49 protein-coding genes and 1 other RNA gene are annotated in these 50,745 nt (G+C 70.0%); 22 read left to right on the forward strand and 28 right to left on the reverse strand.

The annotated features are described in order from the left end of the window. Both dapE and VGL85_RS06455 read left to right on the forward strand, forming a co-directional pair. Nucleotides 1-836, forward strand: an 836-nt coding sequence (gene dapE, locus VGL85_RS06450; protein WP_331587209.1) for a succinyl-diaminopimelate desuccinylase, incomplete at its 5' end; no start/stop codon positions are given. 13 nt (nucleotides 837-849) lie between these two features. Then, nucleotides 850-1,443, forward strand: coding sequence for a hypothetical protein (locus VGL85_RS06455; RefSeq protein WP_331587211.1), 594 nt, complete (start codon nucleotides 850-852; stop codon nucleotides 1,441-1,443). A gap of 3 nt (nucleotides 1,444-1,446) precedes the next feature. On the opposite strand, the gene truA is transcribed toward VGL85_RS06455, so the two are convergent. Beyond that, complete coding sequence (gene truA / locus VGL85_RS06460; protein ID WP_331587213.1) at nucleotides 1,447-2,193, reverse strand: tRNA pseudouridine(38-40) synthase TruA; 747 nt, start codon at nucleotides 2,191-2,193, stop codon at nucleotides 1,447-1,449. Beyond that, complete coding sequence (gene fmt, locus VGL85_RS06465) at nucleotides 2,193-3,119, reverse strand: methionyl-tRNA formyltransferase (RefSeq protein ID WP_331587215.1); 927 nt, start codon at nucleotides 3,117-3,119, stop codon at nucleotides 2,193-2,195. Before fmt ends, truA begins: the two co-directional genes overlap by 1 nt. 113 nt (nucleotides 3,120-3,232) lie before the next feature. Here fmt and VGL85_RS06470 point away from each other — a divergent pair, with 113 nt between their 5' ends. Further along, nucleotides 3,233-3,568: a hypothetical protein gene (locus tag VGL85_RS06470; RefSeq protein ID WP_331587217.1), complete on the forward strand. Its 336-nt coding sequence runs from the start codon at nucleotides 3,233-3,235 to the stop codon at nucleotides 3,566-3,568. Nucleotides 3,569-3,690: 122 nt separating this feature from the next. Here VGL85_RS06470 and VGL85_RS06475 read toward each other — a convergent pair whose 3' ends face one another. The 6 genes from VGL85_RS06475 to ffs form a co-directional block, all read right to left on the reverse strand. Beyond that, a complete protein-coding gene (locus tag VGL85_RS06475; RefSeq protein ID WP_331587219.1) occupies nucleotides 3,691-4,200 on the reverse strand; it encodes a peptide deformylase in 510 nt (169 codons plus the stop codon). 165 nt (nucleotides 4,201-4,365) lie between these two features. After that, complete coding sequence (locus VGL85_RS06480; protein ID WP_331587221.1) at nucleotides 4,366-5,583, reverse strand: DNA recombination protein RmuC; 1,218 nt, start codon at nucleotides 5,581-5,583, stop codon at nucleotides 4,366-4,368. Nucleotides 5,584-5,697: 114 nt separating this feature from the next. Continuing rightward, nucleotides 5,698-6,300, reverse strand: coding sequence for a recombination mediator RecR (gene recR / locus VGL85_RS06485; protein WP_331587223.1), 603 nt, complete (start codon nucleotides 6,298-6,300; stop codon nucleotides 5,698-5,700). A 14-nt stretch (nucleotides 6,301-6,314) separates the two neighbouring features. Then, on the reverse strand, nucleotides 6,315-6,635 hold the full coding sequence (locus VGL85_RS06490) for a YbaB/EbfC family nucleoid-associated protein (RefSeq protein ID WP_331587225.1): 321 nt from the start codon (nucleotides 6,633-6,635) through the stop codon (nucleotides 6,315-6,317). Between the two features lie 4 nt (nucleotides 6,636-6,639). After that, entirely contained in the window at nucleotides 6,640-8,466 is a 1,827-nt protein-coding gene (locus tag VGL85_RS06495) for a DNA polymerase III subunit gamma/tau (RefSeq protein WP_414695190.1), read from the reverse strand. A gap of 117 nt (nucleotides 8,467-8,583) precedes the next feature. Further along, an RNA gene (ffs, locus tag VGL85_RS06500) (signal recognition particle sRNA small type) lies at nucleotides 8,584-8,682 on the reverse strand. 116 nt (nucleotides 8,683-8,798) lie between these two features. Between ffs and VGL85_RS06505 the strand changes: the two genes are divergently transcribed. The 4 genes from VGL85_RS06505 to VGL85_RS06520 all read left to right on the forward strand — a co-directional run bounded on the left by VGL85_RS06505 (nucleotide 8,799) and on the right by VGL85_RS06520 (nucleotide 11,042). After that, nucleotides 8,799-9,290 carry a hypothetical protein gene (locus tag VGL85_RS06505; protein ID WP_331587227.1) on the forward strand — a complete coding sequence of 164 codons (492 nt, stop codon included), beginning with the start codon at nucleotides 8,799-8,801 and terminating at the stop codon, nucleotides 9,288-9,290. Then, nucleotides 9,287-9,664: a VOC family protein gene (locus tag VGL85_RS06510; RefSeq protein ID WP_331587229.1), complete on the forward strand. Its 378-nt coding sequence runs from the start codon at nucleotides 9,287-9,289 to the stop codon at nucleotides 9,662-9,664. The genes VGL85_RS06505 and VGL85_RS06510 overlap by 4 nt, the downstream gene beginning before the upstream one ends. Nucleotides 9,665-9,743: 79 nt before the next feature. Continuing rightward, nucleotides 9,744-10,718 carry a hypothetical protein gene (locus VGL85_RS06515; RefSeq protein ID WP_331587231.1) on the forward strand — a complete coding sequence of 325 codons (975 nt, stop codon included), beginning with the start codon at nucleotides 9,744-9,746 and terminating at the stop codon, nucleotides 10,716-10,718. A gap of 45 nt (nucleotides 10,719-10,763) precedes the next feature. Then, entirely contained in the window at nucleotides 10,764-11,042 is a 279-nt protein-coding gene (locus VGL85_RS06520) for a DUF2277 domain-containing protein (protein WP_331587233.1), read from the forward strand. A gap of 4 nt (nucleotides 11,043-11,046) precedes the next feature. On the opposite strand, the gene yghU is transcribed toward VGL85_RS06520, so the two are convergent. Continuing rightward, on the reverse strand, nucleotides 11,047-11,952 hold the full coding sequence (gene yghU / locus VGL85_RS06525) for a glutathione-dependent disulfide-bond oxidoreductase (protein WP_331587235.1): 906 nt from the start codon (nucleotides 11,950-11,952) through the stop codon (nucleotides 11,047-11,049). 97 nt (nucleotides 11,953-12,049) lie between these two features. Next, nucleotides 12,050-12,874 carry a methyltransferase gene (locus VGL85_RS06530; RefSeq protein WP_331587237.1) on the reverse strand — a complete coding sequence of 275 codons (825 nt, stop codon included), beginning with the start codon at nucleotides 12,872-12,874 and terminating at the stop codon, nucleotides 12,050-12,052. A 127-nt stretch (nucleotides 12,875-13,001) separates the two neighbouring features. On the opposite strand from VGL85_RS06530, the gene nudC reads away from it, so the two are divergent. Continuing rightward, nucleotides 13,002-13,949 carry an NAD(+) diphosphatase gene (gene nudC, locus VGL85_RS06535; RefSeq protein ID WP_331587239.1) on the forward strand — a complete coding sequence of 316 codons (948 nt, stop codon included), beginning with the start codon at nucleotides 13,002-13,004 and terminating at the stop codon, nucleotides 13,947-13,949. 149 nt (nucleotides 13,950-14,098) lie between these two features. Here the strand turns inward: nudC and VGL85_RS06540 are convergent, their stop codons facing one another. Beyond that, entirely contained in the window at nucleotides 14,099-14,944 is an 846-nt protein-coding gene (locus VGL85_RS06540; RefSeq protein WP_331587241.1) for a prephenate dehydratase, read from the reverse strand. Beyond that, nucleotides 14,941-15,693, reverse strand: a complete 753-nt coding sequence (locus VGL85_RS06545; RefSeq protein ID WP_331587243.1) for a 3-deoxy-manno-octulosonate cytidylyltransferase — start codon at nucleotides 15,691-15,693, stop codon at nucleotides 14,941-14,943. The genes VGL85_RS06540 and VGL85_RS06545 overlap by 4 nt, the downstream gene beginning before the upstream one ends. A gap of 158 nt (nucleotides 15,694-15,851) precedes the next feature. On the opposite strand from VGL85_RS06545, the gene VGL85_RS06550 reads away from it, so the two are divergent. Next, entirely contained in the window at nucleotides 15,852-16,607 is a 756-nt protein-coding gene (locus VGL85_RS06550; protein WP_331587245.1) for a cytochrome c family protein, read from the forward strand. An 18-nt stretch (nucleotides 16,608-16,625) separates the two neighbouring features. Here the strand turns inward: VGL85_RS06550 and VGL85_RS06555 are convergent, their stop codons facing one another. From VGL85_RS06555 to VGL85_RS06580, 6 genes are all read right to left on the reverse strand, one after another. Next, entirely contained in the window at nucleotides 16,626-18,155 is a 1,530-nt protein-coding gene (locus VGL85_RS06555; RefSeq protein ID WP_331587247.1) for an FAD-dependent monooxygenase, read from the reverse strand. After that, nucleotides 18,152-18,793, reverse strand: coding sequence for a TetR/AcrR family transcriptional regulator (locus VGL85_RS06560; protein WP_331587249.1), 642 nt, complete (start codon nucleotides 18,791-18,793; stop codon nucleotides 18,152-18,154). Before VGL85_RS06560 ends, VGL85_RS06555 begins: the two co-directional genes overlap by 4 nt. Nucleotides 18,794-18,877: 84 nt before the next feature. Next, nucleotides 18,878-19,720: a C40 family peptidase gene (locus VGL85_RS06565; protein ID WP_331587251.1), complete on the reverse strand. Its 843-nt coding sequence runs from the start codon at nucleotides 19,718-19,720 to the stop codon at nucleotides 18,878-18,880. Further along, nucleotides 19,717-21,135 (reverse strand): leucyl aminopeptidase family protein, encoded by a 1,419-nt coding sequence (locus tag VGL85_RS06570; protein WP_331587253.1) that lies wholly within the window; start codon nucleotides 21,133-21,135, stop codon nucleotides 19,717-19,719. Before VGL85_RS06570 ends, VGL85_RS06565 begins: the two co-directional genes overlap by 4 nt. 60 nt (nucleotides 21,136-21,195) lie before the next feature. Next, the gene (locus VGL85_RS06575; RefSeq protein ID WP_331587255.1) at nucleotides 21,196-21,705 is read right to left on the reverse strand and encodes an A24 family peptidase; all 510 of its coding nucleotides are present in this window, start codon (nucleotides 21,703-21,705) and stop codon (nucleotides 21,196-21,198) included. A 141-nt stretch (nucleotides 21,706-21,846) separates the two neighbouring features. Then, entirely contained in the window at nucleotides 21,847-22,023 is a 177-nt protein-coding gene (locus VGL85_RS06580) for a Flp family type IVb pilin (protein ID WP_331587258.1), read from the reverse strand. Nucleotides 22,024-22,298: 275 nt separating this feature from the next. Between VGL85_RS06580 and VGL85_RS06585 the strand changes: the two genes are divergently transcribed. Then, nucleotides 22,299-22,886, forward strand: a complete 588-nt coding sequence (locus VGL85_RS06585; protein WP_331587260.1) for a TadE/TadG family type IV pilus assembly protein — start codon at nucleotides 22,299-22,301, stop codon at nucleotides 22,884-22,886. Beyond that, nucleotides 22,868-23,422 (forward strand): TadE/TadG family type IV pilus assembly protein, encoded by a 555-nt coding sequence (locus tag VGL85_RS06590; RefSeq protein ID WP_331587262.1) that lies wholly within the window; start codon nucleotides 22,868-22,870, stop codon nucleotides 23,420-23,422. Before VGL85_RS06585 ends, VGL85_RS06590 begins: the two co-directional genes overlap by 19 nt. Before the next feature lie 61 nt (nucleotides 23,423-23,483). Here the strand turns inward: VGL85_RS06590 and VGL85_RS06595 are convergent, their stop codons facing one another. The 7 genes from VGL85_RS06595 to VGL85_RS06625 all read right to left on the reverse strand — a co-directional run bounded on the left by VGL85_RS06595 (nucleotide 23,484) and on the right by VGL85_RS06625 (nucleotide 34,276). Then, nucleotides 23,484-24,947: an MFS transporter gene (locus VGL85_RS06595; protein ID WP_331587264.1), complete on the reverse strand. Its 1,464-nt coding sequence runs from the start codon at nucleotides 24,945-24,947 to the stop codon at nucleotides 23,484-23,486. Between the two features lie 88 nt (nucleotides 24,948-25,035). Continuing rightward, nucleotides 25,036-26,208 carry an alanine--glyoxylate aminotransferase family protein gene (locus VGL85_RS06600; protein ID WP_331587266.1) on the reverse strand — a complete coding sequence of 391 codons (1,173 nt, stop codon included), beginning with the start codon at nucleotides 26,206-26,208 and terminating at the stop codon, nucleotides 25,036-25,038. Between the two features lie 14 nt (nucleotides 26,209-26,222). Further along, nucleotides 26,223-26,999, reverse strand: coding sequence for a tyrosine-protein phosphatase (locus VGL85_RS06605; RefSeq protein WP_331587268.1), 777 nt, complete (start codon nucleotides 26,997-26,999; stop codon nucleotides 26,223-26,225). A gap of 54 nt (nucleotides 27,000-27,053) precedes the next feature. Next, on the reverse strand, nucleotides 27,054-29,348 hold the full coding sequence (locus VGL85_RS06610; protein WP_331587270.1) for a TonB-dependent receptor: 2,295 nt from the start codon (nucleotides 29,346-29,348) through the stop codon (nucleotides 27,054-27,056). A 113-nt stretch (nucleotides 29,349-29,461) separates the two neighbouring features. Continuing rightward, a complete protein-coding gene (locus tag VGL85_RS06615) occupies nucleotides 29,462-31,126 on the reverse strand; it encodes a response regulator (RefSeq protein ID WP_331587272.1) in 1,665 nt (554 codons plus the stop codon). Further along, nucleotides 31,116-32,636, reverse strand: coding sequence for an ATPase domain-containing protein (locus VGL85_RS06620; protein ID WP_331587274.1), 1,521 nt, complete (start codon nucleotides 32,634-32,636; stop codon nucleotides 31,116-31,118). Before VGL85_RS06620 ends, VGL85_RS06615 begins: the two co-directional genes overlap by 11 nt. A 185-nt stretch (nucleotides 32,637-32,821) precedes the next feature. Beyond that, nucleotides 32,822-34,276, reverse strand: a complete 1,455-nt coding sequence (locus VGL85_RS06625; protein WP_331587276.1) for an AMP nucleosidase — start codon at nucleotides 34,274-34,276, stop codon at nucleotides 32,822-32,824. Nucleotides 34,277-34,425: 149 nt separating this feature from the next. On the opposite strand from VGL85_RS06625, the gene VGL85_RS06630 reads away from it, so the two are divergent. Both VGL85_RS06630 and VGL85_RS06635 read left to right on the forward strand, forming a co-directional pair. Then, on the forward strand, nucleotides 34,426-35,673 hold the full coding sequence (locus VGL85_RS06630) for a dicarboxylate/amino acid:cation symporter (RefSeq protein ID WP_331587278.1): 1,248 nt from the start codon (nucleotides 34,426-34,428) through the stop codon (nucleotides 35,671-35,673). 170 nt (nucleotides 35,674-35,843) lie between these two features. Then, on the forward strand, nucleotides 35,844-37,085 hold the full coding sequence (locus VGL85_RS06635) for a PQQ-dependent sugar dehydrogenase (protein ID WP_331587280.1): 1,242 nt from the start codon (nucleotides 35,844-35,846) through the stop codon (nucleotides 37,083-37,085). Nucleotides 37,086-37,296: 211 nt separating this feature from the next. Here VGL85_RS06635 and VGL85_RS06640 read toward each other — a convergent pair whose 3' ends face one another. Beyond that, on the reverse strand, nucleotides 37,297-38,805 hold the full coding sequence (locus VGL85_RS06640; protein ID WP_331587282.1) for a serine hydrolase: 1,509 nt from the start codon (nucleotides 38,803-38,805) through the stop codon (nucleotides 37,297-37,299). 163 nt (nucleotides 38,806-38,968) lie between these two features. Here VGL85_RS06640 and VGL85_RS06645 point away from each other — a divergent pair, with 163 nt between their 5' ends. The 4 genes from VGL85_RS06645 (at nucleotide 38,969) to VGL85_RS06660 (ending at nucleotide 44,209) form a co-directional block, all read left to right on the forward strand. Continuing rightward, nucleotides 38,969-39,811, forward strand: a complete 843-nt coding sequence (locus VGL85_RS06645) for an AraC family transcriptional regulator (protein ID WP_331587284.1) — start codon at nucleotides 38,969-38,971, stop codon at nucleotides 39,809-39,811. 68 nt (nucleotides 39,812-39,879) lie between these two features. Then, nucleotides 39,880-41,304: a bifunctional diguanylate cyclase/phosphodiesterase gene (locus VGL85_RS06650; RefSeq protein WP_331587286.1), complete on the forward strand. Its 1,425-nt coding sequence runs from the start codon at nucleotides 39,880-39,882 to the stop codon at nucleotides 41,302-41,304. 111 nt (nucleotides 41,305-41,415) lie between these two features. Beyond that, nucleotides 41,416-42,816, forward strand: coding sequence for a M28 family metallopeptidase (locus VGL85_RS06655; RefSeq protein ID WP_331587288.1), 1,401 nt, complete (start codon nucleotides 41,416-41,418; stop codon nucleotides 42,814-42,816). Nucleotides 42,817-43,000: 184 nt separating this feature from the next. After that, nucleotides 43,001-44,209, forward strand: coding sequence for a CehA/McbA family metallohydrolase (locus tag VGL85_RS06660; protein ID WP_331587290.1), 1,209 nt, complete (start codon nucleotides 43,001-43,003; stop codon nucleotides 44,207-44,209). 55 nt (nucleotides 44,210-44,264) lie between these two features. Here the strand turns inward: VGL85_RS06660 and VGL85_RS06665 are convergent, their stop codons facing one another. Beyond that, nucleotides 44,265-44,486, reverse strand: a complete 222-nt coding sequence (locus tag VGL85_RS06665) for a hypothetical protein (protein WP_331587292.1) — start codon at nucleotides 44,484-44,486, stop codon at nucleotides 44,265-44,267. A 205-nt stretch (nucleotides 44,487-44,691) separates the two neighbouring features. On the opposite strand from VGL85_RS06665, the gene VGL85_RS06670 reads away from it, so the two are divergent. The 4 genes from VGL85_RS06670 to VGL85_RS06685 all read left to right on the forward strand — a co-directional run bounded on the left by VGL85_RS06670 (nucleotide 44,692) and on the right by VGL85_RS06685 (nucleotide 48,684). Next, nucleotides 44,692-46,101: a Gfo/Idh/MocA family oxidoreductase gene (locus tag VGL85_RS06670; RefSeq protein WP_331587294.1), complete on the forward strand. Its 1,410-nt coding sequence runs from the start codon at nucleotides 44,692-44,694 to the stop codon at nucleotides 46,099-46,101. Nucleotides 46,102-46,270: 169 nt separating this feature from the next. Continuing rightward, on the forward strand, nucleotides 46,271-46,648 hold the full coding sequence (locus tag VGL85_RS06675) for a YccF domain-containing protein (RefSeq protein WP_331587296.1): 378 nt from the start codon (nucleotides 46,271-46,273) through the stop codon (nucleotides 46,646-46,648). Beyond that, on the forward strand, nucleotides 46,648-47,595 hold the full coding sequence (locus VGL85_RS06680) for a YHYH protein (RefSeq protein ID WP_331587298.1): 948 nt from the start codon (nucleotides 46,648-46,650) through the stop codon (nucleotides 47,593-47,595). The genes VGL85_RS06675 and VGL85_RS06680 overlap by 1 nt, the downstream gene beginning before the upstream one ends. A gap of 177 nt (nucleotides 47,596-47,772) precedes the next feature. Continuing rightward, entirely contained in the window at nucleotides 47,773-48,684 is a 912-nt protein-coding gene (locus VGL85_RS06685) for an MBL fold metallo-hydrolase (protein ID WP_331587300.1), read from the forward strand. A gap of 136 nt (nucleotides 48,685-48,820) precedes the next feature. Here the strand turns inward: VGL85_RS06685 and VGL85_RS06690 are convergent, their stop codons facing one another. Further along, a complete protein-coding gene (locus VGL85_RS06690; RefSeq protein ID WP_331587302.1) occupies nucleotides 48,821-49,309 on the reverse strand; it encodes an FKBP-type peptidyl-prolyl cis-trans isomerase in 489 nt (162 codons plus the stop codon). 334 nt (nucleotides 49,310-49,643) lie between these two features. On the opposite strand from VGL85_RS06690, the gene VGL85_RS06695 reads away from it, so the two are divergent. After that, nucleotides 49,644-50,745: DUF3857 domain-containing protein (locus tag VGL85_RS06695; RefSeq protein ID WP_331587304.1), on the forward strand; the 1,102-nt coding region annotated here is incomplete at its 3' end.

A 50,745-nucleotide genomic window follows, 5' to 3' on the forward strand; every position in this document is an offset into this window, starting at 1 on the left:
CCTTCGCCGCCGCCGCCGCCGAGGCCGTCGACGCCGGCGCCGTGAAGGGCTCGCTCTCCTTCCTGATCACCGGCGACGAGGAGGGCGTGGCGACCCACGGCACCAAGATGGTGGTCGAGGCGCTGGACCTGGAGGACGAGGTCATCACCCACTGCGTGGTGGGCGAGCCCACCTCCTCGGAGACCTTCGGCGACATGATCAAGGTGGGCCGCCGGGGCTCGATCAACATCGAGATCGCCGTGACCGGCGTGCAGGGGCACGTGGCCTATCCGCACCGCGCGGCCAATCCCGTGCCGGTGCTGCTGCGCCTGTTGCTCAGGCTTCAGGAGCGCAGGCTGGACGACGGCTATCCCGAATTCCAGCCGTCGAACCTGGAGATCACCAAGATCGACGTGCCCAATACCGCCACCAATGTCATCCCCGGCGTGGCCAAGGCCCAGCTCAACATCCGCTTCAACCCGAACCACACCGGCGCCGACCTGGCCCGCTGGATCGCGGGCGAGGCCGAGGCGGGGGGCCGCGGCTTTGCCGGGTCGATCACGGTCACGCCGCAGATCAGCGGCGAGGCTTTCCTCACCGAACCCGGCCCGTTCACCGACCTCGTGGCGGCCGCGGTGCGCGACGTCGCCGGCCGCGCGCCCGAGCTTTCCACCACCGGCGGCACGTCGGACGCCCGCTTCATCCGCGCGCTCTGCCCGGTGGTCGAACTCGGCCTGGTGGGCAAGACCATGCACCAGGTGGACGAAGCCGCGCCGGTGGCGGAGATTCGGCAGTTGCAGGCGGTCTACGTCCGGCTGATCGCGCGCTATTTCGAAGCGTTCGGCGAGCCGGCCTAGCGAGGAGCTGCGGGTGGATCTGGTTCCGAAAGTCAGTCGTCGCCGAAGGCGCGCCCGCGGGTTCGGACTGGACCTGGCGCTCGGCGGCTCGGCGGTGCTGATCTCGGTGATCTCGCTGTTCGTGGCGATCCACCAGAGCCAGGTCGCCGACAAGATGGTCCAGGCCGACACCTGGCCCTATCTCGATTTCGTGGCCAGCAACCTCGACGACGCCGGCCACAAGTCCGTGACCCTGACCCTGCTCAATTCCGGCGTCGGACCGGCGAAGATCGAGAGCATCGAGCTGACCTACGACGGGATCCCGCTCAGGAGCGGCCGGGACCTCCTGGTCCGCTGCTGCGTGCCGCAGAAGGTCTCCTACCTCGGCGCGACGGTGTTCGACCGCGTCCTGCCGTCCAAGGACACCCTGCTGCTGTTCGGCTCCGAGCCCGGCGCCTTGACGCCCGACGAATTCGCCAAGCTCGATGCGGCGCGCTCGAAGATCCAGGCCCGCGTCTGCTACTGCTCGGCGCTCGACCGGTGCTGGCTGCGCGACACCACCAAGCGACGGGCCCAGGAGGTCGACAGCTGCCCTGAGCCCAAGGCCCCGTTCGGGGCCAACGGCTAGCGCTCAATCGCCCTCGTAGCTGACCCCGGTCAGGTACAGCCCGTCCGATGGCGCCACCTGCCCGCAGGCCTTTCGGTCGGCGGCGTCCAGCGCGGCCTTCAGGTCCGCCGCGCTCCAGCGCCCCAGGCCCACCTCGGCGATGGAGCCGGTCATCGAGCGCACCTGACGGTGCAGGAACGAGCGGGCCTCGAAGGTCAGCACTACCGCCTCGCCCAGCCGCTCCACACGCGCCACGTCCAGAGTCTTCACCGGCGACTTCGCCTGGCAGGCCAGGTCGCGGAAGGTGGTGAAGTCGTGCAGGCCGATCAGGTGCTGGGCGGCGGCGTGCATGGCGCCGGCGTCCAACGGCTGGCGCACATGCCAGACCCGGCCCCGGTCCAGCCCCGGCGGGCTCGCCCGGTTCAGGATGCGGTAGAGGTAGCGCCGCTCGGTCGCCGAAAACCGCGCGTGCCAGCCCTGCGGCGCGACCGCGGCGTCCAGCACCACGATGGGCTCGCCCCGCAGGTGGGCGTTCAGCGCATTGCGCACCGTCTCGGCCGGCCAGTCCTTCTCCAGGTCGACGCCGATCACCTGGCCTGTGGCATGGACGCCGGTGTCGGTGCGCCCGGCGGCCGCCACTCGGAGCGCCTGGCCGCAGAAGGCCAGGATCGCCCGCTCCAGCGAGCCCTGCACCGTCGGCTGGTCGGCCTGGGCCTGGAAGCCGTTGTACGGGCCGCCGTCGTACTCGATCAGAAGCCTGTAGCGGGGCATCAGCCGAACGCCGTCCCGGCCGGAACCGGCGCGCCGCGCAGGAAGGCTTCGGCGTCCTGCGGCCCCCTGCCCTCGCGCTGCACGCGCAGCAGCCGCACCGCACCCGAGCCCGTCCCCACCAGCAGGGCGTCGTCCAAGGTGACGCCGGCCGGCCCGTCGCGGTCCTCGAAGGCGCAGAGCAGCACCTTCACCCGCACCGGGCCTTTGTCGGTGGGCAGCAGGAACCAGGCGCCCGGGAACGGTGACAGGCCGCGGATCTTCGGGTCCAGTTCCGCCCCCGGCTTCGTCCAGTCGATCCGCGCCTCCTTCGGCCGGATCTTCTTGGCGTAGGTGACGCCGTCCTCCGGCTGCGGGGTCTCGATGGCGGTCCCGGCCTCGATATCCACCAGCGTCCGCGCCAGCAGTTCGGCGCCCACCGTGGCCATGCGGTCATGCACCGTGCCGGCGGTGTCCAGCGGGCCGATGCGCAGGGTCTCGCTGGCCAGCACCGGGCCCTCGTCCAGGCCTTCGGTCAGGCGCATGACCTCGACGCCGGTCACCGGATCGCCGGCCATCACCGCGCGCTGGATGGGCGCCGCGCCCCGCCAGCGGGGCAACAGCGAACCGTGCAGGTTGAACGAGCCGAGGCGCGGCGCATCCAGCACCGCGGCCGGCAGGATCTGGCCGAAGGCCACCACGCAGGCGGCGTCGAGGTCCAGCGCCTGGAAGGCCGCGATCTCGTCCGGGTCGCGCATCGAGGTCGGGGTGCGCACCATCAGCCCCTGCTCCAGGGCGAAGGCGTGGACCGGGGAAGGCTTCAGCTCATGGCCACGGCCGCGCGGGGCCGGCGGCTGGGAATAGACGCAGGCGATCTCCTGGCCGGCGGCGACCAGCCGGCGCAGGGCGGCCAGCGCGAAGTCGGGGGTTCCCAGGAAGGCGATCCGCATGGCCGCCGGTTCTACCTGTGGGGGAGAAGCCGCGCAAAGGCCCCGCGTGTGGGTTATGGGGAACCCAGTGGAAAGCTTAACCGTTGGTTAACGGACATTCGAAGGAGCCCCGCATGCGCAACTCGCACCTGGCCGTTATCCTCGGTCTCTGGCTGGCCCTGGCCGCCTGCTCCAAGTCCACTCAGGACAAGACCGGTCAGGACCTCAAGGCCGTGGGCGCCGACACCGCCGCCGCGGCCAAGGACGTGGCGAATTCCTCGGCCACCAAGGAGCTCGGCGCGGACATCAAGCAGGGCACGAAGGAAGCTGCCGATAAGACCGCGGAAGCCACCAAGGACGCCGCCGCCAAGCTGAAGGACAGCGCCGGCGAGGCGGGCGACAAGCTGAAGAGCGGCGCCCATGAGGCCGCCGACAAGACCAAGGACGCGGTCGACAGCGCCAAGCACTGACGGCCCCTCGGCTCCGCTCATCCCCGCGAAGGCGGGGATCCAAGCTGAGGCTGGAGCGGTCGCCGGCTCCAACAAGCTCGAGGCCGTATGGATTCCCGCCTTCGCGGGAATGAGCGGTGGGATTACGCCGCCCGCACCTGCTTCTTGACCTTCTTCACCGCCTGCTCGCGCTTCAGCCGTGACAGGTGGTCGATGAACAGCACCCCGTCGAGGTGGTCCATCTCGTGCTGGATGCAGACGGCGAACAGGCCCTCGGCGTCCTCCTCGATCGTCTCGCCGCGGTAGTTCTGGTAGCGCAGCTTCACCCGCGCCGGCCGCTCCACCTCGTCGTAGATCTCCGGCACCGACAGGCAGCCTTCCTCGTAGGGCGCGGTCTCTTCCGAGGCCCAGAGGATCTCCGGGTTCACGAAGTAGCGCGGCTCGCGCTCGTCTTCGGGTTTGGAGATGTCCATGACGATGACGCGCCTGGCCACGCCGACCTGGACCGCCGCCAGGCCGATGCCGGGCGCCGCGTACATGGTCTCCAGCATGTCGTCCATCAGCGCGCGCAGCGCGTCGTCCACCACCTCGACGCGGGCGGAAACCTGCTTCAGGCGCGGGTCGGGAACGATCAGGATCTCACGAAGGGCCATGGGCGCGCAGTTAGGGGGCCGATACCTGAGCGTCAAGGTGGGCGATTGATCCACCATTCCTCCGCTCATTCCCGCGAAGGCGGGAATCCATGCCGCGCCATGACTTGCGGCATGAACGCCTGAACCAAGCTCAGCTTGGATCTCCGCCTTCGCGGGGATGAGCGGCTAGGATTCGTCCCCGGCCACCAGCCGCACCTGCGGCGCGGGCTCGCCCGACAGCTTGGTGAGCGGCCGCACGGCGGTGTCCAGCGGCTCCAGCGGCTCGACCTTCTTGCCCTCGTGATCGACCTTCAGCTCCTCGAACCGCTTGGCCTGGGTGAGCACCTGGGTCTCGAGGCTGCCCACGAACTGGTTGTAGCGGGAAACCGCCGCCTCCAGCGCCTTGCCCACCGAGCCCGCGTGGCCGCCCATCACCGCGATGCGCTTGTAGAGCTCGCGGCCGTGCTCGACGATCTTCTGGGCGTTGGCCGCCTGCTCCTCCACCCGCCAGCCATAGGCCACCGCCTTGCAGAGCGCGAACAGCGTGGTCGGCGTGACGATCACCACCCGGCGGTCCATGGCCTCGCCCATCAGGTCGGGCGCGCGGTCCAGCGCCGCGGCCAGCGCCGAGTCCAGCGGCACGAACATCGCCACGAAGTCGGGGCTGTTGGAAAACTGGTCCCAGTAGGCCTTGGCGGACAGGCCCGCCACATGGCCCTTCACGCTCTGCACATGGCGCTGGCCGATGGCCTCGCGCGCCGCCTCGTCAGGGGCGTCCTGCAGCTCCAGGAAGGCGTTCAGCGAGCACTTCGCGTCGATCACGAACACCCCGCCGCCCGGCAGGCGCACGGTGACGTCCGGCCGCCGGCGGCCCTCCTCGGTGTCGGTGGAAGTCTGCTCCTCGAAGTCGTAGCGGTGGGCGAGCCCGGCCGCCTCCAGCACATTGCGCAGGGTCTGCTCGCCCCAGCGACCCTGCACGCCGGCCCCGCGCCGCAGCGCCGCCGACAGCTTGCGCGCCTCGTCCTGGGTGGCGACCGAGGCCGCGAGCATCTGGGCGATCTGCTCCTTCAGGCTCCCGGTCTCCTCGGCGCGCACCTTCTCGGCGGCGGCCACATGCTCCTGGAACGCCTTCAGGCTCTCGGCCACCGGCTTCAGCTGCGCTTCGAGTTGCGCCTGGGCGAGGCGTTCGCGCCCGACCACGGCCTCCTCGTTGCGCTTCAGGATCGCCTCGGCCACCCCGGTCGCCGACTGGGTCACCTGCGCCTTCAGGAGCTCGCCCTGCGCCTGCAGCGCCTGCACCTGCGCCTCGGCCCGCACCGCCCGGTCGCGCTGCCTGAGCGCCCACACCACCGCGCCCGCAGCGGCGGCGGCGAGCACGATGGCGGCGATCAGGAACATGTTCATGCTGCGTTCTTTAGCGCAGACAGCGAGTCGGAGCTACTCGCTCCTCCCCCGCACGCGGGGGAGGTGGATCGCCGCCACCTCCCCCGTCGTCTTCGCGCCGGAGGACGAGCTTGGTTACGCCGGCCGCCGCGCCCGCATGGCCTGGGCGATGGTGCCGTCATCCAGCCAGTCGAGTTCGCCGCCCACCGGCACGCCTCTCGCCAGCATGGTCACCGCCACGCCCGACGCCGCCAGCCGGTCGGCCAGGTAGTGGGCCGTGGTCTGGCCGTCGACCGTGGCCGGCAGCGCCAGGATCACCTCGCGCACCGACCCGTCCGAGGCCCGCGCCACCAGGCCGCCGACCCTGAGCGCCTCCGGCCCGACGCCGTCCAGCGCCGACAGCAGCCCGCCCAGCACATGGTAGCGGCCGCGGAAGGCGCTTGCCCGCTCCATGGCCCAGAGCGCGCCCACCTCCTCGACCACGCAGATCAGCGTGCCGTCGCGCGCACCGTCGGCGCAGATGGCGCAGGGGTCGCAGGTGTCGAGCGAGCCACAGGTCGAGCAGACCTTCACCTTGGCCGCCGCCTCCGCCAGCGCGTCCGACAGCGGCAGCAGCAGCTGGTCGCGCCGCTTCAACAGCGCCAACGCCGCGCGCCGCGCCGAGCGCTGACCCAGCCCCGGCAGCTTGGCGAGCAGGCTGATCAGCCGCTCGATCTCCGGGCCCGCTGATTTGGACATGCCGGATTGCTCAGTCAGAACTTCGGCATGCCGGGCATGCCGGCGAGCGGCCCGGCCGCCTTGTTCATCAGCTCGGCCGAACGGGCGTCGAGCTGGCGCTTGGCGTCGGCGTGGGCGGCGGCCACCAGGTCGCCCACCATCTCGGCCTCGCCGGGAACCATCAGGCTGTCGTCGATGTCCACGCGCGCCAGCTGGCCGTTGCCGCGCAGGGTCACCCTGACCATGCCGTCGCCGGCCTGGCCCAGCAGGGTCAAGTTCTCCAGCTCCTTCTGGGCCTGCTCGAGTTTCCCCTGCATGGCCTGGGCCTGCTTCATCAGGGCGCCGAAATCCTTCACGGGCTCAGTCCTCGTCCTCGTCGTTGTCGTCTTCCGCCGGCGCTGCGGTCTCCGGCGTCGCCTCGGGCTGGGCGATGGTGCGCACGCCCAGGATCTCGGTCCCCGGAAAAGTCTTCATCACCGCCTGGACGAAGGGGTCCTGCTCGACCTCGGCGCGGACCTCGCGCTGCTCACGCTTCTGCTTCTCCCACAGGCTTTCGGCGCCGCCGCCGCCCTGGGCGGCGATCAGCCAGCGCTCGCCGGTCCAGTCCTTCAGCCGCGCCACCAGCCGTTGCGCCAGATTCGCCGGCGCGCCGGGGGCGGCTTCATACTCGATCGCCCCGGGCCGGAAGCTGATCGGGCGGACGTAGCGCTCCACGTCGAGCTTCAGCGCGATGTCGCGTCGCTTCTCGATCAGCGCCATCATGTCCTCGAAGGTCTCCAGCTTGGCGACCGGCTCGGAGGACGCCTGAGGCTTCGGCGCGGCGAACCCGCGCGCCACCGTCGTTCCCCCGCCCGAAGCCACCGCCCCGCCGCCGCCGGTCGGACCGCCGCCGGGCCCAGAGGGCCCGCCCTGCGAAGCCCCCGGCGAAGCAGGCTCGCCGCTCTGCAATCGCTTCAGCGCCTCCTCCGGCCCCGGCAGGTCGGCGGCGTAGGCCAGGCGGATGATCGCCATGTCGGCGGCCGCCGCCGCATCGGGCGCGCGGCGCACCTCCTCATAGGCCTTGAGCATCAGCTGCCACAGCCGCGACAGGGTCCCGGCCGAGACCGCCGCGCCCACCGCCGCCAGCCGCCCGGCCTGCTCCTTCGGCATCACCAGCGCCTGCGGCCCGATGGCCTTGGCGACCGAGGCGCCATGGCAGTGGTCCATGAGGTCCAGCATCACCTGGTCGGGGCTCGCCCCATAGCCATAGAGGGTGCGGAAGGTCTCGATGGCCGGACCGGCCTCGCCCTTCATCAGTTGTTCGAACAGGCCGATTGTCTGAGCGCGGTCGGCCAAGCCCAGCATGTCGCGGATCGAGGCGGCGGTGACCGTCTGCCCCGGCTCGGCCTGGACGATGGCCTGGTCCAGCATCGACTGGGCGTCGCGCACGCTGCCCTCGGCGGCCCGGGCGATCAGCATCAGCCCGTCGGCCTCGACCCGCGCGCCTTCGGCCTCGCTGATCATCTCCAGGTTCTTGACGATGACCTCGGGTTCGACACGGCGCAGGTCGAAGCGCTGGGTGCGCGACAGGATGGTCACCGGAACCTTGCGGATCTCGGTGGTGGCGAAAATGAACTTGGCGTGCGGCGGCGGCTCTTCCAGCGTCTTCAGCAGGGCGTTGAACGACTGGGTCGAGAGCATGTGCACTTCGTCGATGATGTAGACCTTGTAGCGCGCCGAGACGGGCGCATAGCGCACCCCGTCCAGCAGCTCGCGCATCTCGTCGACCTTGGTCCGGCTGGCGGCGTCCAGTTCCAGCACGTCCATGTTGCGCCCCTCGATGATCGAGGCGCAGTGGACGCCCTCGACGCTGAGGTCGAGGGTCGGCTCGTGGATCGTGTCGCTCTCGTAGTTCAGCGCCCGGGCCAACAGGCGCGCGGTCGTGGTCTTACCCACCCCGCGCACCCCGGTCAGCATGAAGGCGTGGGCGATGCGCTTGGTGGCGAAGGCGTTGCGCAGGGTGCGCACCATCGCCTCCTGGCCGTAGAGGTCGTCGAAGGTCTTCGGCCGGTACTTGCGCGCGATGACGGTGTAGGCGGCCGAACCGTCGGAGGTCGCCGGCGCTGGCGCCGCGCCGAACATATCGATGCTTGGCGGCCCGGCTTCGAGCGCCTCATCGTCCGGCAGCGGGGAGTCCTCGTCGGCCATGGCCCTCATGTAAGAGGACGACTCCGCCGCGGCAAAGCGGAAAGCCCCTAAGGCCCGGCTCGCTCAACAGGAAAAATGGATGAAGGGCCTGCCCTCCGAAGCCCGCAAAGCGAAGGAGGGTGGAGACCGAACGACGACCCGGAACGGAATTCGTTGTGGCTGCTGCCTTCCGGCCCTGACCAGGTTGGCGAAGCGTCCGCCCGCCGCCGATCTCCGCGGCGGCATATGGCGGATCGGGGCGGATGACGCAAGTGCGACAGGCGCCGCAGCAGGACGCGCTTGCGACGCTTCAGCCCAGGCGTCAGGCTGAGCGGGCGCCTGGGAAATGGACCATGAAAACCTACTTCATCGCAGCCCTCGTCCTGGCGCTCGCCACCCATGCCGCTGCCGAGCCGATGCCAGCAGGCGCCGTCGTGCTGCCAGGCAGGATGGCGAAAGAAATGCTCAATCAATGCTCTCGAGCCACGCCAGAGATGGGGGAGGCGACTTGGCAACCCACCGCCGACGACATTGTCGCGTTCGAAACCGCCCTGCCGGAGGCGCTGAGCCACACGCGCCCAATCGAGAGAATTTCCTGGGATCCCGGCAAGTGGGCGCGGCAATACGTCGGCCTCGTCCGTCACGGTCACAGGTACATCTACGGCAACTTCGCGCCCGCCTACATCCTCGACGAACACCGAAAGCTGGCGGAGCAGTCTCCCCGCCTCGCCGAGAGGCTGGCAGGTCCGTTCGAGATCTGTGACGGCGGCCCAAGATTCTTCGGCGCTGAGTACGATGTCGAAGGCCATCGCTTCACTCAGATCGACTTCAACGGCGTCGCATGACGACACCGCGCCTCACCCCGCACGCCTACGTCCTGGCCGTCCCGGACCTCACCAGGACCACCGCCTATTTCGAACACGTCCTCGGCTTCTCGCGCCTATGGAACGACGGCGACAACTGGCAGGCGCTGGGGCGCGACGGGGTTCGCGTGATGCTGGGCCGTTGCCCGGACGCCATCCCGCCGGCCGAGCTCGGCGACCACAGCTACTTCGCCTATGTCGAGGTCAGCGACCTCGACGGCTTTCACGCCGAGATCGCGGCCAAGGGCGCGCTCCTCGGCTTCCCGCCCAGGGACCAGCCCTGGGGCCGGCGCGAGATGGCCGTCGCCACGCCGGACGGCCACCGGATGATGTTCGCGAACCCGATCCGCGCCTGAACATTTTTGACGGCCTATGGCCAAGCCCGTCGGGCGCGCGCAAGGTTCACCAAACCGAAATCGGCGAAGGGGGCGCGCCATGACGGGATCGACCGCGGGACCTTGGCTGGGGACCATGATCCTCGCCGGATCGCTCGCCCTGGCCGCGCAGGCCTTCGCCGGCCCCTACCAGGCCCCGCGCACCGCCTGGGGCGCGCCCGACTTCCAGGGCCAGTGGACCAACTTCTCGCTCACCCACCTGGAGCGGCCGGCCGGCGTCCCGGCGGTGGTCGGCAAGGGCGATGACCTGGCGGCGATCGAGAAGAAGGTCTCGGACGGCATCCTCCCGGACGACGGCCTGGGCAGCCGGGAATCCGAATGGTGGCCGCCCTCGCACCTGGCGGTGATCGACGGCCAGAAGCGCACCGCCTGGATCACCAGCACGCCGGACGGGCGCATCCCCTACACGCCTGAGGGGCTGGAGCGGCGCAAGGCGGTGCGCGCCAAGGCTTTCGTGGATTTCGACGGGCCGGAGTCGCGCAACACCAGCGAGCGCTGCCTGGTCCCCACCTTCGGGGCCCTGTCGCCGCCGATGATGAACTCCCCCTTCGCCGCCGGCTACCGCATCGTGCAGACCAAGGACGCCGTGGTCATCCAGTCGGAGATCAACAGCGACTTCAGGATCATTCGCCTGGGCGGCCGCCATGACACCCCCGGACGCGTCTGGAGCGGCGATTCCATCGGCCATTGGGACGGCGCGACCCTGGTGGTGGACACCGTGGGCTTCCGGCCCGAGGAGAGCTTCCGCGCGCCGGTGTTCCTGATCGGCCCCGACGCCCATGTGGTCGAGCGCTTCACCCGCACCGCCAAGGGCGAGATCCGCTACGCCTTCACCGTCGAGGATCCGGCCAACTATCGCGAGCCCTGGTCGGGCGAGATGATCTTCACGCCGCTCGCCGAGCCGATCTACGAATACGCCTGCCACGAGGGGAACAACTCGCTGCCCGGCCTCCTGCAGGGCGCCCGCTATGTGGAGGCGCACCCGCAGAAGACGGCGCCCTCGCCGGGACGCTAGCGATCTGCGAAAATCCGGCAGGAGCCGACCGGCCGGAGACCTGCCATGTGCCGCAACATCAAGACGCTGTTCAACTTCGACCCGCCGGCCACCGAGGAGGAGATCCGCGCCGCCTCGCTGCAGTACGTGCGCAAGCTGTCGGGCTACAACAGCCCGTCCAAGGCCAACGCCGCCGCGTTCGAAGCGGCTATCGAACAGGTGTTCCAGGCCGGCAAGCTGCTGCTGTCCTCGCTCGAGACCCAGGCCCCGCCGCGCGACCGCGGCGTCGAGGCGGCCCGCGCCAAGGCCCGCTCGGCCCAGCGGTTCGCCCGCGCCCCGGCTTAGGCCCTCAGCCCGCCGCCTTCTCCGCGGCCTCCAGCTTGTCCTGGGTGCGCAGCTCGAAGTCGCTGGCGTCGTGGCGTTCGCGCAGCTGGGTCTTGGGGTCCCCGAAGCCGCGGTTGACCATCCGGCCGCGCTTCACCGCCGGCCGCTTGGCGATCTGGTCGGTCCAGCGCAGCACGTTCTTGTACTCGTGGACCGACAGGAACTCGCCGGCCTCGTAGACCTGGCCCTTCGCCAGGGCGCCGTACCAGGGCCAGGTGGCCATGTCGGCGATGGTGTACTGGTCCCCCGCCAGGTACTCGGCCTCGGCCAGGCGGCGGTCCAGCACGTCGAGCTGGCGCTTCACCTCCATGGCGTAGCGGTCGATGGCGTATTCGATCTTGAACGGCGCATAGGCGTAGAAATGGCCGAAGCCGCCGCCCAGGAATGGCGCGGAGCCCATCAGCCACATCAGCCACGACAGGGTCTCGGCCCGCGCGGCCGGCTCGGTGGGCAGGAAGGCGCTGCCGAACTTCTCGGCCAGGTGGATCAGGATCGCGCCGGATTCGAACACCCGGATCGGCTTGGGGCCGCTGCGGTCCATCAGGGCCGGGATCTTGGAGTTGGGGTTCACCTCCACGAAACCGGAGCCGAACTGGTCGCCATTGCCGATGTTGATCAGCCAGGCGTCGTACTCCGCGCCCGTGTGGCCCAACGCCAGCAACTCCTCCAGCATCACCGTCACCTTCACCCCGTTGGGCGTGGCCAGCGAATAGAGCTGCAGCGGGTGCTTTCCGACCGGCAGGTCCTTCTCATGCGTGGCGCCGGCGATCGGCCGGTTGATGTTGGCGAAGCGCCCGCCGCTCTCCTTGTTCCAGGTCCAGACCTTCGGCGGCGCATAGGTCGCCGGCTGGTTGGCGGGGGTTTCAGACATAGGGGCGCTCCGGTTGCGGCGCGAAGCGGCCGCGGCTTCCATGTGGGCGGACGAAGGGCGTCTGGCGAGGCCGCCGCCCAACAGAAATTCGCGACGGCTACTTAGGCTTCCTGAACCGGTACATGAACTGGTCGGTCTTCCCCAGCACCGAGGTCTCCAGCACCATGTGGGTGTGGTCGTCGGCAGGCTCGGCCAGCGCCTTGCTCTCGCCGTCGAACTTGAAGCCCGCGGCCTCCACCTCGGCCCGCACGTCGGCGGGATTGATCCGGTGCAGCCGGTTGACCGCGGTGGTCTCGTCCACGCCGGCCGGCGCCACGTGGTCGATGATGATGAACACCCCGCCGGGCTTCAGCGCCGCATAGACCTTCCTGTTGAAGGCCGGCACGTCGGCCGGGCCCATGAAGCGCACGTGCAGGTCGTGGTAGTTCTGGCGGATGAAGACGGCGTCCAGGCCGCTCGGCAGGGCCATGTCGTTCATCGGCGACGTCAGCGCCGTTACGTTCGCCCAGGCCGGGTCCTTGGCCCGGGCGACCTTCAGGTCGGCGATGCCGGGATGCACCTTGACGATCTCGTCCGGCGTGAAGCCATAGACCTTGCCGCTCGGCCCCACGGCCTTGCCGAAGGCGGTGGCGAAGCGGCCGGGGAAGATATCGGCCATCTTCCAGCCGGGCTTCACGCCCACGAACTTCAGCACCTCGGCCGTGTGATAGACGCTCGGATTGTGCAGCGCGTCGCCACGCGACGGGTCGATCGGCGCATGGACGTCGAACGGCGGCCGCTGCGGCGCGCCTGCCCCTGCCCCTGTCGTCCTGGCCGGCGCCGCGTTGCCTGGCGACGCGCTGCCCGGTGGCTGGGCGCAGGCCCCCGCCGTCGTCAAGGCCACTGCGGCCAGCGCCAGGGCGGCGCTCGCGAACCTGGTCATCGTATCCCTCCCCTTTTCCGGCGAGCTTAGCCCTGCGGCGGCCCGGCGACCACCTCGGCCCGCGAACCGCCACAAACATGACGCCGACGCCCATGACGTCAGCGGTTTGGCGCGCTAGAAGCCCGCCATGCCCCTCGACAGCTTCCTCAACACCTTCGCCGGCAACCCCCTCGACCGGGCCAGCGACAAGCGCACCGACGCCGCCTGGCTCGCCGAAAAGCTGGGCTCTGCGGAGAATCTGGGCGTGGCCATGTGGAACGGCCAGCCGCTGGTCGAGCCCGCCGAGGCCGGCAATGACGGCAAGGGGGGCGTGCAGATCGCCTACCTGCCGGCCAAGCTGCTGGGCGAACTGGCCGAGGGCGACGAGCGGCTGCTGTTCCTGGGCCTTTGGCAGGAGACCGCGATCTTCGCCCTCGACTTCGAAGGCCCGGCCAACCCGACCGACGGCGGCCCGCTGCAGGGCCTGGGGGCCTTCGAGGACCTGCGCTCGATCGCCCTGCGCCTTCCCGCCAACGAGGCCGCCATCGTGGCCACCGCCAAGGCCATGTTCGAGTGGCGCCGCAAGCATCCGTACTGCGCGGCCTGCGGCCAGAAGAGCGAGGCCAAGGACGGCGGCTGGAAGCGCCAGTGCCCGGCCTGCGGGACCGAGCATTTCCCGCGCACCGACCCGGTGGTGATCATGCTGCCCTACCATGGCGAGCGCTGCATGCTGGGCCGCCAGGAGCGCTGGCCCAAGGGCATGTTCTCGGCGCTGGCCGGCTTCCTGGAGCCCGGCGAGTCGATCGAGGAGGCCTGCGCGCGCGAACTCAATGAGGAGGCGGGCCTGCATGCAGTGAAGGTCCGCTACCACTCCACCCAGCCCTGGCCCTATCCGTCGTCGCTGATGATCGGCCTGATCGCCGAGGTGGAGGACGAGGAAGGCGCGCCGGACCAGACCGAGCTGTCGGAAATCCGCTGGTTCACCCGCGACGAGGCCCGCGACCTGATCGCCGGCAAGCTCGAAGGGACCTTCGCCCCCCAGCGCCTGGCGATCGCGCACCAGCTCATCAAGGCCTGGGTCGAGGAAGACTCCTGAACACCCTGCCCTAATGGGGAGGGACAGCTCGCCAAGGCCGAGGTCGGGTGGGGAAGCCTGGGGCGGGATCCGGAGTCAGCAGGTGACCCGCACTTCCCCACCCTGATGGCTTCGCCATCTGTCCCTCCCCATTAGGGGAGGGTGTTAGATCACCGCGTCCGGAACGGGTCGGCCGGATAGACCCCCAGCACCTCGAACTTCTCGGAGAAGAACTGCAGCTCCTCGAAGGCGCGGGCCAGCGCCAGGTCTTCGGGGCGGCCGTCGACTTCGGCGTAGAAGAAGGTCGCCGACCAGGCGCCGTTCTCCATGTAGCTTTCCAGCTTCGACATGTTGACGCCGTTGGTGGCGAAGCCGCCGAGCGCCTTGTAGAGCGCCGCCGGCAGGTTGCGCACCCGGAAGATGAAGCTGGTGATGCAGGGCTCGGTGAAAGCCGGCCTGGGCGGGTCCTTCTCCGCCGTCATGATCAGGAAGCGGGTGGTGTTGTGGTGCTCGTCCTCGACGTCGCGGGCCAGGATCTCCAGGCCATAGATCTCCGCCGCCAGCGCCGGCGAGAGCGCCGCCTTGGTCGGGTCGGGGGCTTGCGACAGGATCCGCGCGGCCCCGGCCGTATCGCCCACCGACTCGGTCTTCAGCTTCATGCGCTTCAGCGTCTTGCGGCACTGCGCCAGGGCGATGGTCATGGAGACGGCGGTCCTGATGTCCTCCAGCTTGGCGCCCCTGTTGGCCATCAGCTGGAAGTGGATCGGCTTGAACCGCTCGCCGATGATCTTCAGGCCGGAGTTGGGCAGCAGGTGATGGACGTCGGCCACGCGGCCGGCGATGGAGTTCTCCACCGGGATCATGCCCAGCCGGCAATGGCCGCCCTTCACCGCCTCGAACGCCTCCTCGAAGGTCGGATAGGGCGTGGGCTCCATGTCCGGATAGGCCGCCGCGCAGGCCTCGTGGCTGTTGGCGCCCAGTTCGCCCTGGAAAGCGATGCGATTGGTCTTCGTCACTTCGCCCCCCCGATTTCCACGCCTTGCGCGTAGGCTCTTGCACGTTCCAGGTCGGACGGGTTGTCCACCGAGATCGGCGCGTCGTCGGCGATCGCCGCCCAGATCGAAAGGCCGAGCTCCATGGCGCGCAACTGCTCCAGTTTCTCGCGCTTTTCCAGCGGCGACGGATGGGCGGCGTTGAACCGCTGCAGGGCGCCGCGGCGATAGCCGTAGATGCCGATGTGCCGCCAGATCGGCCCCTCGCCATGGAGGGTCGAGCGGGTGAAGTAGAGCGCCCGGCCGAAATCGGCGCCCTCTTCGCGGGCCAGCACCGCCTTGACCACGTCCGGATTGGTCCGGTCGGCTTCGGAGGACTCCGGCGCCACGACCGTGGCGATGTCGCAGCCGGAATGGTCGCGCAGCAGGGCGGCGCAGGCGGAGAGCACCGAGGGCTGCACGAACGGCATGTCGCCCTGCAGGTTGATCACCACGTCATGCCGCGCCTGGGGGTCCAGCTCGGCCAGGGCCGCCAGGATCCGGTCGGAGCCCGAGGGCAGGGCGGGATCGGTCAGGACCGCCGCGCCGCCCGCCGCGCGCACCGCCTGCGCGATCTCCGGATCGCCCGCCGCGACCGCCACGGGCCCCAGGTTCGCGGCCTCGGCCTGCCTCAGCACGCGGACGATCATCGGCAGACCCGCGATATCGGCGAGCGGCTTGCCGGGGAGGCGAGTCGCGGCCATCCGCGCGGGGATCAGGACGATGGGGTTCACGGGGCTTGGGCGGGCTTGGATTTGGGGCTGTCTGGACGTGCTTGGGCGGTTGCGCCAGCGCCGGTAGCGTGTAAGAGGGGCGGACGCAACAAGGGGCGGGATTCCCGCGCTTGCGTCGGCTTGTGCGCCGGCGCGTGTAGAGGGCCTATTTCGGGACGATGAGCGACCTGACCTTCAATAAATACGCGGGCGCGATCCTCGGGACGTGCTTCCTCATCGCCATCGTCACCCAAGGGTCGTCGATGCTGTTCAGCGAGGAGAAGGTCGCCAAGCCGGGCTTCAAGGTCGAGGTGCAGGAAGAGACCGGCGGCGCGGTCGTCGCCGATGTTCCGCCCGACTGGGGCACGGTGCTGCCCAAGGCTGACGTGGCGGCCGGCCAGACGGTGTTCGCCAAGTGCCAGTCCTGCCACAGCCTGACCGCCAACGGCACCGGCCCGAACCTGACCGGCGTGGTCGGCCGCCATCCGGCCACCGAGCCTGGCTTCAACTACTCCGACGGCATGAAGGCCTTCGGCGCCAAGCAGCCGGTCTGGGACTACGACCACCTCTACATGTTCCTCCACGGCCCGCAGGCCTATGTGAGCGGCACCAAGATGACCTTCGTCGGCCTGAAGCAGCCGCAGGACCGGATCAACCTGATCGCCTTCCTGCGCACCCAGGGCGGCACGCTTCCGATCCCCGCGCCGAACCCGAAGGCGGCTGCGGCCGCGGCGGCCCCGGCGACCGGGCCCTCCACCGCGCCCGGCGTCGGCGGTTCGACCACGCCCGCGGGCGCGGCGGCTTCCGCCGGCAAGCCCACGGCCACCGGCACCACCGCGACGCCCGCCGCCGGCGCCGGCGGCCCGGCCGGCAATGGCCCCGGCGCGCCGGCGAGCCAGACCGAAAGCAAGGGTAACGGTCCGCCCACCAAATAGCGGCGGCCCAGTCGGCGCTCAGGGTTGGAGCCCGGTCCTCTCGAAATAGCCTTCCAGCGCCTGCGGCGAGCCTGACGGCTCGGCCAGCGCCACATAGGTGTCCGGCCGCAGCAGATAGGCCGCGCCGGCCTTCAGCCCGCGCGCGGCGCAGGCCTCTGTCCAGCCGAACACCTCCAGCGGCAGGCCGTGTTCCGCGCACCAGGCCTCTAGGTCCGGCCTGGCCTCGCCGTAGACATGGACCTGCCAGCCCATGCGGGAGAGCGGCTCGAAGTTGTCGCGCCCGCCTGGCCCCGGAGGCCCGGTCCAGGGCAAGCGGTCGCCGCCATGCACCTGACCCGCCTTGCCGGCGCTGATCGGCATGTCGCGGTAGTTCAGGGTGATCTGCGAGACGGTGCGGAAGGCGAACTCGCGGAACGCCTCGATCTTGGCCGCCGCCGGCAGCACGATGGGGACCAGGCGCGTGCGCACCAGATCGGCGACAGGCCCCTCGGCGGTGGCCAGCGAAAAGCCCTGGTCGGTGGAGCGCACTAGGCGGATGGCGAACGCGCGGCGCTCGACCTCATAGCTGTCCAGCAGGGCGTCGCTCGCGCGGCCGGCCAGCACCGCCGCCAGCTTCCAGGCCAGGTTGATGGCGTCGCCGATGCCGGTGTTCATCCCCTGGCCGCCGGCCGGGCTGTGGATGTGGGCCGCGTCGCCCAGCAGGAAGGCTCGGCCCTGGCGGAAGTGCTCGGTCACCCGGTGATGCACGCGATAGGTCGAGAACCAGTTGACCTTCTCGACCTCGATCTTCAGGTCGCGGATCGCCCGGTCGCTGACGTCCTCGAATTTCAGGTTGTCCGGGTCGATCCCCTCGCCTTCCCGCACCGTGCCGATCAGCCGCCCGCGACGGCCGTCGTCCAGGGGGAAGATCGCCAGGAAATCGGCCGACTCGAGGTCGATGTTCAGGTCGCCGTTCATCGGCGGCCCCTTGGCCTCCACGTCGGCCACATAGAACACCTGGCGGTAGGTGCCGCCCGGGAAGCTGGTCTCCATCCCGTGGCGCACCGCCGAGCGGGCGCCGTCGCAGCCGCAGAGATAGGCGGCCCCGCTGGTCTCTTCCGTCCCGTCCACCCGCCTCAGCCGCACCGTCAGGCCGGCCACCGTGTCGGCGAAGCCCAGCAGCTCCACGCCGCGCTCCACCGTCACGCCCAGGGCTTCCAGCCGCCCGATCAGCAGCCGCTCGTGCTCGTCCTGGGGAAAGACGTGCATGAAGGGATAGGGCGTCAGCCCCTCGCCCACCCGGTCGAAGTTGACGCGGGTCCGCTCCTCGCCGCTGACCCACAGGCGAATTTGCGGCGTCACGTGGCCCTTGGCCAGCACCGCCTCGGTGAGGCCCGCCTGGCGATAGAGCTCTAGCGTCCGCGCATGCACCGCCAGCGCGCGCGAAGTGGGCGAGGGCTCGGCCAGCTTGTCGATGATCCGCACCGGCACGCCCAGCTTGGTCAGCCACAGCGCCAGCACCAGGCCCGTGGGGCCCGCACCCGAAATCAGCACCGGATGGTCGGTCATGTGACATCTCCTTCTGGAAGGATCAGGCCCTGCAGCAGGCTCCGATCGTGCTGCTGGGCCACCTGGGCGAGGTCCGGCGGATCGTCTGCAACACCGGCGAACACCTCGCGGTAGAGGGTCGCCATCAACAGCGGCCCGACGAGCGAGAAGGCGTGGATGCGCGGGTCGCCGGGGCGGACCTCGCCCCGGGCCTGGGCGGCGGCGATGCGGGCGGCGACGGCGGCCAGCAGCGGGCCCACCACCTCGTCGTGCCAGACGCGCGCCAGGTCGGGGAATGTGCGGGCCTCGCCGATCACCATGCGCGCCACGGCCGCCACCCGGTCCTGGCTGAGCGCCAGCGCGGCTCCGGACAGCAGCCGCGGCGCCACCTCGGCGAACGGCCCCTCCTGGACCTGGGCGGCGGCCAGCACTCGCCCCACCGCCGGGACCACCCGCTCGGCGACGACCGCGCGGAACAGCGCCTCCTTGGTGTCGAAGTAGAGGTAGAGCGAGCCCTTCGCCACGCCGGCCAGGCGGGCGATGTCGTCCAGCTTGGCGAGCGCGAAGCCGCGCTCGGCGAAGACGGCCATCGCCGCCTCGATCATCTCCGACGGGCGCGCCTCCTTGCGCCTGCGCCATCTGGGTCCGGGTTCGGTCATCGCCTCGCCTATGTCGGCTCATTAAATGACTTTCAAGTCATTTAATCCCGCAAAGCGGCGATTTCCAGGGGTCGGTCAAAAAAATCAGAGGCGGCGGTAGGCGGTGGGCCGGCCGACGCCCGCGGCGTCGATGCGGGCGATGGCGGGATCCAGCGGCTCGATCGCCACGGCCATGTGGAAGGCGTTGGCGTGGACGATGCGCGTTTCGTCGAGGCCGACGGCCATGTGGCCACGCCAGAACACCAGGTCGCCGCGGCCGAAGTCCGCGCGCGCGATGGGCGCGCCCAGGCCCGCAATCTGGTCGGTGTCGCGCGGACAGCCGCGACCGCAGGCGAACAGCGCGGCTTGCGTCAGGCCCGAACAGTCCAGTCCCAGGCTCTCGCGCCCGCCCCACAGATACGGCGCGCCGAGGAACTGCTCGGCCACGCTCGCCCAATCGGTCTCGAACGCGTTTCCGATCGGCGCCAGATGCTCATTCGCCATCCAGCCGGCGCCGGCGACCTTGGAGAGCCGGCCTTCGACGGCCTCGACGCGGACCAGGGCGTTCATCGAATAGGGGCCCGAGGCCCGCGCCTTGATGCCGGCCTCGGCGAAGGCGTAGGTGCGCAACGCGGTGATGCGATGGGTCGGCGGCTCGCCCGAGGGTGCGCCAAGCGCAGACGCCGCCACATAGCCCACATAGCCATCGCGCTTGGCCTGGCCCCAGAGGAAGGCGCCCTCGTCCTCGATCACTTCGAAGGGCTCGCCGAACAGCAGTTGGCTCATCTGCTCGGAGGCCGCGTCCGCGGTGCGGAAGATTCCGGCCGCCGGCGTCGTGCAGGTCCGCACCTTCGGGTCGAGGTAGACCTCCGCGCGGACCAGCCCTTCCAGGCTGGAACTGGCGATGCCGTCGCGAAGCGGCGTGGTGCGCGGGTCCATATCCATCATGCCGCGTACCGTGTCCGCAGCATGCGGTAGAGGCCGCGGATCGCCTGGGCCTCGGCGCCCGCCGGATGGCCGGGCTTGCCGCGCGGGTTCCAGGCGAAGATGTCGAGGTGGACCCACGGTCCGCAATCGGGTCCCGACGGCGCGAAGCGCTGCAGGAACAGCGCCGCGGTCACCGAGCCCGCCTGGGCCCAGCCGTCCGGGTCGTTCTTGATCTCGGCCACATCACTGTCCAGCGCCTCTGCGTAGGGCTTCCAGAGCGGCATGCGCCACAGGGGGTCGCCGGCCGCATGGGCTGAATCCGCAACCTGGGCCGCAAGTTCCTCGTCGTCGGTGTAGTAGGGCGGCAGCTGCGGCCCCAGCGCGACCCGCGCCGCGCCGGTGAGCGTCGCCATGTCGATGGTCAGGGCAGGCTTGAGCTCGGCGGCGCGGGTGAGCGCGTCGGCCAGGATCAGCCGGCCCTCCGCGTCGGTGTTGCCGACCTCGATGGAAAGCCCCTTGCGTGAGGCCAGCACGTCGCCCGGGCGCATGGCGTCGCCGCTGATGGCGTTCTCCACCGCCGGCGTCAGCACCGCCAGGCGGATCGGCAGGCCGGCCGCCATCACCATCCGCCCGAGCGCCAGGGCGTGGGCCGCGCCGCCCATGTCCTTCTTCATCAGCCGCATGCCGGCCGAAGGCTTGATGTCCAGGCCGCCGGTGTCGAACACCACGCCCTTGCCGACGATCGCCACGAGGGGCGCATCCGCGCCCGCGCCTGGCCCCGTCCAGCTGATCTCGATCATCCGGGGCGCGCGGGCGGCGTCGGCGGCGCGGCCCACGGCGTGGACGGCCGGGTAGTTGGCCTCCAGCAGGGCCTCGCCCGTGACCACCGCGATCTTCGCGCCATGCTGCTCGGCGATCTCGCGCGCGATGGTCTCGATCTGCTTGGGGCCCATGTCGTTGGCCGGGGTGTTGACCATGTCGCGGGCCAGGGCGCAGGCGTGCGCCACCTGGCGAACCTCGGCCAGGTCGATCCCGGCCACGACCAGCCGGGCCTTCTCCGCCCCATGGGCCTTGTAGCGGTCGAACCGGTAGCCGCCGAGCGCGAAGGCCAGGGCCGCGGCGTCGCGGTCCAGCCCCTCCGGAGCTTCGGAAAGTTCGTAGAGTCCGGCGGGCAGCTTGGCGGCCAGCGCCCGGAACGCTCCGCTCACGGACAGGGCGTCGATCCCGGCGCCCAGGCCCAGCCAGGCCGCGCCCGGCGCGCCGTCCTCGCCGGGGATCACCAGGACCTGACCGGCCTTGCCCTTGAACTCCGCCGCCTTCGCCAAGCCCTGGGCGAAGCCGCCCGCCGCCTCCAGCGCCGCCGCGGCCCCGGCCTCGAGCACGGTCCGCACCGGAACGGCGGGGCCTTCGGCGGCGTCGAGGATGGAATCGGACATCGGGGGCGCTCGTTCAGGCGGACCGGCCGAAAGGCCGCAAAGGTCCTCTAACTAGGCCCTTCAGTAGCGAGCGACCAGGGCCGAGAGGGGGAAGGCGGCCAGCGCGCCCACGGCGATCGCGACGCCATAGGGCGCGGCGGCGCCCGGCTCGGCCAGGCGGGCGAACCAGGCCGGCCCTTGCGGCAGGATGGCGCGCGCCGGCGCCGAGCGCAGGGCGATCAGGCCCACCGCCAGCAGGCCGCCGGACAGGGCCGTGTAGAAGATGTAGCTCATCGACGGGCCGAGCCCGAGCCACAGCGCCGCCGCAGCGAACAGCTTGGCGTCGCCGCCGCCGATCCAGCGCAGGGCGAACATGATCATGCCGGCCGCCAGGGCGGCTGCGCCCACCGCCACGTCCACGCCGATCGTTCCCGCCGGCAGGCCGAAGGCGAGCGCCGCCATGGCGAAGGCCGCGATCAGCGCGCCCGCGATCCAGTTGGGGATGGTGTAGCTGGTCAGGTCCTTGACCGCGGCGGTGATCACCAGGGCGGGGAAGGCCAGCAGCAGCAGGGTCTGGAACAGATGGATCATCGCGCACTCCGAGGCGCGCAGCATCGCGCGCGTCGATGAACGGAGGGTTTCACCGGGCCGCCGAAAGGCGACCCGCGGACAAACGAAAACCCCCGGCGGTTTCCCGCCGGGGGTTTCCTTGGGTTCGGACTGGAGCCGGGCTTACGGACCCTTCGGCTTCAGCGAGTCGGCGACCGAATTGAACGTGGTCGACAGCTGACCACCGAGGGCGGTCAGGGCGGTGACGAGCACCACCGCGACGAGGGCGGCGATCAGGCCATACTCGATGGCGGTCGCGCCGGACTCGTCCTTCAGGAAACGAGTGACAAACTTAGACATGCATATCTCCTTCTAAGCGAGCAGTCTTGGCGGGCTTCAAGCCGTTGGCCTGCTCGCCCTGAGTACCGCATCAAGTTCGCAGGTCTCGCTTAATCGGCAGTAAACAGATCGGCAAACAATCTGATTTTGTTTGGTGAATTGATCTTAATCCTTAAATTGTATTAACCACGGGTTTCTTTACGCAGTATTCGAGGTAAAGATCATAGGAAGGATACTCATTAAACCTGAGTTAGCCACGGAAGCGTAGATTGGCGTCAGCATCGTCAGAGACCGCCGTGCCCAACCACCCCATCGCCCGCCTCCGCAACCTCGCCACGCGCTTCGCCCGCGCCGAAGCCGGGGTGACGGCGGTGGAGTTCGGCCTGATCAGCCTGCCCCTCATGCTGATGATCTTCGGCGTGCTGGAGCTGGCGCTGGTTTTCATGGTCTCGATCAGCCTGGACAGCGCCATGCAGGTCTCGTCGCGCCAGATCCGCACCGGCCAGTTCCAGGTCGCCGGCGGCGGCCTGCCGGGATTCAAGACCCTGGTCTGTTCGAACATGGGCTGGCTGCAGTCCCAGTGCGCGGCCAACATCTTCCTCGACGTGCGGACCTTCGCGGATTTCGCTGACCTGGCGAATGCCTCGACGCTCACGCCCGCCAACGCCGCGGCCGCCAATTTCTGCTTCCAGCCAGGCCAGCCGACCGACATCGTCCTGGTGCGGGCCTACTACCAGTGGACCCTGATGACGCCGCTCCTGAACAACGCGCTCGCCAACCTGGGCGCGACCCAGCGGCTGATCACCTCCACCACCGCCTTCCGCAACGAGCCGTTCAATAACAACCCGCCCCAGGGAGCCTCCGGATGCCCACCGCTCACCTGACCCCGCTCCGCCGCTTCATCCGCTGGGCCCGCGACGCGCGCGGCATGGCGGCCGTGGAGTTCGCCCTGATCGCGCCGGTGATGGTGCTGCTCTATTTCGGCCTGGCGGAGTTCACCATGGCGCTGATGGCCCAGCGGCGGATCTCGCACGTGGCCTCGGTCATCGCCGACCTGGTCTCCCAGACTCCGCAGGTGACCAACAGCAACGTCGGCGACATCTTCACCGTGGGCGGGGCGATCCTCAGCCCCTTCGCGGCGGGGCCGCTCCAGATGCGCATCACCAGCGTGGTCGCCGACAACAACGCGGTGCCCAAGGTGGCCTGGAGCAAGGGCCAGGGCCTCACGGCGTTGGCGGTCAACGCCACCGTGACCGTGCCCAACAACCTCCTGACGCCCGGCGACAGCGTGGTGATGGCCGACGTACAGTATTCCTACACCTCGCCCCTTCAGGTGGTGCTGCCGAACGCCCTGACCTTCACCTCGACCTTCTATCTGCGGCCGCGCCGCTCGCCGTCGGTGGCCCTGATCGCCGGCTAGGTCCGTCGCCGGCCAGGTCTGTCGCCGGCAAGGTCTGTCGCCGGCAAGGTCCGGGGCGGGCCTACTGGGGCGCGTCGATCTTGCGCCCGCCACCCTTCACGAACAGCAGGCCGACGAGGCCCAGGGCCAGCAGCAGGATGATGCTCGCGAAGCCGCCCTGCTGGCTGTGCGTCACCCGCGTGCCGATGTTCACCAAGCCGGGCGCCAGCCAGGCCGTCGCCACGCCCGACAGCCCGTAGATCCCGAAGAAGGCCCCGGTCTGGGCCGGCGGGGTCAGTCGGGTCAGCGCCGTCCGCGCGGAGGCGTATTGGGCGGTGATGAAGATCGAATTGGTGAAGCCGATCACCAGGAAGATCAGGCTGGGCAGGGTGCGGAACACCGGCCCGGCCCACACCGGCGCATGCGCCGCCGCGTCGTAGTGCCAGAAGTAGAGGATCTTGTCGGGCGCCATGCCCAGCAGGCCGGTCAGCGCCAGGATGGTCATGAAGATCTCCAGGCGCAGTGCGTTCTTCGGCCCGATCCCGTGGTCCAGCCAGCGGCCCACCTGGCCGCCGAAGGTGGCGATGATGCTGCCGACGATGCCGCTGGCCAGCAGGTCAAGCGGGCCCCACTTCATCACCCCGGCCGCCAGCACGCCGTAGAAGAACAGCACCCCGTTCATGCCGTCGAAGAAGAACATCCGCGAGAACAGATAGACCACCGCGTCGCCATAGCGCCGGACGGTCGTCAGCATGGCCCAAAGATCCGCCGCGCCCTCCCTGAAGGCGCGCAGCATCGGCACGCCGGTCTTCGGCGCATCCGGCGTGAAGAGGAAGATTGGGATCGAGCCGGCCGCCAGCGTGACCGCCGCCAGGATCGCCACCACCCGCTCCGGCTCATGGCTGGCCGCGCTCAGGCCGAACAGCGGATGGCTCGGCACCCAGGCCCAGGCCACCTTGCCGGGCAGGGCGAACGCCCAGGCGGTGAAGGCCAGCGCGATCACCGAGGCGGCGTTGCCCAGCGACAGCGCCAGGCCCGAGGCGGCGTGCGCGCCCTTCAGCCCCGCCGCGCGGATCAGCATGGAATTGTGCAGGATCTCCGACCAGGCGAAGAGCACGTTGACGCAATAGAGGATGCCGAGCGTCGCCATGATCGACAGGCCGGTGAGATCCGGCTTGGCGAACCACAGGGCGCCGATCAGCGGGACCATGCAGATCACCGTGGCCGCCAGCCAGGTCTTGCGCGGCCCCAGCTTGTCGATCGAGGCGCCCAGGAACGGCCCCGTCGCGAAGACCGTCCAGCCGACATATTGCTGGAGCGCGGAGATCATCTCCTGCCCCTTCACCGGGTCGCCGACCATGGTCGCCGAGACGTAGGGCATGAAGACGAAGATCGTCATCAGGATGACGTAGGGGTCGCGGCCGCCTTCGAAGATCGACCAGGAAATCCCGCCGCGATTCAGCTTGGCGCTGCCGCCCAGTTCCGCCTCGATGGGCATGTCGGCGACGGAAGCGGGGCCCAGGGCCTCCGCGGGCGTGGATTCCACCAACTGATCGTCCTCCCGGCGCCGCGTTTTCTGCGGTCTGGAGGAGACGTTGACGGTTATTTGCGCCCGAAGCTAGGCGGAGAAAGCCTCAGGCGCCCAGCTTCGCCTCCGCCGCAGCCAGGGCCGCCTTGGCGTCCACGGCCATGCCCTGCGCCGCCAGGGCGTCGCAGAGGCCGGTGAGGCACAGCCGCACGTGCCAGGGGGTGGCGCAGGCGCCCATCAGGCCGATGCGCCAGACCTTGCCCTTCAGCGCCCCGATACCGGCGCCGATCTCCAGGTCCCAGGCCGCGAGCACATGGGCGCGCACCGCCGCCTCGTCGATCCCGTCCGGCACGACCACAGTGTTGAGCTGCGGCAGGCGGTGCGGCTCGGCCACCAGCAGCGACAGGCCCACGGCCTCGATGCCGGCCAGGAAGGCCTCGTGCATCTTCGCGTGGCGCACGATCGCCGCCTGCTGGCCCTCCTCGAACAGGGCGACCAGGGCCTCGTGCAGGCCATAGAGCGCGTTGATCGGGGCGGTGTGGTGATAGGTCCGCCCGCCTTCACCGCCCCAGTAGGCCATCAGCAGGTTGAAATCGAGGAGCCAGTTGCGGACCTTCTCCTTGCGCGCGGAGATCGCCGCCTGCGCCCGTTTCGACAGGGCGATGGGCGACAGCCCCGGCGGCGCCGACAGGCACTTCTGGGTTCCGGAATAGACCACGTCGGCGTCCCAGCCGGCCACGTCCACCACGATGCCGCCCAGCGAGGTCACGGTGTCGACCACCGACAGCGCTCCGTGCCGGCGCGCCACGGCGCACAGGCTCGCCGCATCGCTGCGCGCGCCCGTCGATGTCTCGGCGTGGACGAAGGCCAGGACCTTGGTCGGCGCCTCGGAAAGCGCGGCCTCGACCCGGGCCGGGTCGACCGGCTGGCCCCAGTCGTGATCGACCGTGACGACCGTGGCTCCGGCGCGGCCGGCCATGTCGGCCATGCGCCCGCCGAACGCGCCGTTCACCGCCACCACGCAGCGGTCGCCCGGCTCCAGCAGGTTCATCATCGCCGCCTCCATGCCTGCCGTGCCCGGCGCGGGCAGCGGGACGCAGGCGTGGTCCGGGGCGTTGAACAGCCGCTGCAGGGCGGCCTTGATCTCCTCCATCAGCGCCTGGAACTGCGGGTCCAGGTGACCGATGGTCGGCCGGGCCAGCGCCGCCAGCACCCGGGGGCTGACGTCGGAGGGGCCGGGCCCCATCAGGATGCGGCGGGGCGGCTGGAAGCTCTGCATGGGGACGTCCGAAGCTAGGCGAGGAGTCGGGCGTGTAGCCGCTCGCGCATGGCCGCGTCCACGCCCAGCGTGCGCTCGAGGTAGGCGTCCAGGCTGCCGTCCCGCGTTTCGATCACCGCAAACGCGGTCTCCAGGTAGTCCGCGTTGACCGAGACGGCGACCTTCAGCGCCTCGCGTGGCGCGACCAGACCCACCTGCTTCTCGATCCAGGGGCCGAGGAAATCCATTTTCCGCGCCTGGCGCGCCTCGTCGTTGGTCAGCAGGTAGTCGGCCATCATGTCGTCGTGGCTGACGCCGGCCACATGGTGGGTGAGCGCGCAGATCAGGCCGGTGCGGTCCTTGCCCGCCGCGCAATGGACGACGATCGGCCCGCGTCCGTCGGCAAGTTCGCGGAAATAGCGACTGTAGAGGTCGATGTGCCGCGGCTCATAGGGCGCGCGGCGGTAGTAGCCCATGCAGTCCTCGTAGAACCACTTGGGCGTGATCTCGGTCAGGTCCTTCATGATCACCGCCCAGTCTGCGTGATCCGAGACGATGTCGTTTTCGATCACCGCCGCATCGAAGCCGTCCCAGCGCCGGTTCGGCTCGCGCGTCCGCTCCTCTGAGCGGCGCAGGTCGATGATCGCCGCCAGGCCCATCTCGCGCATTCGCTGGAGGTCGGCCTCGGTGGCGTAGGCGTGGTTGGCCGAGCGGTAGAGCAGCCCGGTCTTCAGCGGCCGCCCGTGTCGGGTCTCATAGCCGCCGAAGTCGCGGAAGTTCTCGATGCCGTCGAAGTCGATGTGCCGGGACATGGCCGCTGACTAGCCGGAGTCGCCGCCCGGATCGAGCCGCCTAACCCGGTCCCCCTAACCTGGTCCCCCTGGACCGCCCGGCCCTGGGCCGCCGCCGCCGTTCCCGTAGTCGAAGTCGGGGGTCTTGGCCTTGGCCGCGCCGCCGCCGAAGCGGTAGTCGAGGCGGAAGATCACCGCGCGCGAAACCGGGTGGACCGCCAGGTGCTCGACCAGCGCCGAGGTCGACAGGTCGCGGCGGAACCGCGTCGAATCCCCCAGGTCCTGGGCGGTGACCGTGGCGCTCAGCCGGTCGTTGATCTTGTGCCGCCAGCCGGCGTTGAGAACCACGAACGGCTCGAAATAGCCCTGGGCCTGCACGCGCCGGCCGTTGGCCTGCACATTGAGCTGCAGGGCGTCGTCAGGCGTGGCCTGCCAGTTGAGCGTGCCCCGCTCACTCGAGCCCCACAGGGTGATCGCGCCGATCGAGGTGGCCAGGTTGCCGGCGTCGACCTTGTACCAGTAGGGGCTGAGCGTCAGGTTGTAGCTCAGGGTCGCGGTCAGCTTGCCGCTGGCGGTGAAGTCGACGCCCGCCGCCTCGGCCGTGCCGAAGTTGCCGAAACTGGACTCGAAGCGCCCGCCGCCCAGGTCGACCAGCACCTGGGCGAAGTCGTGGCGGGCGTTGCGGAAGTAGACGTTCGCCTGCAGGTCCTGCTGGCCGACCTTCTGGTCGTAGCCCAGCTCGTAGATCTCGACTTCCTTGACCTTCAGGTTGGGATTGCCGACCTGGGCGTCCTGCGGCCCCTCGAAATAGATCAGCGGGTTCAGGAAGACGGTCGGCGGCCGCTGGACGCGGACGCTGTAGCTGGCGGTCAGCCTGCGGTCGTCATCCAGCTTGTAGCCCAGGTGCAGGCTCGGATAGGCCCGTTCGTAGTGCTGGCTGGGGCGCTGACCGCTGGTCAGCTGGGCGAGCTCGAAGGTCACATCCTCGGCCCTGAGGCCGAATTGGGCGTCGAGCTTGCCGAAGCCCCTCTGCCAGGTGGCGTAGACCGCGTTCACCAGCTGCTCGAACACGAAGTGATTGGCCAGGGCCGGAACCGGGACCAGGCTCTCAGGCCCGGGCCCCTGGGCGTCGGCATAGTTGGCGTCGTTGTCCTCGTGGCGCAGCTCGTAGCCCGCCTTCAGCGCCCCGCCCCACAGCTTCTGCGCATAGGCGACGCGCAGTTCCGCGTGGTGCTGGCTGTAGTCGTCGCGGATGAGCTCCAGCGGGACCGGGGTCTGCGGAATGATCGGCAGGGTCGAGAACAGCGTGTGGTCGCGTTCCAGGTCGACGTTGTAGACGGCGTCGACCGAGAGGTCGTGCCCCTCGGCGAAGGTGTGTCGCCAGCCGGTCGAGACGCTCTCGGTGGTCTCGATATAGCGCCGGTGGCCCGAGTGTTCGAACTCCGAGACCGGCGTCCCGCTCGGCCCATCGTCCGTGTAGAGATCGTCCGGATGGCCCTGGATCAGGAAGAAGCCGTAGCTGGTCGCGAACGTGAACTGGTCGCGGTCCTGCGGCGTCCAGGTCAGGCTGAGCCGCGCATTCGGCCCGCGCGCCAGGTTGCGGCCCTGGCTCTTGTCGAAGTTCTTCAGGAACTGGTCGCTGATGGGATCGAGCCCGTCGCGCTCGTCGGTCACGTGGTTCTTGTTGTGCTGGTAGTTGCTGGAAACCGCCGCCGTCACCGCCAGGGTCTTGGTGTTGTAGCCGAGGTTGATCCCGGCCCGTTTCAGCCCCGCGCTGCCCGCTGTGGCATAGGTCGAGCCGGTCAGGCCGCCGCCGCGGCTGGTCTTGGTGATCAGGTTGATCACCCCGCCGGTGCCCTCCGGGTTCAGCGCCGCCGAGGGGTTGGTGATCACCTCCACCCGCTCGATCTGGTCGGCGGGCAGCTGCTGCAGGGCGTCGGCGCGGTCCTTGCCGTCGAAGGCGGGCGACGGCTTGCCGTCCACCAGGATGGTGACGTTCTGGTCGCCGCGCAGCGAGATGTTGCCCTGCGGGTCCACCTCCACGGCCGGCAGGTTGCGCAGGGCGTCGGCGATCGAACCGGTGGTGGCCTGCAGGTCCTTGGCGAGGTTGTAGCTCTTCTTGTCGATCGAGACCTGCACGTCCGGGACCGCCCCGTTGACCGTCACCTCGTCGACGGTCTTCACCGGCGGCGCGCCCTTCGCCGGCGGGGCGGGCCTGGCGGCCGGCTGGGCCTTGGGCGGCGCGGGTTTCGCCGGAGCGGCCTGCGCCGCCGGCGCGGGGCCGGATTCGGTGGAGGTCTGCTGCGCCAGCGCCGTCGCGGGCAGCAGCACGAGCGCCGCGCCCGCGAACCAGATACGCCTGTAAGCCATGCAACTCCCCAAGGCGCCTCGCGGGCGGCCTGGTGGGAGGCCAGCTTCGCCGTGCGGGACCCCCTCAGGTCCCAGCGCTGACGCGGTAAGTCAAATGAACGTGTGGTAAGGCGTCAGCCACCGCCGAAGCCCGCCCCTTCCGCCAGCACCCCAGCCAGCCGGTTCGCCAGCTCCCGCTCCTCGAACGGCTTACGGATCACGTGATGCTCGTCCACGTGGGTGATCGCCGCCAGGTCGGCGTAGCCGGTGACGAACAGCACCGGCAGGCCCGGGCGCTTGACGGCCGCGGCGCGGGCCACCTCCGCCCCGGTCATGCCCGGCATGGCGAAGTCCAGCAGCATCAGGTCGACCCGCCCGCCGCGGTCCAGGATGTCCAGCGCCGCCCCGCCGCTGCCGGCCTGCAGCACCTTGAAGCCCAGGTCCTGCAACATCCCGGCGGTCGTCTCGCGCACGGCGTTGTCGTCGTCGACCAGCAGGATGACCGCCCCGGGATCGGCGGCCTGCAGGCGCTCGGCCACCAGCGATGGCTTCAGCGTCGCCGCCGGCGTCGCCGCGCGCGGCAGGTAGACCCGCACCGTCGTCCCCTCGCCCGGCCGGGTCTGGATGCGCACGCCGCCGCCGGACTGCTTGGCGAAGCCCAGCACCTGCGGCAGGCCGAGGCCGGAGCCGCGGCCCACGCCCTTGGTGGTGAAGAACGGTTCGAACACCCGCGCCAGGGTGACCGCGTCCATGCCCGCGCCGGTGTCGCGGACGCTCAGCACCACATAGTCGCCGGGCTCCGGGTCCTCCGGCCGGGTGCGCGGGCGGCGCAGGCGCGCGTTGACCGTCTCCACCTGGATCTTGCCGCCCAGCGGGGTCGCGTCGCGCGCGTTGATGGCCAGGTTCAGGATGACCATTTCGATCTGGGTGGGATCGACCAGCGCCGCCCACAGGCCGCGCTCCAGCCGCGTCTCCAGCGCGATGCCGCCGCCGATGGTGCTGCGCAGCAGGTCCGAGAGGCTGTCGATCGCCTCGTTGAGGTTCACCGCCTTCGGCTCCAGCTTCTGGCGCCGCGAGAAGGCCAGGAGCTGGCCAGTCAGCTTGGCGCCCCGCTCGGCGGCGATGCGCATCATCTCCAGGCGCCGCCGGTCGTCGGGACGGGCGTCGCGCTCCAGCCGGCTCAGATTGCCCAGCACCACGGTGAGCAGGTTGTTGAAGTCGTGCGCCACGCCTGCGGTGAGCTGGCCCACGGCCTCCAGGCGCTGCATGCGCATCACCGTGGCCTCGACCTTTTCCCGCTCGACCATCTCCGACAGGAGCTGGCGGTTGGCGGCGGCGAGTTCGCTGGTGCGCTCCTCCACCCGCCGCTCCAGCAGGTCGGCGGCCACCTCCGCCTCGCGCTGGCGGGTCCGGGCGCGGACCGCCGAGCGCGCCGCGCTGAGCAGGGTGGTCGGGTGCAGCGGCCGCTCCAGGATGGTCACATTGCCCAGCCGCGCGATCGCCGCCTGGCCGACCTGGGTCACCGGGGCGTTGCGGGTGCGCAGGTAGATCACCGGGAAATCCGACCACGGCGGCTGGCGCGACAGCCAGGCTTCCAGCCCGTCCGCCCCGTGGCCGTCCAGCGCTTCCTGCGCGACGATCAGCCCGGCCCCGCGGGACAGGTCCAGCCCGGATTCGCTCACATCGTTGAGGGTTTCGCAGGCCACGCCCGCGGTCCCGAGGATGCCGCAGATCACCGCTCCATCGCGACCGGTCGTCGCCAGCACGAGGAGCGGGTCGGGGCCACGCTCAAGCGTCATCCGCTCGCGCCTCGAGGAGAGCTTCCGACACCCCCGCGAAGGACGGGACACCGGTCAACACGCCCTGGAACTTGTCGAGCACCGGGCCCACCTGCAGCCCCTGGCCGTCGATCATGAATTCGCGGATCGTCGTCTCATGGCCGCCCGTGCGCTTCTTGATCACCGAAAGCGCCCGGCGGATCTGCCCGCGCGCCTCGAAGAAGCGCAGCAGCAGCACATTGTCGCTGATGTAGGTCAGGTCGACGGTCGTCTGCATCTGGCCGACCATGCCGTGCTGGGCCAGCACCACCAGGGTCAGCACGCCCTGCTGGCCCAGATAGGTCAGCAGCTCGTGCATCTGGAGCGCCAGGAAGTTCTCGCCCGGAAGGGCGTTCTGATAGCCCGACAGGGAATCCAGGATGACGATGGAGGCGCCGTCCTCCACATGGCGGCGCATCATGCCGGACAGTTCGCCGGGCGCCAGTTCGGCGGGGTCCACATGCTCCAGGGCCAGCAACCCCTTGGCCTCGTAGGCCGCCAGGTCGACGCCCACGCCGCCGGCCCGCTTCAGCAGCACGCGCCGGCTCTCGTCGAAGGAGACGACCAGCGCCTTCTCGCCGCGATCCAGGCCGGCGCGCAGGAATTGCAGGCACAGCGTCGACTTGCCCGACCCCGCCGGCCCGATCACCAGGGTCGCGGTGCCGCGGTCGAGGCCGCCGCCGACCAGCCGGTCCAGCGCGCCGATTCCCGTCGCGACCGGCGCGTCCTCCGCATAGTCCTTGTGATGTTCGGCCGCGATCAGCCGGGGATAGACGACCAGGCCGCCGGTCCGGATGACGAAGTCGTGGAAGCCGCTGCGGTACGACCGCCCGCGCATCTTGATGATCCGCATGCGCCGCCGGTCGCCGCCGAACGCCATCGGTTCCTGTTCCAGCCGCACCACCGCGTGCGCCAGACTGTGCAGGCTGGTCTCCTCGATCTCCTGGGTGCGATCGTCGAGGAACAGGGTGGTGCAGCCGCGGGCGGCCAGGAAGTGCTTCAGCGCCAGCACCTGGCGGCGATAGCGCAAGGGGGTCTGCGACAGCAGCCGGATCTCGGAAACGCCGTCGAACGCCACGCGATGCGGCTTCAGGCGCTCGATCTCCTTCATCACCATGCCGATGGTTTCGCCCAGCTCCAGGTCGGAGGCGTAGAAGACCGTCTGGTCGCGTTCGGGATCCAGCGTCAGTTCCGGCGGCATCAGCTCGAAGATTTCGACGCCGTCCAGCGCCCAGCCGTGGGCTTCGGCGCTGCGCAGCAATTCCTCGCGGGTCTCCGAAAGCGAGACGTAGAGCCCGCGTTCGCCGCGATCGCGGCCGTCCATCAGGAACTGCAGCGCCAGGGTGGTTTTGCCGGCCCCTGGCGAGCCTTCGATGACGTGCAGGCTGGAGCGGGCGTAGCCACCGGCCAGGACGTAGTCCATCCCCGGCACGCCGGTCGCCACGGAAGCGCCGTCCGTCAGGTCTTCCACCGTCTCGCCGCTGTCAGCCAAGCCGAGCCTCCGTGCCGATTCGTTCAAACCCCCGGGACGGCCCACCGGTTGCGGCCCGCCCATCATGGACGGCGCGTTCGGCACGTCACGCCCCTCGCCGCCGGACCCGATTCACCGGGGCAGAGTCCCAGAACGGGTTACGGCTCAGCTGGTTGCATTTGAGGGACGACGCCCGTCCGCCAGACCTAGCGGAACGGCGGCTCGTCGAAGCTGCGCAGCTTGCGCGAGTGCAGCCTGGGGCCTTCCTTGCGCAGCAGGTCCATGGTGGCGATGCCGATCTGCAGGTGCTGGCCGATCGCCCGGTCATAGAAGGCGTTGGCCTGGCCCGGCAGCTTGATCTCGCCGTGCAGCGGCTTGTCGGACACGCAGAGCAGGGTCCCGTAGGGCACCCGGAAGCGATAGCCCTGGGTGGCGATGGTGGCGCTCTCCATGTCAATGGCCACCGCCCGGCTCTGGTTGAACCTGAGCGCGCTGGAGGAATAGCGGAGCTCCCAGTTGCGGTCGTCGGTGGTGACCACCGTGCCGGTGCGCAGCCGCCGCTTCAGCACCTCGCCGCTTTCGCCGGTGATCTGCTCGGCCGCCGCGTTCAGCGCCACCTGCACCTCGGCGATCGGCGGGATCGGGATCTCCGGCGGCAACACCTCGTCGAGCACGTGGTCGTCGCGCAGATAGGCGTGCGCCAGGACGTAGTCGCCGATGGTCTGGGACCCGCGCAGGCCGCCGCAGTGGCCGATCATCAGCCAGGCCTGGGGCCGGAGCACCGCCAGGTGGTCGCAGACCGTCTTGGCGTTGGACGGGCCCACGCCGATGTTCACCAGGGTGATGCCGGAGCCGCCCTCGGCCATCAGGTGGTAGGCCGGCATCTGGTGCTTGCGCCAGGCGGCGTTCTGCACGACGGCTTCGGGGTCTTTGGTGTCAGCGTCCACCAGCACGTTGCCGGCCGCCGATAGCGCCGTATACGGACTGTTCGGGTCCTTGATCTGCTCGCAGCCCCAGCGGACGAACTCGTCCACATAGCGGATGTAGTTGGTGAACAGGATGTACTGCTGCACGTGCTGGGCCGGCGTGCCGGTGTAGTGCTGCAGCCGCGCCAGCGAGAAATCCGTGCGCAGGCCGTCGAACAGGGCCATGGGCCGCGGCGACTCCGGATGGTGCGCCCAGGCGCCGTCGGCGATCTCGTCGCCGATGAAGGCCAGTTCGGTGGTCGGGAAGTGCCGGGCGATCTCGGCCGAGCCCATGTCGGCCATGGCCGCGTCGGCCTGGCCGTCCAGCACATAGGGGAACGGGATCTCCTGGCGCGAGCGGCCGACCTCGATCTCGACCTTGAAGTCCTTCATCAGCAGGCTGAGCTGTTCGATCAGATAGGCCCGGAACCAGGACGGGCGGGTCACCGTCACCGCATAGTGGCCAGGCGCGCCGATGCGGGCGTAGGCGCGGCTGGTGCGCGGGAAGGCCTCGCCGGCTGGCCAGTGGAGCCGCAGTTCCGGATAGGCGAAGGCGCCGGCGGTGCGCAGCGCGGGGTCGGGCGGCGGTCCGCCGTCCAGGAAGGTCTTCAGCGCGGTCCGCAGGGCCTCAACGCTCCTGCGGTATTCCTCGTCCAGCCGATCCACGATGCCGGCTGCGTCTGTCTTCGATGTCATCGGCGGCCTTATAACCCCGCCACGCCAAGCTTGGCGAGCGCCGGGGCGCGATCGCCCCCAGGCGCTCCCTGTGCGCCGGACGCGCAGGATGGACGCCGGCCCGGTTCCCGGCCACAAAGCGCGGCTTGTGTCTGTCGGCCGGGGCCTCGATGAATCGCCTTTTCAACTATCTGATCGTCGCAGCCATGGTGCTGGGCGTCGCCACCGGCTGGGCGGTGCACGAATATGCCGCGCCGGCGACCGCCAAGGCGGTGGCCGAGAACCTCTCGATCATCACCGACGTCTTCCTGCGCCTGATCCGGATGATCATCGCGCCCCTGGTGTTCGCCACCCTGGTTTCCGGCATCGCCCACATGGAGGACAGCGCCAGCGTCGGGCGCGTGGGGATCAAGACGCTCGGCTGGTTCATCACCGCCTCGCTGGTGTCGCTGACCATCGGCCTGGTGATGGTCAATATCCTGCAGCCGGGCGCGGGGATGCACCTGGCCGTCCCGGAGACCGGCGCCGCGGCCAAGGCGGCGGTCGACACCGCCAAGTTCAACATCAAGGATTTCGTCACCCACATCTTCCCCCGGTCGATCGTGGAGGCGATGGCCAACAACGAGATCCTGCAGATCGTCGTCTTCTCGATCTTCTTCGGGACCGCCATCTCGGCCATCGAGGACCGCGCGCCCATCGTGCTGCAGGCCATCGAGCAGGTGGCCAACATCATGCTGAAGGTCACCGGCTATGTGATGCGCACCGCGCCGCTGGCGATCTTCGCCGCGCTCGCCGCCACCATCGCCACCCAGGGCATCGGCGTCCTGGTCACCTACGCCAAGTTCGTCGGCGGCTTCTACGGCTCGCTGGTCCTGCTCTGGGCGCTGCTGATCGGCGTCATGGTGCTGTTCGTGGGCCGCCGGGCGCTCGCCCTGATGGGGGCCATCATCCGCGGGCCCGCCCTGCTGGCCTTCTCCACCGCCTCCTCGGAGGCGGCCTATCCCGGCACCTTGCAGGCGCTGGAGGAATGGGGCGTGGCCAAGCGGATCGCCAGCTTCGTCCTGCCGCTGGGCTACTCGTTCAATCTCACCGGCACCATGATGTACTGCACCTTCGCGACCCTGTTCGTCGCCCAGGCCTATGACATCCACATGTCGCCGGCCCAGCAGGTCACCATGCTGCTGTTGCTGATGGTCACCTCCAAGGGGGTCGCCGGCGTGCCGCGCGCCGCCATCGTGGTGATCGCCGCGACGCTGACCTTCTTCCACCTGCCCGAGGCGGGCCTGCTGCTGATCCTGGCGGTGGACAACCTGCTGGACATGGGCCGCTCGGCCACCAATGTGGTCGGAAACTCGGTGGCCGCCGCGGTGGTCGCCAAGTGGGAAAAGCGGATCGGGCCGCCGCAGGACGTGATCTAGCTTCCGACAAGCGGGTTTGGACCGTCATGGCCGGGCTTGTCCCGGCCACCCATGGACTCCGGTTTCGATAGGCGAGCCGGGCGCCGAACGATTTCTTCTTTTCGGATTTCTGCGTTTATGGGGGGCCGGGACAAGCCCGGCCACGACGGTATGATCGGGAAGGATCGCGCATGAAGCTTGCGACAGCCACCGCGCTCGGGGCCCTGGCCGCCACGGCCGCCCTCGCCCCGTTCGCCCGGGCCCAGACCAACATCGGGAGCCAGGCGCCGATAGCCGACCTGCCGTTCGCCATGACCCAGGTGGCGAGCTTCAGCCTGCCCTGGCGCATCGCCTTCCTGCCGGACGGGCGGATGCTGGTCACCGAGAAGACCGGCCCGGTCTTCCTGGTCACCCAGAAAGGCGAGAAGACGCCGGTCGCCAACGTCCCCAAGGCGCTCTCCCAGGGCCAGGGCGGGATGATGGGCGTGTTCCTCTCGCCCCACTATGCGGCCGATCATTTCGTCTACCTGACCTATGCCGAACCCGACCCGACCGGCGCGGTGAGCGGCTCCAGCCTGGCGCTGGCGCGGGCCAGGCTCGCGCTCGGCAAGGGGACGGCCAGCCTGGACGATCTGAAGGTAATCTGGCGCGACGGCGGGCGCGGCAAGGGCGGCCAGTTCGGCGCCCAGGTGGCCTTTTCGCCGGACGGAAAATACCTGTTCCTGACCAGCGGCGACCGCCAGCGGATGACCCCGGCCCAGGATCCCAACAGCCCGCTCGGCAAGATCCTGCGCCTGACCCTGGACGGCAAGCCGGCCCCGGGCAATCCCATGGCCGGCAAGGTGGGCGCGGCCTCGATCCCGATCATCGATCCGCCGGCCGACACCGAGAAGGCCAAGACCGCGCCGGTGGTGCGCACCTACACCTTCCCCGGCCCCAACCTGACCCCGGCCGAGACCTGGACCAAGGGCCAACGCACGCCCTACGGCCTGGCCTTCGCGCCGGACGGCCGGCTGTGGGAGGCCGAGATGGGCCCGCGCGGCGGCGACGGCCTGTACCTGATCGAACCTGGCAAGAACTACGGCTGGCCGCTGGAACGCTATGCCGTGAACTACAACGGCGTGCCGATCCCCAGCCCCGACAGCGTGCCTGGGGTCACCAAGCCGGTGCTCTACTGGACGCCGGTCATCGATCCGGGGAACCTGATGTTCTACCACGGCAAGCTGTTCCCGCAGTGGACCGGCTCGGCCTTCGTCAGCGGCCTGGGCACGCGGACCCTGAACCGCATCGTGATCAAGGGCGCGACGGCGACCTCGGCCGAGCGCTGGTCGATGGGCCACCGTATCCGCGACGTCGAGGAAGCCCCCGACGGCGCGCTCTGGGCGATCGAGGACTCCGCGCCAGGCGCGCTGTGGCGCCTGACGCCGAAATAGGAGCGCGGCGACCGCCTAGGCTGGAAACTCAACCAATGCATTGATTTTCTTATATAACGTCATAGACGGGCTTGTCCCGGCTACCCATACGCACCGATGGCGCCGGATGAAGAGCGGCGTAGATGCGGCGATCTCGCTTGCGACTGGCAGTGTCTATGGGTGGCCGGGACAAGCCCGGCCATGACGGTTGAAAATGAATTGAGTCCGGACCCTAGGGCTTGCGCTGGGCCACGTACTTGCCGAACGGGCCGCCGACATTGAGGCGGGTGACCGCGCCGCCGGCGTCGGTGACGACCTCCGCCGTCAGGCCGTTCTCCAGGACGAAGAACCGGGTCTGCGACTGGGCCAGCAGTTCGAACGGGATCGGCGAAAGCTGGGGCACGTCGGCGTAGAGCCGCCCGTCCTTCACGCTCAGCGTCAGATTGGCCAGGCCGGCGATGGAATAGACCCCGGCGTAGCGCGCCAGCACGGCCGGATCGACCTTGGCCAGGGTGCGTTCCTCGGGCTCCAGCGCCTTCCAGTGGTAGGACACCGCCACCGCGCGGACGATCTCCGGCACCAGTTCGATCCCGGCGTCGCCGTTGGTCATCACCACCACGCCCTGGCCGGAACCGGTGATGAAGGCCTCCAGGTCGTTCTGGAAGCCCTGGTCGTCGCCGCCGTGACCGAAGCGCCGGCTCCCGTCCTGGTCGGTGAGTTGGACGCCCAGGCCCCAGGGCCCGATCTGGTGCGACAGCATCTGGCGCGCCATGGCCGGGGAGAGCAGCCCGTGGGCCTTGCCCGCCCGCGCCTGCTGGACCGCGATCGCCCAGCGGGCCAGGTCCGAGGGCGTCGTCCAGAGGCCGGCCGCGGCCATCTCCGGATAGACGTTCCAGTTCCCCCGCACCGGCTGGCCATTGCGGCGATAGCCGGTCGCGGCGCGGTCGTAGAGCGCTTCGGGCAGCGGCTGTTCATAGGTCGAATGGGTCATGCCGACGGGTGTCAGCACCTCCCGGCGCATCAGGTCCGGGAAGGCCAGTCCGGTGGTCTCCGACAGCAGCAGCTGGGTGACCACATAGCCGCCGCCCGAATAGGCCCAGCGCGTCCCCGGAACCGTGTCGACCACCACCGGCGCGCTGTTCGCCGGCGGGGCGCCCTGCAGGACCTGCACAGTCGTGGGGATCGGCGCGGTCCGGTCATAACCGTTGTAACCGTGCACGGTCAGTCCCGCCCCATGGCTCAGCAACCGCCGCAGCGTGACCTTCTGCTGCGCCGTGAAGGCGTTTTCGGGGACCTTCCAGGCCTTCAGCCGCGAATTGACGTCCTGGTCCAGGTCGAGCTTGCCGGCCTCCACCAGCCGGAGGGCGGCGACCGCCGTCAGCGGTTTGCTGATCGAGCCGGCCTGGAACATCGTCTCCGGCGTCACCGGCCGGCCGCTGGCCACATCGGCCAGGCCATAGGCCTTGGTCCAGATGATGCGGCCGTGGTCGAAGAAGGCGATGCTGACCCCCGGCACGTGGGTCTGCGCCATCCGTGTCGCCAGCGTCTTGGCGGGTGAGGGCCGCCCCTTGATGACCACCGCCGGGACCAGGCCGGCTTCGATCTGGGCGATGTGCGCCCGGTCGGCGGCGCTGAGCGGCGCGCTCGCGGCCGGCCCGCCGGCGGCTGTGGCGCAGAGCAGGGCGGCGGCCACGCTGGTCGCCAGACCGAGCCTGGCTGGGAATCGTAGGAAGGATCGCATCGGATGACGCTCCTATCGTTCTAAGCCAGACCCGTCAGATCCCATGGATCGGCGGCGCTGTCTTGGACGATTCGGCGTTGCGATGCGGCCGCACGCACCGCGCCAACCTCATGATTACAAAAAAGAAACGTGGCTGGCGCCAGCGTGGCTGTAAGCTCCGCCCATGCCCGGAAAGCTCGGCAAGATCCACGACGTCGCCGAAGAACTGGCCCGCAACGCGGATGCGATCGCGAGCCTGACCGTGCTGGGCGCCGGGCGCTCGGTGCCGGCCCACGTCCACGCCAATCCCTACCTCGCCCTGCACATGCTGGGCGGCTACCGCGAATGCGACGAGGACGGCGAGGCGGCGATCGGCGGCCCCGCGGCGATGTTCTTCCCGGCCGGCTCCGAGCACCGCATGGCGATCGGCGCGCAGGGCCTGGTCACGGTCATCGTGGAGTTCGACGCCGACCGGCTGAAGCCCATCCTCGACGGCCGCCCGGACCCGCGCCGCGCCCGCCGCTGGATCGGCGGCGAGGTGGGCCGCCGCGCCAACCGGCTGGCCCGCGCCTGGCTGTCGGGCGCGGGCGGCGAGCGATGCTTCGCCATGACCGAGGCCTTCCTGAGATCGGCGCTGGGGCAGCCGTCGTGCCGCCCGGGGCCGCCCTGGCTGGACGAAGTCGAGGCCCTGGCCGCCGCGCAGGACGGCGCCGGGCGCCTGGACGCGCTCGCCGCCCGCTTCGGCGTCAGCCGGCCCTGGCTGGTCCGCGCCTACCGGCAGTGGCGCGGCGAAGGGCTCGGCGAGGCGGTCCGCCGCCGTCGCGTGGCGGCCGCCGCCATGCTGCTCGAAGACCCCGAAACGCCGCTCGCCGACGTCGCCGTCCAGGCGGGGTTCTGCGACCAGAGCCACATGAACCGGGTGTTCGTTCGCCTGCTCGGACGCACGCCGGGCGCCGTCCGGGCCGCGCGGCTCGAACTCTCCAGCCCGGCCGTCGCGCGCACACCTCTCGTCAACCACGTCGCTTAACGGGGGATTCGCCTCGCGGGCGGTAACTGGACGGCAGCACTCCCGTCGCCAGAAGGCCGCCGCTTCCCGTGTCCGAACGCGCCCCGAAGATCACCGAGCTCGAAGCCCGGGTGGCCGAGCTCGAGTCCGAGCGCGAGCTGACGCTGCGCCTGGCGCAGACCGACAGCCTGACCGGCCTGGTCAACCGCGGCGCCTTCACCTCGGCGCTCTGCGAAGGGCTGGAGCGCGCCGGGCGCGACGGCGGCCGCGTGGCGCTCTTCGTCGTCGACCTGGACCGCTTCAAGCACCTCAACGACAGCCTGGGCCACCACGCCGGCGACCTGTTCCTGGCAGAGATCGGCGAGCGGCTGCGCGCCGACGCCCAGCCCGGCGAGCTGGTGGCGCGCCTGGGCGGCGACGAGTTCGCTCTGATCTGCCCGCTCGGTGGGCCGAGCGCCTGCGACCCGCTGGTCCGCGCCGAGCGCCTGGTGCGCCTGCTCACCCTGCCGCACGCCATCTATGGCCGCCAGGTCTCGCCCGGCGCCTCGGTGGGCTTGGCGGTCTACCCGCACGACGCCACAGACGCCGGCGACCTGCAGCGCTTCGCCGACATGGCGCTCTACCGGGTGAAGCTGCAGGGCGGCCGTCGCTGGTCGGCCTTCGACGCCGAGCTGCGCGCCGAGAACCAGCGCCGCCGCACGCTGGAGGCCGAGCTGCGCCGCGCCATCCCGGCCGGCGAGATCGAGCCCTGGTTCCAGCCGGTGGTCGACAGTGCGACCGGCCGGATCATGGGGGTCGAGGTGCTGGCCCGCTGGCGCCATCCCGAACAGGGCCTGCTGGCGCCGGCCGCCTTCGTGCCGATGGCCGAGGAGCTGGGGCTGATCGGGCGCATCGACGCGGCGGTGTTCGAGGCCGGCTGCGAACGCGCCGCGGCGTGGGTGGCCGATGGGCTGATCGAGACCGTCGCCTTCAACGTCTCGCCGCGCGACCTTCTCGACCCCGCCTTCTCGCGCAAGCTGATCGGCCGGCTGGCCGCCACCCGCCTGCCCGCCACCGCGCTCACCGTCGAGATCACCGAGACCTTCCTGCTGCAGGACCTGGCGCTGGCGCGCCGCCACATCGAGCGGCTGAACGCCAAGGGCGTCTCCATCGCCCTGGATGACTTCGGCACCGGCTATTCCAACCTGCGCGCCCTGATGCACCTGCCGATCCAGACCGTGAAGCTGGACCGCTCGCTGATCGACGGCGTGGCCAAGGACCCCCGCGTCGCCAAGCTGGTGGGCTCGATGCTGCACGCGGCGCGCGCCCTGGGCGTCTCGATCGTCGCCGAGGGCGTCGAGGAGGAGGCCCAGGCGATCTTCCTGCGCGCCGCCGGCTGCGACCGTATGCAGGGCTACTACTTCGCCCGGCCCATGGCCGCCGACGCCATGGAAGCCCGGCTCTCCGCCCCGGCCATTCCGCTGCCGGAGGCGCCGCCGCTCACCGTCGAAACGCTGCGGCGCGCGCGGCGCTGACGCCGCAAGGAAATCCCAAGCTTTCCGAAAGCCGCCGCCAAACACTTCGCCGCCGCCGCCCGGCATCCTTCGCCTCAGTCCGGACCACCGTCCGGCGCGACAGAGGCGACCATGACCCACCTGCTCCCGAAGTTCCTGCTGGCCTGCGCCCTGGCGGCGATGGCCGCTGGTCAGCCGGCGTCCGCCGCGCCCAAACCCGCAGCCAGGCCCTGGGTCGTCCAGCCGCGCTGGGTGGCCGCCGAGGAAGGCTTCCTGGCCGGCGACGCCCTGCAGGGCCGCGGCAGCGCGACCCGCGACGAGGCCATCGCCGCGGCCTATGTCGCCGCGCAGTTCGAGAGCTTCGGCCTGACGCCCGCGCCCGGCCAGGCGGGCTTCTTCCAGACCGCCGATGTCGTCCGCCCGCGGCTGGATGGCCCGGCGACGCTCAGCGTGGACGGCCGGCCGGTCGCCGGCGCCACCCTGCTGATGGGCGCGGCCCGGGGCGTGAGCGGGCCCGCGACCCTCTTCACCTCGCCCGACGTGCTGGCCATGCCCGCCGCCGACATCGTGCTGGCCGCCTCGCCCGCCTCGCCGCTCACCCTGGGCCAGACCGCGCTCTCCAAGCACGTGAAGCTGCTGATCCTGCGCGAAAGCCTGCTGACCCGCGGGCTCGACCGGATCCAGGGCGGCCACCCGGAGATCGCCGCCTATCTGGCCGGGACCGAACCGGAGGGGACCGCGGTGGCCACCCTGCCGGCCGAGGCCTTCGACCGGCTGGCCGAGCGGATGTCCAAGCCCGGCGCGGCGCCGCAGCTCGCGGTGACCCTGGACGGCCTGACCCGAGAGGCCCGCGTCACCACCAACGCCATCGGCTACCTGGCCGGGCGCGATCCCAAGGCCGGCTATGTGATCGTCAGCGCCCACCTCGACCACCTGGGCGTGACCCGCGGCGGGGTGGTGATGCACGGCGCCAACGACGACGCCTCGGGCATGGTGGGCGTGATCGAGCTCGCCCGCGCGCTCGCCGCGCGCAAGGCCGCCGGCCATCCCCTGCGCCGCGGCGTGCTGTTCATCGGCTACGGCAGCGAGGAGATCGGCAAGTTCGGCTCGACCTGGTTCGCCGCCCATCCGGTGGTCCCCCTTGGCGAGGTGGCGGCCAACATCGAGTTCGAGATGATCGGCCTGCAGGACCCCAAGCTGGCGAAGGGATCGCTGTTCGTGACCGGCTCGGAGCGCTCGGACCTGTTCGCGGGCCTGAAAACCCATGGCGCGCCGGTGAGCCCGGACACCCATCCCGACCAGCACTACTTCGAGCGCTCGGACAACTTCCCGCTGGCCCAGGCCGGGGTCGTCGCCCACACCGTCGCCGGCTGGACCACGCCGCCCACCTATCACCAGCCCACCGACACCGTCGCCAACATCGACCTGCCGTTCCTGGCCGGCGCGATCCAGGCGATGATCGAGCCGGTGGCCTGGCTGGCCGACAGCGCCTTCCGCCCGCAATGGGCGCCGGGCGGGCGGCCGGAGAAGTAATCCCGGGTGTCATCCCCGAAAGCGCGCAGCGCTTGTCCGGGACCCATGAACTGCGAGATGGAGACGTGATCACGCCGCTCCCGATCCTGGATCCGAAAGTCCATGGGTCCCGGTCTTCGGCTGCGCCGAAACCGGGATGACACATCAAGGTGTTCTTTCTGCGGGGATCATCGGGGGAAGCCACATGCGCGCACTGATCCTGGCCGCCGCCATCCTTGCCTCGGCCACGGCGGCCCACGCCCGGCCCTGGAAGCCGCCGGCGCAGATCCCACCGCAGGGCAGCCTCACCGACGGCGTCTGGCTGAAGGGCGACCTGCACATCCACTCGCGCCACAGCACCGACTCCAGCAACAACCCGCTGCGCAAGATCCTGGCGCTCGCGGAGTCGGCGGGCATGGACTACCTGCTGATCAGCGACCACGACAACCACGTCCACGGCGACGTCGCCCACAACACCTGGGCCGACCCCGAGTACCGCTCCGACAAGATGCTGCTGCTCTACGGGGCCGAATGGACCACCCACCGCGGCCACGGCACGGCGATCTCGGCGGTCCCCTACGATCACCAGGCGCTCTACGACGTGGCCGACGACCGCGATGTCGAGATCGCCAAGGTCAAGAAGCGGCTGGGCGTCCACCTGTCGGCCAACCATCCGGGCACCCACGACGCCTTCGCCTTCTCCTACGACTTCGTGGATTCGGTGGAGTGCTGGAACTCGGCGGTCTGGGCCAACAACACCATCAACATGCACATCTGGGACGACATGCTGAAGTCGGGGCGCAAGATGCCCTGCCGCGGCGGCAGCGACAGCCACCACGGGACGCCCGACACCCCCGAACAGGCCACCCGGCTCAGCTACCAGGCGCCGGAGAACAACGTCGACACGCCCACCACCTGGGTGTTCGCCAAGGCCCGCACCCGCCAGGCCGTGGTCGACGCCCTGACCCACGGCCGGGTCTCGATCAGCGCCAACCCCTATGCGCCGCGCGTGGAGTTCACCGCCGACCTGAACGACGACGGCAAGGCCGACGCCATGCAGGGCGACAACGTCAAGCCCACCGGGCGGCCGGTGACCTTCCGTGTGCGGCTGGTCGGCGCCGCCGATCCCGCCGGGACCTACACCATCCGCGTGATCAAGGACGGGGCGAAGTTCCAGGAACTGACCGTGCCCGGCGCCAGGCCCGAGGTGAGCTTCACCGACACGCCGCCGACCACCGCGCGCGCCTTACTACCGCCTGGAGGTCGAGGGCCCGCCGACGCCCTATCCGCAGGTCCCGGGCTCGATGAAGCTCAGCGGCCGGATGATCGCGCTCTCCAACGCCATCTGCTTCAACTTCGACCCCGGCTTCTGATCTGGCCACCTGGGCGCGCCGATCAAGTCAGTACAATTTAAAATTGTATCTCGGGGACCGAGCCGGCGGCCGCGGCGCCTGTTGGGGGTCCGGCGGCTAGCCCGCTTCCGGGAAGCGATAGACCTCTGTCCCTGCGGAACAGACGATCCGATAGCTGTTGGGCGGAGAACGCTTGAAACTCGCGCCGGCATAGAGGATCGCCGCCTTCACCTTGGCTTCCTCTACGGTCTCGGCGTCCAGTTCGTGCTGCTCCCTATCCCCAACTCCGTCAAAGGGGGCGCCCGAGGGGGCGCCGAATTCCAGAATGAATCGAGGCAATTGGGATCCCCGCTGGTCCAAAGCGACTCACCTGTAGGCCAGCTTGCCCACCGAAGCGCGGAATGCAACCAGAAGGTTACAACCGCGACCGAACTCGCACATTTGGCGTATCCACGTTCTTCGATCGGCCGAGGCCCGCGGCCTTGCAAGGCCGCGATCGCCCAGGCCAAATGCCCGCCTGGCGACAAGCCCGGGGAGGATCGACATGGCGGCTTACGGATTGACGCGGCGCAACCTGCTGAGCGGCGTGGCGGCCGTGAGCGGCGCGGCCTTCGCCGCCCCGGTGCTGGCCCAGCGCAGGCTGTCGCCTAGCGACAGGGTCAATGTCGCGGTGATCGGGGCCGGCGGCCAGGGCGCGTCCAACATGGGCAAGCTGACCAGCCAGAACATCGTGGCCACCGCCGACGTGGACTACGACCACGTGCTGAGCGCCCTCAAGGACAAGACCGGCAATATCGCGCCCAGCAAACAGGCCCTTAAGGACGCCTACGACAAGGCCGAACGCTTCAGCGACTACCGCAAGATGCTGGACAGCCGGAAGGACATCGACGCCGTCCTGGTGGCCACGCCCGACCAGCACCATGCGGTGGCCGCGCGCATGGCCATGGAGCGCGGCAAGCACGTCTTCGTCCAGAAGCCCCTCACCTACACCGTCCAGGAAGGCCGCAAGCTCCTGGCGCTGGCCGACGCCAATCCCAAGCTGGTCACCCAGATGGGCAACCAGGGCCACTCCGGCGACGACGGCCGCCGCGTGGTCGAGCTGGTCCGCGCCGGCGTCATCGGCAAGGTCCACACCGTCTACATCTGGACGAACCGGCCGGTCTGGCCGCAGGGCGTCAACCGCCCGGCCGCCACGCCCGCGCCGGCCAGCCTGGACTGGGACCTGTGGCTGGGCCCGTCCACCGTCGGCTGGGGCTACAACGCCGCCTACGCCCACTTCAACTGGCGCGGCTGGACGCCGTTCGGCTGCGCGGCGCTGGGCGACATGGGCGCCCACCTGATCGACTTCCCGTTCTGGGCGCTGGAGCCCGGCCTGCCGACCCGCGTCGAGACCCGCCACACCCGCTGGCCCGGCAACGAGAGCCTCTGGGACATGAAGCAGCCACCCAAGCTCGAGGGCTTCCCGCTGGCCAGCGTCACCCACTACGAATTCGGCCACGCGAAAGACGGGCCGCTGACCTTCATCTGGTCCGACGGCGACCTGTTGCCCGCCCAGCCGGCCAGCTTCCCGCCGGGGCTGAAGATGAACCAGGAGGGCGGCGTCCTGTTCGTCGGGACCAAGGGCATGCTGATGCACGACACCTATGGCGAGAAGCCGGTGCTGATCGGCGCGGGCCTGACCGAGGCCGCCGCCAAGGTTCCGCAGAGCCTGCCGCGCATCCAGGGCAGCATTTCCGGCCACGAGATGAACTGGATCCGCGCCATCCGCGGCGAGGAGAAGATCTCCAATCCCTTCGAGTATGGCGCCCGGCTCAACGAGACCATGATCCTGGGCATCGTGGCCATGAAGAACGAGGACGCCATCCTGTGGGACGGCGCCGCCGGCCAGGTCACCAACAACCCCGCCGCCAACGCCTACCTGACCCGCGAATACCGCAAGGGCTGGGAGCTCTAGCGATGTCATCCCGGTTTTGCGCAACAAAGACCGGGACCCATGGACCCGGCGCGGCGGAGTGGGACTCAGACGGCGACACTATGCTGGATCGGCAACATCGGTGCTCATGGGTCCCGGTCTTCGGCGACGCCGAAACCGGGATGACACTCTGATTTCGGGACGAAGCGCCATGCGCCTCCTGCTCAACATCCTCTGGTTCATCTTCGGCGGCTGGATCTCCGGATCCCTATGGATTCTGGCCGGCTGCGTCTTCTGCCTGACGGTGGTCGGCATCCCATGGGCGCCCTCGGCCTTCCGCCTGGCCGGCTTCAGCTACGCCCCGTTCGGCAAGGAGCTGATCGACCGCCACGACGGCCCGGCGAGCTGCCTGCTAAACGTGCTCTGGCTGATCTTCGCCGGCTGGTGGCTGGCCCTGCACCACCTGGTGATCGCCGTGATCCAGTTCGTCAGCATCATCGGCATCCCCTTCGCCATGCAGCACCTCAAGCTGGCGATGGCCTCCCTGACCCCGGTCGGGAAAGAGGTGATCGTGGCCTACGACTACTGATGTCCGCGCGGCTCGTCCCGCTGCTGAGCACCGCCGCCCTCGCCTGGGCGTCCGCCATCCCGGCCGCGGTCCAGGCCCACCCCGACCACCTGCTGCCGCTCGGCGACGGCCACATCTCGACGACGCCCCAGCGCGGCTACGTCCTGGGCTGCCCGGCGAACCCTGGCGGACCCGGCGGTCCTCCAGGCGGCGGCGCCTTCCGCGCCGGCGAGTGGATCAAGGACGGTCATTGGGACCCGGACGCCAAGCCGGTGGTCGAAGGCCAGGTCGAATGGCCCAACGCGGCCATCACGATCAGCGTGGAAAACGACAAACGCGTCATCCGCGCCAACAGCCTGCCCAGGCACCCCACCGGCGAGTTCCCGATCAAGGCGGGCACGCGGGCCTACGACTACGACCGCAACCCCAACCATATCGCCGAGCGCCAGGTGCTGCTGACCCTGCCCGCCCAGCCCGTGGCCGCCGACCGGCCAGCCTGCGTGCCCATGGGGATGATCGGCTTCGCGGTCTCCGGCGTGGCGATCTTCAACGCCTTCGACGCCACCCTTCGCGACGCACCGGCCTATGAAATCCAGGACCGCTGCAACGGCCACCCGGAGCGCACCAGCCAGTACCACTATCACAACTGGTCGCCCTGCCTGGCCCAGGGGACCGGCAAGCCGGACCCGCAGGTCCCGGTGGGCTGGATGCTGGACGGCTTCCCGATCCTCGGCCCCTACGACGCCAAGGGCGTGGCGATCACCGACGCCGACCTCGACGAATGCCATGGTCGCACGGGACCGGTGAAAAGCGACGGCAGGACGGTGGTCACCTACCACTACCGCTTCACACTGGAGTTCCCCTACACCATCGGCTGCTTCAGGGGCGCGCCGGTGAGGCTGCCGCGTCCACAGGGACCGCCGCCGGATGGACGCGGTCCGCCGGGCGGCCGACCGCCGCCGTCCTAATCGCGTGTCATCCCGGAAAGGGCGCAGCCCTTGTCCGGGACCCATGGACTCCGATCCCTTCGGCAAACCCGCCGGCGCCGACGCCTATGGGTCCCGGTCTTCAGCTCCGCTGAAACCAGGATGACAGTTGGAGATACGCATGCCTTCATGCCGCGCCTTACCTTGGGGGAAGCTCACATGAACCGGATCGTCCTGGGCGCGATGGGCGTCGCCCTGCTGGCCGCCGCCGCGGCCGCCCAGACCAACTACGCCGCCGTCCAGATCAAGCCCACCGCCCTCGGCCACAGGACCTGGATGCTGGAGGGCAATGGCGGCAACATCACCGTCATAGCCGGCGACGACGCGGTGATCATGGTCGACACCCAGTTCGCCCCGCTGCACGACAAGATCAAGGCGGCCGTCGCCGAGCTCACGGGCAAACCAATCAGGTATGTGGTCGACACCCACCTGCACGGCGACCACACCGGCGGCAACCAGGCCTTCTGGATGGACGGCGCGACCATCGTCGGCCAGGACCTGCTGAAGAAGTCCATGGCCGAGGGGACCACCAACGCGCTCTCCGGCGCCAAGACCCCGCCGTCGCCGGCCAGCGCCCTGCCGACCATCACCTACGCCGATCGCATGTCGCTGTCGGTCAAGGGCCGCAAGGTCGAGCTGGTCCACATGCCGCACGCCCACACCCGCGGCGACACCGCCGTCTGGGTCCCGGACGCCGATGTCCTGGCCACCGGCGACATCGTCTCCACCGGCGGGCGCTACCCCAACATCGACGTGGGCGACGCCGGCGGCATCGAGGGCATGATCAAGGGCGTCGACGCCTATCTGAAGCGCGCCGACGCCAAGACCAAGATCGTCCCCGGCCACGGCGCCCTGATGGATCGGGAGGGCCTCAAGACCTACCGCCAGCTGCTGGTCGACGCCCGCGATTCGGTGAAGGCGCTGAAGGCCAAGGGGATGAGCGAGGACCAGGCCGTCGCCGCCAAGCCGCTGGCCGCCCCGATGACCGCAGGCAGCGTGCAAGCCCGCGCCGGCGCCACCGACCGCGCCAGCGATAACTTCGTGCGGCTGATTTACCGCAGCGTCGCCTAAGCCAAAATTCCCGTGTCATCCCGGAAAGGGCGCAGCCCTTGTCCGGGACCCATAAACCCCGATCCCGCAGACAGGTCCCGAACGGCGACGTTTTTGGATCCCGGTCTTCGCTCCGCGAAACCGATGACACTGCGCCTCAGTCCGCCGCCAGCATGCCCAGCAGCTTCACCCGGAAGATCAGCACGCTGTTGGGCGGGATCGGGCCCGCGCCGCGCGCGCCGTAGCCCAGCTCCGGCGGGACGTAGAGCATCCACTCATCGCCCACCTTCATCTTCGGGATGGCTTCCATCCAGGCCGGCACCAGGTCGCCCAGCGGCATCAGCACCGGCTTGCCGCGCGCGAAGGACGAGTCGAACACCTCGCCCGACACCAGCTTGCCCTCGTAGTGAACCTTGATCACGTCGCCTTCCTTCGGCGACGGGCCGCCGGCCGGGCCAGAGGCGATCACCTTGTATTCCAACCCCGACGGCAGGGTCTTCACGCCCGGCTCCTTGGCGGTCTTGGCCAGGAAGTCGGCGCCGGACGCGGCCGACGGCGGGGCGGCGGGCGCCTGGGCGGAGGCTGCGCCGCAGGTCGCGGCGACGGACAGGGCGGCGGCGGCGAAGAGAGGCAGGAAACGCGGCAAGGCAGGGCTCCGGGAACGGATGGAAAGGCCTGCGCGTCCCATACACGCTTTCGCCCCGCCCGCATCCCCCACGCGGCTGCGGCGAATGCGGGCGCCGTAGCCCTTAGGTATTCGTACGGAATGTTCGAATCTCGCGGATCACCCCATATCGTCATCGGAGCGCCGAACCTCCCCTCCAGTCCGGGAGGCTCCGGCCATCTTGGGGCGGCCGGGCGCCACGGCCGCCCCTTCCCATTTCCGGCCTCCATCCGGCCCGCCTGCGCGGCCATGCGTCGTCGCGACGCCCTTGTCACCGCAGCCGGCCACATCCTAGGTTTGCGGAGCTGGGGGCGACATGTTCAGGTGGATACTGGTTCTAGGCGTGGCGGCGTGGGGGTCCACGGCCATCGCCGCGGAGGCGGTGCGCTACGCCCCGCCGCCCGACTGGGTCCATCCCGCGCCCATCCCCGACATTCCGCCCGGCAAGGACGGCGCGGCGGTCCAGACCCTGCTGCTGGATTCGCAGAGCCGCTTCGGGCCTGACCGCGACGAGTTCTACGCGGAAAGCGCGGTGCGGCTGCAGACGCCACAGGGGGTAGCCTCGGCCGCCACCCTGCCGATCAGCTGGAGCCCCGACACCGAGACCGTCACGCTGCACCGCATGGCGATCATCCGCGACGGCAAGAGCATCGACCTGCTGGCCGGCGGCAAGAACGTCACCGTCCTGCGCCGCGAGGGCAAGTTGGAGCTGTCCATGCTCGACGGGCGGCTGACCGCCACCGTCCAGCCGGAGGGCCTGCGGGTCGGCGACATCATCGACATCGCCATGACGCTCGAACGCCACGACCCGGTCTTCCAGGGCCGCTCCCAGGCGCTGTCGATCATGCGGTTCCCCGGCGTGGCCGGCCGCGTGCGCCTGCGCGCCATCTGGCCGGCCGGGAAGCCGGTCGCCTGGCGCACCACCGAGGGCTTCCCCAAGCTCGTCGTCAGCCACCCGGACGGCGGCACCGAGGTGCTCGCCGATGGACAGGACCTCACCGCGCCGAAGCCGCCGGAAAACGCCCCGGAGCGGTTCAGCGAGGTCGGCGTCCTGGAGCTCAGCCAGTTCCAGAGCTGGGCCGAGGTCTCCGCCCTGATGGCCCCGCTCTACCGCAAGGCCGCGACGCTCGCGCCGGACTCGCCGCTGCACGCCGAGGCCGCCAGGATCCGCGCCGCCTCGTCCGATCCCAAGGCCCGCGCCGAAGCCGCCCTGCGCCTGGTCGAGGACCAGGTCCACTATGTGTCGCTGGCCATGAACTTCGGCGGCTATGTCCCCGCCGACGCGGACCTGACCTGGTCGCGGCGCTTCGGCGACTGCAAGGGCAAGACGACCCTCCTGCTGGCCCTGTTGCACGAGCTCGGGATCGAGGCCCAGCCGGCCCTGGTCAACACCACCGACGGCGACGCCCTGCCGCTAC

Origin of the sequence: Phenylobacterium sp., assembly GCF_036501465.1 — a bacterium.
Lineage (GTDB): Bacteria > Pseudomonadota > Alphaproteobacteria > Caulobacterales > Caulobacteraceae > Phenylobacterium.

Excerpts from the sequence above, each read along its gene's own strand:
- VGL85_RS06510 (WP_331587229.1), top strand. The coding sequence starts at position 9,287 with ATGACGACACCGCGCCTCACCCCGCACGCCTACGTCCTGGCCGTCCCG.
- VGL85_RS06645 (WP_331587284.1), top strand. The coding sequence starts at position 38,969 with ATGCCCGGAAAGCTCGGCAAGATCCACGACGTCGCCGAAGAACTGGCC.
- VGL85_RS06575 (WP_331587255.1), bottom strand. The coding sequence starts at position 21,705 with ATGATCCATCTGTTCCAGACCCTGCTGCTGCTGGCCTTCCCCGCCCTG.
- VGL85_RS06680 (WP_331587298.1), top strand. The coding sequence starts at position 46,648 with ATGTCCGCGCGGCTCGTCCCGCTGCTGAGCACCGCCGCCCTCGCCTGG.
- VGL85_RS06600 (WP_331587266.1), bottom strand. The coding sequence starts at position 26,208 with ATGCAGAGCTTCCAGCCGCCCCGCCGCATCCTGATGGGGCCCGGCCCC.
- VGL85_RS06630 (WP_331587278.1), top strand. The coding sequence starts at position 34,426 with ATGAATCGCCTTTTCAACTATCTGATCGTCGCAGCCATGGTGCTGGGC.
- VGL85_RS06625 (WP_331587276.1), bottom strand. The coding sequence starts at position 34,276 with ATGACATCGAAGACAGACGCAGCCGGCATCGTGGATCGGCTGGACGAG.
- VGL85_RS06635 (WP_331587280.1), top strand. The coding sequence starts at position 35,844 with ATGAAGCTTGCGACAGCCACCGCGCTCGGGGCCCTGGCCGCCACGGCC.
- VGL85_RS06480 (WP_331587221.1), bottom strand. The coding sequence starts at position 5,583 with ATGAACATGTTCCTGATCGCCGCCATCGTGCTCGCCGCCGCCGCTGCG.
- fmt (WP_331587215.1), bottom strand. The coding sequence starts at position 3,119 with ATGCGGATCGCCTTCCTGGGAACCCCCGACTTCGCGCTGGCCGCCCTG.
- VGL85_RS06520 (WP_331587233.1), top strand. The coding sequence starts at position 10,764 with ATGTGCCGCAACATCAAGACGCTGTTCAACTTCGACCCGCCGGCCACC.
- VGL85_RS06530 (WP_331587237.1), bottom strand. The coding sequence starts at position 12,874 with ATGACCAGGTTCGCGAGCGCCGCCCTGGCGCTGGCCGCAGTGGCCTTG.
- VGL85_RS06580 (WP_331587258.1), bottom strand. The coding sequence starts at position 22,023 with ATGTCTAAGTTTGTCACTCGTTTCCTGAAGGACGAGTCCGGCGCGACC.
- VGL85_RS06475 (WP_331587219.1), bottom strand. The coding sequence starts at position 4,200 with ATGGCCCTTCGTGAGATCCTGATCGTTCCCGACCCGCGCCTGAAGCAG.
- VGL85_RS06515 (WP_331587231.1), top strand. The coding sequence starts at position 9,744 with ATGACGGGATCGACCGCGGGACCTTGGCTGGGGACCATGATCCTCGCC.
- VGL85_RS06670 (WP_331587294.1), top strand. The coding sequence starts at position 44,692 with ATGGCGGCTTACGGATTGACGCGGCGCAACCTGCTGAGCGGCGTGGCG.
- VGL85_RS06560 (WP_331587249.1), bottom strand. The coding sequence starts at position 18,793 with ATGACCGAACCCGGACCCAGATGGCGCAGGCGCAAGGAGGCGCGCCCG.
- VGL85_RS06685 (WP_331587300.1), top strand. The coding sequence starts at position 47,773 with ATGAACCGGATCGTCCTGGGCGCGATGGGCGTCGCCCTGCTGGCCGCC.
- VGL85_RS06505 (WP_331587227.1), top strand. The coding sequence starts at position 8,799 with ATGAAAACCTACTTCATCGCAGCCCTCGTCCTGGCGCTCGCCACCCAT.
- VGL85_RS06655 (WP_331587288.1), top strand. The coding sequence starts at position 41,416 with ATGACCCACCTGCTCCCGAAGTTCCTGCTGGCCTGCGCCCTGGCGGCG.
- VGL85_RS06640 (WP_331587282.1), bottom strand. The coding sequence starts at position 38,805 with ATGCGATCCTTCCTACGATTCCCAGCCAGGCTCGGTCTGGCGACCAGC.
- nudC (WP_331587239.1), top strand. The coding sequence starts at position 13,002 with ATGCCCCTCGACAGCTTCCTCAACACCTTCGCCGGCAACCCCCTCGAC.
- yghU (WP_331587235.1), bottom strand. The coding sequence starts at position 11,952 with ATGTCTGAAACCCCCGCCAACCAGCCGGCGACCTATGCGCCGCCGAAG.
- VGL85_RS06550 (WP_331587245.1), top strand. The coding sequence starts at position 15,852 with ATGAGCGACCTGACCTTCAATAAATACGCGGGCGCGATCCTCGGGACG.
- VGL85_RS06495 (WP_414695190.1), bottom strand. The coding sequence starts at position 8,466 with ATGGCCGACGAGGACTCCCCGCTGCCGGACGATGAGGCGCTCGAAGCC.
- VGL85_RS06615 (WP_331587272.1), bottom strand. The coding sequence starts at position 31,126 with ATGACGCTTGAGCGTGGCCCCGACCCGCTCCTCGTGCTGGCGACGACC.
- VGL85_RS06605 (WP_331587268.1), bottom strand. The coding sequence starts at position 26,999 with ATGTCCCGGCACATCGACTTCGACGGCATCGAGAACTTCCGCGACTTC.
- VGL85_RS06565 (WP_331587251.1), bottom strand. The coding sequence starts at position 19,720 with ATGATGGATATGGACCCGCGCACCACGCCGCTTCGCGACGGCATCGCC.
- recR (WP_331587223.1), bottom strand. The coding sequence starts at position 6,300 with ATGTCCAAATCAGCGGGCCCGGAGATCGAGCGGCTGATCAGCCTGCTC.
- VGL85_RS06675 (WP_331587296.1), top strand. The coding sequence starts at position 46,271 with ATGCGCCTCCTGCTCAACATCCTCTGGTTCATCTTCGGCGGCTGGATC.
- truA (WP_331587213.1), bottom strand. The coding sequence starts at position 2,193 with ATGCCCCGCTACAGGCTTCTGATCGAGTACGACGGCGGCCCGTACAAC.
- VGL85_RS06570 (WP_331587253.1), bottom strand. The coding sequence starts at position 21,135 with ATGTCCGATTCCATCCTCGACGCCGCCGAAGGCCCCGCCGTTCCGGTG.
- VGL85_RS06590 (WP_331587262.1), top strand. The coding sequence starts at position 22,868 with ATGCCCACCGCTCACCTGACCCCGCTCCGCCGCTTCATCCGCTGGGCC.
- VGL85_RS06555 (WP_331587247.1), bottom strand. The coding sequence starts at position 18,155 with ATGACCGACCATCCGGTGCTGATTTCGGGTGCGGGCCCCACGGGCCTG.
- VGL85_RS06610 (WP_331587270.1), bottom strand. The coding sequence starts at position 29,348 with ATGGCTTACAGGCGTATCTGGTTCGCGGGCGCGGCGCTCGTGCTGCTG.
- VGL85_RS06470 (WP_331587217.1), top strand. The coding sequence starts at position 3,233 with ATGCGCAACTCGCACCTGGCCGTTATCCTCGGTCTCTGGCTGGCCCTG.
- VGL85_RS06660 (WP_331587290.1), top strand. The coding sequence starts at position 43,001 with ATGCGCGCACTGATCCTGGCCGCCGCCATCCTTGCCTCGGCCACGGCG.